Below are 57,671 nucleotides of genomic sequence, written 5' to 3'. Positions count from 1 at the left end.
GGCCCGGCCGCGACGGGTTCGTCCGGGTGCACGACCCGGGTGGACCCGAACGGTTCCTGGGCCTGCCTCGGCACCGTCCGCTCGGGCCCGCAACAGGTCTTCACGGTGCGCGACCTCGTCGCCGCACTGCCCGTCGCGAGTGCACCGGCCTCGGACGTCATCGTCCCGCCGACCCTGGCGGCCGCCGGGCCCACCGGCGGAACGGTCTCCGGTACGGGGTACCCCGGATCGACGGTGCTGCTGTCGGTGTCCGGCTCCTCGGCCCAGCAGACCGCCCGGGTCGGTGCGGACGGCCGGTGGGTGGCCGCCCTCGGGTCGCTCGCCGACGGCCGGTTCACCGTCACCGCGTCGCAGACCGCCAGCACGGCGCGCGGCTACCGGTCGGACCTGCGGAGCGCGGCCTCCGCTCCCGTGACGATCACGGTCGACCGCACGGCGCCCGCTGCCCCGCGCATCACGACACCGGACGACGGCCAACGGATCGGCACCCGCTCGACGACGGTCGCCGGGACCGGTGAGCCGGGCGCCCGCGTGACCGTGTACGTCGACCGTGCGCCGGTGTGCGGCGTGGTGGTCGCGCCGGACGCCTCGTGGTCGTGCTCCACCGCGGGGTCGACGCTGCGCGCCGGCGGGCACCAGCTCACCGCGACGCAGCACGACGTCGCTGGCAACTACTCCCGGTCGTCGGCCGCCGTCCGGGTCACGGTGTGGTCCACCACGACAGCGCCGACCGCAGCACCGACGCCGGGCGCCACGGACACCCCGGGGACACCGGGCACGTCGACGCCGGGGTCCAGCGCGACGGCGGGCACCCCCGGCGCGACCGGCCACGGCGGAACCGGGATCGGCACGAACGCCGCCGGTCACGGGGGCGACGGCGGCAACGGCAACGACGACGGCGGCGCAGCAGGCACCGCCAACGGCAACGGGTCCAACAACGGCGACGGCACCGGCACCGGCACCGGCAGCATCCCGGCCGGCGTCGGCAGCGCCGGAGGTCACCCCGACTGGTCCGGCCCCGCCGGCGACTGGACCGCGGCGACGATGTACGACCGCACCGTCCCGACCATCCAGGCCGCGTTCTCGTGGCGGACCGTCCTGGTCGCCACCGCCGTCGCCGCCGGGTTCCTCCTGCTGATCGCGGCGCCGCTCGCCCTCGTGGCCGCGGTCACCCGGGGTCGCCTCCGCTCGCCGTTCGCCGGGCTGCTCGGCCGCAACCGCTCGCGGTCGGACCGCACCGGCGGCGACGACGTCCTGCCGACCTGGGCGTCGATCACCATCGCGGTGTCCGTCGCGGCGCTGTGCACCCTGCTCGGGGTCGGCGTCGAGCTCGAGGCCCGCTACGCCCGTCTGGCGATCGCCGTCCTCGCCGGGACCGGGGTCCTGACCGCCGCCGTCGTGTTCGCCACGCGGTGGGCAGCCGGCAGCGACCACCGAACCATCGGGTTCCGGGTGTCGCCGTGGCTCGTGCTCGCAGCCCTCGTGGCGTGCGGCGTCACCCGCGCGGCGGACCTGTCCCCCGCACTCATCGTCGGGGTCGTCCTCGTGCCGTCCGTCCGCCCCGGACTGGGGACCGGACCGCTCCGCCTCGGTACGGGGATCGCCGCGAGCGCCCGGGGTGCGACCTGGGGGGTGCTGGCCCTCCTCGGACTCGCCGCGGCCGGCTGGGTGCTGCACAGCCTGCTCGCGGGCGGTGGTTTCTGGGTGTCGCTCGGGTCCGAGTTCGCCATCACGCTGTGCGTCGGCGGCCTCGGTGCCGTCGTCGCGACCCTGCTGCCCGTCGCGGGGTCCGCAGGCAGCGCGCTGCTCGCCGCCTCCCGCGGTCGGTACGTCGCGCTCGCGGTGGTCGCCGTCGCGCTGACCACCGCGGTCTACTCGGGGACGACCGGCACGCACGCCGCACCGGCCCTGCTCGTCGGCATCGCCGCGGCCTGCGTGGCGGCCGCGATCGCGGCCCTGGTCTGGCTGCGCACCGACCGGCGCGCGGCCCGCGTCTGACCCGCGCCGGGCCTCCAGAGCGGCGCACCGCACCGCCCCCGGGACAGAAGACGCACTTCCGGGCCGGTTCGCGGACAGCGGGCTAGTGTGACGATCGGTGCTGGTCGCACCACACGGAGGACGCTCGCCGTCCCGCACGGACGACCGACGCCGCACCGGACCAGCGGTGCAGCAGTGCCGCGCGACCGGTGCCCGCGCAGCACCGACGGTGTGCACCGCACGACCGCGGCAGGAGCGATGATGACCGACACCCGACCCGATTCGGAACCCCACGCCGACACCCGGTCCGACCCGGGACCCCGCACCGACACCGGGTCCGACTACGACGCGACACGCTTCCGCGAGGTGTTCGAGGGCAGCTTCACCTACGCGAACGGCTTCGCCCGCAACACCCACCGCTTCGCCGGCCGACCCGCGCTGCGCGAGCCGGGGACGGACCGCTCGTGGACCTACGCCGAGCTCGGCGACACCGTCGACCGGATCGCCGGGTGGCTCGTCCGGCACGGTGGCGGACGGGGTTCCGTCGTGATGGTCGAGCTGTTCAACACACCCGAGTTCGCGATGCTCTACCTGGCCTGTCACCGCATCGGCGCGGTGTTCTCGCCGACGAACTTCCGGCTCGCACCGGACGAGGTCGCGTTCATCATCGAGGACTCCGCACCCGCCGTCCTCGTGCACGACACCGAGCGGACGAGTGCGATCGCCGCCGCGATCGAGTCCTCGCCGCACCGGCCGGACCACGTCGTCCCGGTCGGCGGCGACCACGACCGGTTCGCCGAGCTGCTCGCGTCCGATCCCGTCTCCCCCGAGGAACTCGCGGCGATCGGCCCGCGCAGCACCTACGACGAGTCCACCCGGCTCTACACCTCGGGCACCACCGGTCGGCCGAAGCCCGTCCCGCTGCCGAGCCTGGTCGAGGTGCTCAGCGCGCACGACGTGGTCATGCACTTCCCGCTCAGTCCGTTCGACAAGACGCTCAACATGTCACCGCTGTTCCACCGTGGCGGCCTCTACTCCGGCGGCCCGAACCCGGTGTTCTACGTCGGCGCGGAACTCACGACGCTGCGGCACTTCGACGCCGACCGGGTGCTCGACCTGGTCGAGTCCGAGCGCCTGACGTTCCTGATCGGGGCCCCGCCGAACCTGGTGCAGCTCGCCGACGCGCAGGAACGCCGGGCGCGGGACCTGTCGAGCCTCAACGGCATCGTCACGATGGGCGCACCGCTCGACCGCGCCGCGGCACTGCGGTACCAGGAGCTGCTGTCGCCCCGGATCTTCAACGGCTACGGCACCACCGAGACCTTCTGGAACACGTTCCTGCGCCCCGAGGACTTCCCGGACGGCGCCGGTTCCACCGGTCGCGCATCGACCGACGACGACGTCGCCGTCGTCCGCGTGCACGAGGACCGTCTGGCCGACCCCACCGACACGGTGGCGAAGGACGGCACCGAGATCGGCGAGTTCGCCGTCCGCACCGTGAAGTCCGGCTACTCGTACCGGAACCCCGGGCTCGAGGCCGAGAAGTTCGCGAACGGCTGGTTCTACCCGGGCGACCTCGCCACGTGGGACGAGCACGAGCGGGTGACGATCGTGGGCCGCAAGGACGACATGGTCATCTCCGGCGGCGAGAACGTGCACCCCGTCCAGGTCGAGGCGGTGCTGCAGGAGCACCCCGGGGTCGCCGACTCCATCGTGGTGGGCGTGCCGGACCCGCGGTGGGGCGAGGTCGTCACGGCGTACGTCGTCCGTGCCGGCGACCGGCTGCCGGCCGACGACGCCGAGGCAGCGGCCGCGCTCGAGGAGTGGACCGGCTCCCACCCGGGCCTCGCCCGGTACAAGCGCCCGCGGCGGTACCGCTTCGTCACGGACGTCCCCTACAACGCCACCGGCAAGAAGGTGCACTACCTGGCGAAGGACACGGCCGCGGCGGACCAGGCAGCGGGCCGGCTGATCGAGCCGTAGCGGGCCCGGTACCCGGCCGGTGACGGCCTGGAGGCCCGTGGCGGCGCCGCCACGGGCCTCCCGTCCGTCAGCTGGTCGCGTCCACCGCGCGCCGGGGCGCGTTGCGGGCGAAGAGGCCGGGCAGGAGCCCGCCGATCTTCGTCCCGATGCACAGGCTGACGAAGGTCGCGAGCGGGGTCGCGAGCGCCTCGGGATCGAAGGTGGCCACCGCCACCAGCCCGACCGTCCCCGGCACGAGCAGCAGGAACGCCGGGAAGAACGACACCGTAGCCGGGATCGCCGGCACGAGCCGCTCGAGCAACCGGGTCGCGACGAACAGCAGCGCCGCTGCGGCCCCGGTCGCGACGACGCTGCCCCAGAGCGGCGTCGTCGTGCTCACCACGGCGTAGGCGGTGACCATGACCGCCACCGACACGAGCGTCAGGCGCCACCCGGACCGGAACACCAGACCGAGCCCGACCGCGAGCACCACGACGGCCACCCACGACACCCAGTACGCGGGCACGGACTCCCAGCCGGCCAGGTCGGTGCCGACCCCCGCGACCTCGCCGACGAGCGCGGCCGACGACGGGTCGACGTGCAACCCGGTCAGGGCGCTGCCGGACGCGATGCCGGCGGCCATGAAGCCGAGCATGATGAGCCCCTGCACCAGTCGCGACGACCCGGTGACGATGTCCGCGGCGGTGAGTTCGAGCAACGCGTTGGTGATGAGTGCGCCGGGGACGAACACCGCCACCGGGGCGCAGACCGCGAAGAGCGGGACCTGCTCGAACCCGGTGCCCGCGGCGACCAGGCCGACGATCGCCGTCGACACGAACGCGGCCAGGAACGGGATGATCGCCACGGCCTCGCGGAAGCGCCGGAGGACCAGTCCGATCACGCCGACCAGGCCGCCGACGACGAGCGCCAGGACGATCGCCCACCAGGGGCAGCGGAAGACGACGGCCAGGCCGGCCGAGGTCAGGGCGTTGCCGAGGATCCACGGCAGCGCGGGCGGTGGGACGGTGCCGGCCCGGATGGCCCGGACGCGGGCGGGGATCTCGGCGAGGGCGATGGAGCCGCTCTCGAGCCCGAGCACGACGCGGTTGGCGCGGGCGGCCTGGCGGGACGACAGTTCGACGCCCTCGGCGTTGACGATGGTGGCGGCGCCCGTCGAGACCTCGCTCACCATCACCAGGGCGGGCAGGACGCCGATCGCGAGCGTCGGTCCGACCCCGGCGGCGTCCCGGGCCTTCTCGAGCGCCGACCGGACGTCGGTGACGGAGCTGCCGGCGTCCAGGAGCAGGGCTCCGAGGGTGCCGAGGAGCATGCCGACCGGGACGCTCTCGCCGTCGACGACCTCGACGTGGGCCTCCGGTCGGCGGAGGGCGTTCTGCAGGTTGGCGAGTGCGCTTCCGAGTCCGACCACGATCGTCGATGCTACTGGGCGGCGAGCCGGTCGTGCAGTCGCGCCGTCTTCGCGGGAAGGCGACGGTCCGCGGGCCGGGAGGCACGTGGCGGGCCGGTCCCGCGCCTCCAGTCCGATGCCCAGGGCGACCCGATCCCACCGTCGAAGCGACAGATGGCAGGACCATCGCTCGGACTGTGCGGCCGGAGCGACAGAACGACGCGAACTGTTCGCAGAGTTCTGTCGCTTTCGCAGCGGCACGCGGCGGGCGCCGCGGCAGAGCCTCGGCGGTACCCCCGGTGGGACTCGAACCCACAACTCAGCGATTTTAAGTCGCGTGCCTCTACCGATTGGGCCACGGGGGCGGGCCGCAACAGCCTACCGATGCACGAAGGCGGCCACCCTTCGCAGGTGACCGCCTTCGTGACGAGTGGTGCTACTTGGCGTCGGCCGGGGCCGTCACCGGCTCGGGGGCGTTGGAGACGTCCTTCGCGGGCTCGCCGTAGACGGGACCGGCGGCACCGGCGACCTTGCCCTCTTCCGGAGCCGGGGCTGCGGCGGGCGCGGCCGGGGCCTCGGCGGCGGGCTTCGGACGGGACGCGAACGCCTCGAACGCGGCGCGCGGGGTCTCGCGGTCGTCGAGCGACACGATGTCGCGGCCCAGGAAGAAGCCACCGACCCAGTCGCCGATGACGCGCCACTTGCGCTCCCACGACGGCATGGCCAGGCCGTGGTAGCCGCGGTGCGCGCCCCAGGCCAGGAAGCCCTTCATGGCGAACTTGCCGGACTGGAACACACCGGTGCCGAGGCCGAGACCCGCGACGGCACCGAGGTTCTCGTGCTTGTAGTCGGTCGTCGCCTCGCCACGGATGGTCGCGACGACGTTCTTCGCGAGCTGCTTGGCCTGGCGCACGGCGTGCTGGGCGTTCGGCACGCAGAACCCGCCGACACCCCCACCGGTCAGGTCCGGCACGGCTGCGACGTCGCCGCAGGCCCATGCGTCGGCGATCACGCCGTTGTCGTCGACCACGCGCAGGTCGGGCTGGACGCGGATGCGGCCACGCTGCTCGAGCGGGAAGTCGGTGCCCTTGACCATCGGGTTCGCCATGACGCCGGCGGTCCAGATGATGAGGTCGGACGGGATCGTCTCGATCGCGCCGTCGCTCGTCTTGAGCTCGCAGACGCCACCCACGGCCGAGGCCAGCTGGGTCTCGAGGTGCACGGTCGCGCCACGCTCGGCGAGGTTCTTGAGCACCCAGTGCGAGGTCTCGAGCGAGACCTCGGGCATGATGCGGCCCATCGCCTCGACCAGGTGGAAGTGCGTGTCGTCGAAGGACAGCTGCGGGTGGCTCTTCAGCAGGTCGGTGACGAAGGAGCGGAGCTCGGCGAACACCTCGATGCCGGCGAAGCCACCACCGACGACGACGACGGTGAGCAGGCGGTCGCGCTCGGGACCGGCCGGCAGGTTCGCCGCCTTGTGGAAGTTGCTGAGGATGCGGTCACGGATCGACGCGGCTTCCTCGATCGTCTTCAGGCCGATGGCCTCGTCCGCGACGCCCGGGATCGGGAACGTGCGGGACACCGCGCCGGCCGTCATGACGATCTGGTCGTAGGACTCCTCCCACGCCTCGCCCTCGGTCGGGGTGATCGTCGCCGTCTTGGTGGCGTGGTCGACCTTGGTGACCTTCGCCGTGACGACGCGGGTCTTCTTGAGGTGACGACGGTGCGCGACGACCGCGTGACGCGGCTCGATGGAACCGGCGGCGACCTCGGGCAGGAACGGCTGGTACGTCATGTACGGCAGCGGGTCCACCATGACGACCTCGGCTTCGCCCTGGCGAAGGTGCTTCTCGAGCTTCCATGCGGTGTAGAAACCGGCGTAACCGCCGCCGACGACGAGGATCTTGGGCACGGGGGATGATCTCCTTGGATGGGGGTGTGCGGGAGTCGGGTCAGACTTCGCCGCCACCCGCCCCGACTCCAGCGTCTGCACCGTCATCATACGCCCGGCACTCACACCGGGAGGGCGACCAGTCCGCGCGCTCGAGCGCGAGGTCGCCGATGGGGTTGACGCCGGGTCCGGCGGCGAGGGCGTGGCCGACGAGGGCGTGCAGGCACTTCACGCGGGTGGGCATGCCACCGGCGCTGATGCCGTCGATCTCGTCGACGTGTTCGATCGACTCGCGATCGGCCAGGTAGGACTCGTGGGCCGCGCGGTACTGCGCGGCGACTTCGGGGTCCTCGAGCAGGGCTGCCAGCTCGGGCATCACCTGGTTGGCCTCGAGGGTGCTGACCGCAGCGGTGGCCGCGGGGTGGCACAGGTAGTAGAACGTCGGGAACGGGGTGCCGTTCGACAGCCGGGGCTTCGTGGAGACGACGGTGGGGTTGCCACAGACGCAGCGTGCCGCGATCCCGATGACGTCACGCGCCGGTCGGCCGAGCTGCGCCGACACGACCTGGACGTCGCGGTCGGAGGGCGGGTCGAAGGGAGGGGTCGTCACGGGAACGTGAGCCTACCGGAGAAGCGGAACCCCTCGCACCGTCGGGCCGGACGGCTCCGCGCCGCGCGGTTCGGACTACTTGCTGTCGCCCGTGCCGGAGACGTCGGGGGCGACGAGGTCGGCTGCCCGCTCGTCGGTGAGCCCGGACTGCAGCACCGACGAGAGCATGGCCTGCACCCAGTCGACCTTGGGCGTCTGCACCTTCGCGCTCACGGGGGTGCCGGAGTCGGTGGTGGGGGTCTTCTCGGCCCGCTTGTCCTCGGTACCCATCACGAGGTAGCTCTCCTCGCCCGGGTACACGTAGAGCAGCCGGTCACGAGCCTGCGCCTCGATGTACGCCGGGTCGTCCCAGCGTGCGACGTCCTTCTTCTTCTGCGTGACGTCGGCCTTCTGGCTCGCGACCTCCTGCTGCTGCTGGGCGATCTGCTCCTGCTGCTGGATGAGCGTCCGGAGCGACGGCGCGAGCACCACCACGAAGAGCACGATGATCGCGAGCATGAGCAGGCTGAACCCGGAGAAGTGGATCGAGCGGTACCAGGGCTGCGCGGGTGTGCTGCCGTCGGGCATCGCCACGGGGACGCGGCGGACGCGGGGCTTCTGGCTGGGCACGGTCCGACGATAACCCGGCACGGTCGGTCGGGCCGCCCGGCACGCGGCCGTTCGGCGCCCTCTCAGCGTCTCGCGTCCCACGGTGCTGCCCAGCAGAAGACGCCGTCGTCTCCTCGAGACGCCTCCGGATTCGGCGGCGTCTCACGGACTTCGCGGCGTCAGGCTGACACGACGGCGTCACGCCGACGGCGGGCGGGTCCGGGTCCGATCGAGGCAGCCGGGAGGCACGGCTCCGGCCCGTCCGTCCGCCCCGCACCCGGAGTGGTCACCACACACCGCCCGGCGCACGTCCGGTGGTCACGTCCTGTCGGCCGGGCCCGGGCCAGCCGACGACTCGCGACCACTCGACGCAGCGCGCGCGGCACGTCCCGACCGCTCGGCGCTCCGGGGCGGCACAGACGACGAGACGCCGCCCTCCTGGAGGAGGACGGCGTCTCGGTGGTGCGGGTACTGCTGAGCGACTGGTTACAGCGACGCGGCGCGCGGGAAGGCCGAGCGACCGGCGTACACCGCGGCGTCGCCGAGCTCTTCCTCGATGCGGAGCAGCTGGTTGTACTTCGCGACGCGGTCCGAGCGGGCCGGGGCGCCGGTCTTGATCTGACCACCGTCGACCGCGACCGCGATGTCCGCGATCGTGGTGTCCTCGGTCTCGCCGGAGCGGTGCGACAGGATCGAGGTCAGGCCGTGACGGTGCGCGAGCGAGACCGCGTCGAGGGTCTCGGTGAGCGTGCCGATCTGGTTGACCTTGACGAGGATCGAGTTCGCGGCCTTCTCGTCGATGCCCCGCTGCAGGCGCTTCGGGTTGGTGACGAACAGGTCGTCGCCGACGATCTGGACCTTGTCGCCGAGCTCGGCGGTCAGGTGCGACCAGCCCTCCCAGTCGTCCTCGGCCAGCGGGTCCTCGATGGTGACGAGGGGGTAGTTCGCGACGAGCTCGGCGAAGTAGGAGGTGAACTCCTGGCTCGAGAGCTGCTTGCCCTCGAACTGGTACTTGCCGTCCGAGAAGAACTCAGTGGACGCGACGTCGAGGCCGACGGCGATGTCCTTGCCGGGCGTGTAGCCGGCCTTCTCGATCGCGGTGAGCAGGAAGTCGAGCGCCGCGCGGTTCGACGCGAGCTCCGGCGCGAAGCCGCCCTCGTCGCCGAGGCCGGTGGCCAGGCCCTGCTTCTTCAGCTCGCCCTTGAGGGCGTGGTAGGTCTCGACGCCCCAGCGGAGTGCCTCAGAGAAGGACTCGGCGCCGTAGGGCACCAGGAAGAACTCCTGGATGTCGACGTTGGTGTCCGCGTGGGCACCACCGTTGACGACGTTCATCAGCGGGACGGGCAGCGTGTGCGCGTTCGGGCCGCCGAGGTAACGGAAGAGCGGCAGGTCGACCGAGTCGGCTGCAGCACGGGCCACGGCGAGCGAGGCACCGAGGATCGCGTTCGCGCCGAGGCGGGACTTGTTCTCGGTGCCGTCGAGCTCGATGAGCGCGGCGTCGACGAGGCGCTGGTCGGTGGCGTCGAAGCCCTCGAGCGCCGGGCCGATCTCGTCGAGGACGGCGTCGACGGCCTTGAGCACGCCCTTGCCGCCGTAGCGCGAGGCGTCGCCGTCGCGCAGCTCGTACGCCTCGAACGCGCCGGTGGATGCACCGGACGGGACGAGCGCGCGGGACACGACGCCGTCGTCGAGGAGGACCTCGACCTCGACCGTCGGGTTGCCTCGGGAATCGAGGACTTCGCGTGCGCCTACGGCATCGATCAGGGCCACGGGGTACTCCCTACACATTGGTTGTGGTGATTGCGGTGTCGATCCTAGCGAGCGGAGGTGAACACGACGTCGGCCGTGACGCCCCGCTGTGGACGAGTCCGTGCTGGAACGAGGACTGGGTGCTCAGTCGAGCGGGCGGAACTCGACGCCCTCGAGCGACGCGGTGTCCGCCGAGACGGTCGCGAACGCCGTGAAGCCCTGGGCGGCGAGGCCGGCGAGCAGGTTCTTCGTGTTCTTCGTGCGGCGCTCGAGCCGGACGCGTCGGTGGGACGCCAGCGCCTCGGTCTTCAGCGCGGCGAGCCGGACCGGGTCGACGTCCTTGTCGTACACGAGCACGACGGCGTCGGCCTCGGCGGACTCCGGGAGGGTCACGAGGTCGACGAGCCGCTCGAACCCGAGCGAGAACCCGACCGCGGGGACGTCCTGCCCGAGGAACCGGCCGATCATCCCGTCGTACCGGCCGCCGCCACCGAGGCTGTAGCCGAAGTCCGGGTGCGCGACCTCGAAGATCGTGCCCGTGTAGTAGCCCATGCCGCGCACGAGCGTCGGGTCGAAGCGCAGGTCCACCCCGGGCAGCGCCTCGCGCAGGCGGAGCAGGTCGGCGAAGGCCTCGGCGTCGAGCCACGGCGCCCCCTCGACCGACGTCCAGTCGGCGGCCTCGAGCGCGCGGATGGTGTCCTCGAGCCCGGGCAGGTCGGCACCCACGGTGCTGCGGAGCTCCGCCGCGACGCCGTCCGCACCGATCTTGTCGAGCTTGTCGATCGTGATGAGCGCGCGGTCCGCGGCGGCCGGCTCGGTGATCCCCCACGACGCGAGGAGCGCCAGCAGGATCCGGCGGTCGTTGATCCGGATCGTCGTGCCGCGGACCCCGAGGGCGTCGAGGGCCGCGGTCGTCGCGCGGATGAGCTCGATCTCGGCGAGCTGCCCGGGCTCCCCCAGGATGTCGATGTCGCACTGCACGAACTGGCGGTAGCGACCCTTCTGCGGGCGCTCGGCACGCCAGACCGGCGCGATCTGCACGGACCGGAACACCGACGGCAGCTCCGCACGGTGCGAGGCGTAGAACCGGGCCAGCGGGACCGTCAGGTCGAACCGGAGACCGAGGTCGGCGAGGTCCAGCGGCGCTTCGGCCGCCTGCAGGTCCTCGGTGGTGAGGCCGCGCTTCATCACCGCGAACGCCAGCTTCTCGTTGTCGCCGCCGAGCCCGGAGTGCAGCCGCGCAGCATCCTCCACCACCGGGGTCTCGATCTCGTCGAAACCGTGCCGCGAGTAGACGTCCCGCACGACACCGAGCACGTGCTCGCGCCGGGCCTTGTCCGCCGGGAGGAAGTCACGCATGCCACGGGGTGCCGTCACGGTCGTTGCCATGCGGTCAATTCTGGCAGACGGGCGTCTCCGGCTTGCGCGCCTGCCGACCCACTGGCATACTGCATGCAGAACCTCGGTCCGGATCGTGCCTGATCCACGCTCCGGACCGATTCGCGGGGCGACGTGCTGCAGTGCGTCCCGCGGTTCGAGCGGGCTTCCCTGTCGGCCCCTCTCCCTGGTGGAGCCGACGCCCGCTCACGGGCGCCCTCTCTTTTTCGGGTTGGGAGGGCGCCCGTTCTCCCCTGCCCGGAGCGATCTCCCGACCGGGGATCACTCCGCGGCGCGACCGGCCTCCTCGAGCGCCGACACCGCGGCACGCAGACTCGCGACCGCGTCCACCCCGCGTCCCGCCGCAGCCGCGACCTCCCCGAGCACCGCCCGCCCCCACTCGGCGTCGACCGTGCCCACCCCGTCGTCCGCAGCGGGCAGGGCGGACGCACCACGGGCCTCCAGGCCGGCGCCGGAGCCGAACCCGGCCCCAGCCCCGAACCCGACGCCGGAACCGGCCCCGACGACGGACGCGACGACTGCGTCGGCGTCCCCACGTTCCTCCAGGCGTTCCAGCAGCTTCACCGCGCGCTCCAGCGGCGGCATCGCCCGCGGCACCCCGTCGAACGCACTCCGCCGGCTCGCCTTCTCGGCCGCCTTGGCCGCACGCCAGACCCGCACGACGTCCTCGACGGTGTCCGCGGTCTCGTCGCCGAAGACGTGCGGGTGCCGCCTGGTCATCTTGTCCCGGACCCCGGCGGCGACGTCCTCGAGGGTGAAGTCCCCCGCGCGGGCAGCGATCCCCGCGTGCAGGACCACCTGGTAGAGCAGGTCGCCGAGTTCCTCGCGGACGTCGTCCGGGTCGCCGTCGTCGATGGCGTCGACGAGTTCGTACGACTCCTCGACGGCGTAGCGGGCGAGCGAGGCGTGGGTCTGCGCCCGGTTCCAGACGCACCCGCCGTCCTCGGCGAGCAGGCGGTCGACGACGGTCACGAGGTCCGGTACGGCGGTCATCAGGTCATCGTGCCACCCGCGTAGACTGGTCGTGGTGTGTCGGGAAGTCTGGTCGACGGACACTCACCCGACCCCTCGAGACGGAGATCCATGTCGTCCCTCGTCCGCTCCCCCCGCTTCAGCGCCATCGCGCTCCTCACCGCCGCCGTGCTCGGCCTGGTCGTGGCGAACTCCCCGATCGGCCCCGGCCTCGAACGGCTGCTCGACGCGCACCTGCCGCTCGGTGCCCTCGGCCTCGACCTGTCGATCGCGCACTGGATCAGCGACGGGCTGCTCGCGGTCTTCTTCCTGCTCGTCGCGATCGAGCTCAAGCAGGAACTCGTCGACGGCGAGCTGTCGAACCCCAAGACCGCGATCATCCCCGCCATCGCGGCGGTCGGCGGCGTGCTCGTCCCGGCCGGCATCTTCCTGCTCGTCACCGCGGGCACGCAGTACACGCACGGTTGGCCGATCCCGACGGCGACGGACATCGCGTTCGCGCTCGGGGTGCTCGCCATGTTCGGTCGCGGGCTGCCGAGCGGCATCCGGGTGTTCCTGCTCGCGCTGGCCGTGCTCGACGACCTCATCGCGATCATCATCATCGCCGTGGTGTTCGCGCACGACACCGACTTCCTGGCCCTCGCGGGCGCTGTCGTCACCCTCGCGGTGTTCTGGCTGCTCGGCCGGATGCTCCGTCCGGGGCGCAGCGGGCAGACGTTGATCATCGTGGCGATGGTCGTGGTCGGGCTCCTGACCTGGTGGCTCGTCTACCACTCCGGTGTGCACGCCACCATCGCCGGCGTCGCCCTCGGGCTCGTGCTGCCCCGCCGCCCGGGCCACACCCTGCACGAGAACGTCGAGCCGTGGTCGAACGCCATCGTGCTGCCGGTGTTCGCGTTCGCGTCGGCTGCCGTCATCATCCCCTCGGTCGGCATCAGCGAGCTCTCCCCCACGTTCTGGGCGGTCGTCCTCGCGCTGCCGGTCGGCAAGGTGATCGGCATCACGCTGTTCGGCACGATCGCCACGCGGATCTTCCGCTCGCCCGGCCGCTCGTCGCTGTCGTTCTTCTCGATCATCACCGTCGGCGTGCTCGGCGGCATCGGGTTCACGGTGTCCCTGCTCATGAACGAGCTGGCGTTCGCCCGCAACGAGGAGATCCTCGACGAGGGCGTCCTCGCCGTGCTCGTCGGCTCGGGCATCGCCATCGTCGCGTCGGCGGTCGTCGTCACCCTGCGAGCGCGGGCGTACCGCGCGCGCCGCGAGCTGTCCGAGGCCGAGGACACCGAGTAGCGGGTCGCGGGCCGGGGTTCACACCCGTTCCGCGACAGGGCACGCGTCGTTCGACGCGTGGATCGTCGCGAACGGCGCGCGCGCTGTGGACGTGGGCCGCGGACGGCCTGGAGGCACGGTGCGGGCCCGCACCGTGCCTCCTGTCCGTCTCCGCTCGCGGCTACGCGGCCGGCGCCTCTGCGGGGGTCGTCGCCCCGTAGACGGCGGTGAGGATGCTCTCCACCCACTGGATGAGGGCATCGTCCGGCAGCGCCTGGTCGTGCGGACGCGGCATCGGGATGCTCGTCGCGTTCTGCTGCGGGAACCAGCGCGCACCCGGGAACATGCGCTTCAGGCGCACCTGCGACGAGTCGGCGAGTTCCTTGCCGGCGACCCGCAGGTTCGAGCCCATCACCACGACGTCGGACAGGCCGACCTGCTGCGCCATGCGACGGAGGCGGGAGACCTCGACCAGGGTCTGAACAGCCTGCGGCGGCTGCCCGTAGCGGTCGGTGAGCTCGTCGAGCACCATGTCGATCGCGTTCGGCTGCGCCGTCGGGGCCGAGGCCGCCGACAGCTTCTGGTACGCCTCGAGCCGGAGTCGCTCGGACTCGACGTAGTCCTCGGGGATGTGCGCGTCGACGGGGATCTCGAGCCGGAGCTCGGTCTGCCCCTCGGCGACGTCGCCACGGAACTGCGACACCGCCTCGCCGATCATCCGCAGGTACAGGTCGAACCCGACGCCCGCGATGTGGCCGGACTGCTCCCCGCCGAGCAGGTTGCCGGCCCCGCGGATCTCGAGGTCCTTCATGGCGACCTGCATGCCCGCGCCGAGCTCGTTGTTCGCGGCGATGGTCTCGAGGCGGTCCTGGGCGGTCTCGGAGAGCGGCTTGTCGGAGTCGTAGAGGAAGTACGCGTACCCGCGCTCCCGCCCACGGCCGACACGACCGCGCAGCTGGTGCAGCTGCGACAGGCCGTACTTGTCCGCCTTGTCGATGATGAGCGTGTTCGCGTTCGCGATGTCCAGGCCGGTCTCGATGATCGTCGTCGAGACGAGGACGTCGAAGCGGCGCTCCCAGAAGTCGACCATGACCTGCTCGAGGGCGGTCTCCGACATCTGCCCGTGCGCCACGGCGATGCGGGCGTCCGGCACGATCTCGGCCAGGTGCGCTGCGACCGACTGGATGTCCTTCACGCGGTTGTGCACGTAGAACACCTGGCCCTCGCGCAGCAGCTCGCGGCGGATCGCCGCCGCCACCTGCAGGTCGGACTGCGGGCCGACGAAGGTCAGGATCGGGTGGCGGTCCTCGGGCGGGGTGGCCAGGGTCGACATCTCGCGGATGCCCGTGACCGCCATCTCGAGCGAGCGCGGGATCGGGGTCGCCGACATCGCCAGGACGTCGACGTTCGTCTTGAACTTCTTGAGCTGGTCCTTGTGCTCGACCCCGAACCGCTGTTCCTCGTCGATGATGACGAGCCCGACGTCCTTGAAGGTGATGCCCTGCGACAGGATCCGGTGGGTCGCGATGACGATGTCGACCGTGCCGTCGGCGAGCCCGGCGATCGTCTCCTTCGACTCCTTCTCGGTCTGGAACCGGCTCAGGGCGCGCAGGTGCACGGGAAACCCGGCGAAGCGCTCCTGGAACGTCTCCATGTGCTGGCGGACGAGCAGGGTCGTCGGGACGAGCATGACGACCTGCTTGCCGTCCTGCACGGCCTTGAACGCGGCACGGATCGCGACCTCGGTCTTGCCGTAGCCGACGTCACCGGACAGCAGGCGGTCCATCGGGATCGGGCGTTCCATGTCGCGCTTGATCTCGTCGATCGTGGTGAGCTGGTCGGCGGTCTCGGCGAACGGGAACGCCTCTTCCAGCTCGCGCTGCCACGGGGTGTCCGGGCCGAACGCGTGCCCCTTCGACGCCATCCGCGCCGAGTACAGCTTGACCAGGTCGACGGCGATGTCGCGGACGGCCTTGCGGGCCTTCGACTTGGCGGCGGACCAGTCCGATCCGCCCATCTTCGACAGGGTCGGGGACTCGCCACCGACGTAGCGCGACAGCTGGTCGAGCTGGTCGGTCGGCACGAAGAGCTTGTCGCCCGGGTAGTTGCGCTTCGACGGCGCGTACTCGAGCACGAGGTACTCGCGCTGCGTCTTCACGGCGTTGCGGCCGCCGCTGGAGACCTCGCGGCTGACGAGCTCGACGAACTTGCCGATGCCGTGGGTCGCGTGCACGACGACGTCGCCCGGCTTGAGCTGCAGCGGGTCGACGACGTTCTTGCGGCGGCTCGCGAGCTTCTTGACGGTGCGGGCGCCCTGCTGGACGCTGCGGCCGTAGAACTCCGCCTCGCTCAGGACCGCGATGCGGGGGTCGGGGATCGCGAAGCCGTGCTCGACGGTCGCGGTCGTCACGACGGCGAACCCCGGCTCGGGCGGCGCGTCGACCGCTGCGGCACGGGCGGCGACCCCGGCGTCGGCGAGCACCTGCACCGCACGCTCGACGAGGCCCTGGCCCTGCGCGGTCACCACGACGGCCCACCCGTCGTCGGTCAGCGACTTGACGTGCGCGATCGCCCCGTCGGCGCTGCCGGCGAAGCTCGGGACGGCCTCGGCCCGGACGCGGATGTACTCGCCGGCCTCGGCAGCGGCCTCGGCGTCGGTGAGGACGCGCTCGGTGTCCCCTTCGTCGAGGCCGGAGTCGAACGGCGACACCGTCCACCAGGTGCGCTGCCCGCGGGTGTTCTTGAGCTGCTGCACGGTCAGGAAGTTGCCCGCGTCGAGGTCGATCGGGGCCTGGGCACCGGCGACCGCTGCACTCCAGGCCGCCTGCAGGAACTCGGTGTTCGTCTCGGCGAGGCTGTTCGCGCGGCCGTTCACCCGCTCGGGCGAGAACACCGCGATGGTGGCGTCGTCCGGCAGGTAGGAGGTCATCGGCACGAGGTCCTGCACGAGCGCCGGGGCGAGGGACTCCATGCCCTCGATTGGGATGCCCTCGGCGATCTTCGCGAGCATCTGCGACAGGTTCGGGAACTCGTGCAGCATCTCGCGCGCCCGCTGCCGGACGTCGTCGCTGAGCAGGAGTTCGCGCGAGGCGGTCAGCTCGACCGAGCCGAGGTCGTCCTCGGTCGTGCGCTGGTCGGCGACGGAGAACGCCTTGATCGCCTCGATCTCGTCGCCGAAGAAGTCGACGCGTGCCGGGTGGTCGGCCGTCGGCGGGAAGACGTCGAGGATGCCACCGCGCACCGCGAACTCACCACGGCGTGTGACGAGGTCGACACGCGAGTAGGCGAGGTCCACCAGCTGGGACGCGATCGCAGCCAGGTCGTTGCCCCGCGAGTCGGTCCGCAGCACCACCGGCGCCAGAGAGGTCAGGTTGCTCGCGATCGGCTGCAGCGCGGCGCGGACGCTCGCGACGACGATGGTCTGGCGGCGCTCGGCCGGGTCCGCCGCCTGCCACGCCGCGAGCTTCCGGAGCGTCGCGATCCGCGTGCCGACGGTCTGGGCACTCGGGCTGAGGCGTTCGTGCGGCAGGGTCTCCCACGCCGGGAACTCGAGCACGTCGGCGCCGGGGACGTAGCTGCCGAACGCTTCGCGGACCGCCTCGGCTTCACGCCCGGTCGCCGTGATGACGAGGACGCACTGCGGGCCGTTGCGCTCGGCGAGCAGCGCGCCGAGCAGCGGCACGCGCAGGCCGTCCACGACGGAGAAGTCGGCGTCGCGCGGTGCGGCGCGCAGCACGCGATCGAAGGCGGAGGCGCGCGAGAGCGCAGGGATGATGCCCGAGATCGTCACTCAGGAGATGGTACCGGCCGCCACCGACACCGGCCGCGACGTGCGCGACGGGCGAACAGCGCCGACGCCCGGCACGGAGCGCTCAGGACGGAGCGTGCACGCGCTGCTGTGCGGCGAGCAGCCCGACCTCGGCGATCGCCTGTACCGCGTCCGCGGCGTCGGCCAGCAGGATCGGCAGCGTCTTCTTCTCGGCTGCGGAGAAGTCACGCAGCACGTAGTCGGCCGGGTCCTGCCGACCGGGGGGACGCCCGATGCCGACCCGGACGCGCATGAACTCGTTCGTGCCGGTGGCCTTGATGATGTCGCGCAGCCCGTTGTGCCCGCCGTGCCCGCCACTGCCCTTCAGGCGGACGGTGTCGAACGGCAGGTCGAGCTCGTCGTGCACGACGACGAGGTCGGCCGGGGTGGCGCTGTAGAACCCGAGCACCGAGGAGACCGGCCCGCCCGAGGTGTTCATGAACGACCCGGGCTTCGCCAGCACGAGTCGTGTGCCGCCGGGCACCAGGCGCCCCTCGGCGACCTGGTTCGGCGTCTTGTGCTTCTTGAACGTCGCTCCCATGCGGGAGGCGAGTTCGTCGAGGACCATCTGGCCGACGTTGTGGCGGTTGCCGGCGTAGTCGGGCCCGGGGTTCCCGAGCCCGACCACCACGAGGATGTGATCCGTCACAGCGTCGACCAGATGTCTTCGAAGGGGTGTTACTCGGAGTCCGCGGCGCCCTCGGCACCCGACTCGGCGCCGGCCTCGGCCGAGGCCTCGTCCGCAGCGTCGTCGTCAGCGGTGCCACGCGGGGTGACGATCGCGACGACCAGCGCCTCGGGGTCGGTCTCGAGCTCGGCGCCCTCGGGGAGCTCGAGCTGCGCGGCGTGGATCTGCACGCCGTCCTCGAGGCCCTCGACGTTCACGGAGACGTGCTCCGGGATGTCGGTGGCGAGCACGAGCAGCGAGATCGTGTTGAGGTCCTGCACGTGGATGGTGCCGGAGAAGGACTCGCCCTCGATGACGACGGGCACGTCGACCGTGACCTTCTCGCCGCGGCGGAGGACCACGAGGTCGATGTGCTCGATGATCTGGCGCACCGGGTCACGCTGGACGTCCTTGACGAGGGCGAGCTGCGCAGCGCCCTCGATGTCGAGGTCGACGACCGCGTTGGCGGTACGGACGAGCAGCATGGTCTCGTGACCGGGCAGCGAGATGTGCTTCGGCTCGGTGCCGTGGCCGTAGACGACCGCGGGGATCTTGTCGGCCGCGCGGAGCTTGCGAGCAGCGCCCTTGCCGAACTTGGTGCGGACTTCCGCTGCGAGCTTGGTGTAGTCGGCCATGGTGCCTCCTGGTGTCGGGGACGACGCCGGGGTGCCGGCATCGTGGGGGTCTGTGGTGTTGCAACTCGAACGCGTGCACGCGTGAGGAACGATCCCAGGGTCTTGCCGGGTATCCCACCGCGTCGATCACGGCCGCGCGTACGCAGCCCTCGCCGAAGTCAGGGATTGAGTCTAGCAGGGCCGTCCGGGCGTGTCGCGCGTCACGATCCGGACGCACACCGGGACGGACGGGAGGCCCGTGGCGGTCCTGCCACGGGCCTCCCGTCCGTCGTCCCCACGCGGTGGGCGCGGGGCGCTCCCCCCACGACCGCTCCCCGCGACCGCCGCGTCAGTCGACGTCCGTCGGTGCTGCCGGCGCGAGCCGCGCGATCACCCGGTCGAGGCGGGCGTCCACCTGCGGCTGCCGCGTCGAACCCTTCCGGAGCACGGCCGCGTCGGTCGCGGTGACGTGCAGCAGCCGTTCCCACTCCGCCGCGTACAACGCGCTGCGGTAGCCGGATGACTCCTGGCACGCAACGTCCCGTTCGGCGACGGCGACCTCGGCCTTCCCCGGATCGTCCGAGAACAGGACGACCTGGTCGCCGTCACGGGCGCTGACGTGCATCGAGGGGGTCGGCATGCCCTCCGGACCCTCCGGCAGGTCCGGCACACCGGACGGCGCCATGCAGGTGCGCCACCCGGCCGCGGCCGTGCGGACCGGGTCGTCCTGGCGTGCGTCCAGCGCCGCCAGGTACGTCAGGCGCTGGGCCAGTTCGGACGCGGTCTGCTCGGTGCCGCGCAGCGTGGTGCCGAGCGTCTTCCGGGCTGCCTTCCAGCAGCGGGCGGCCACGTCGTCCGGGAGCGCGGCGAACGCGGCCTCGCGGTCCGGGTCGTAGCCCCACTTCCGCATGCCCTCCTGGTTCGCACCGGCGACGGACGGCCCGTGGTAACCGCGGGCCTCGGCGAGCGCCGTGGTGAGGGGCCGGGTGGTCGCGAGTGCGGGTGCGGGGTTCGCCCGGGCGGCGGTGTCGGCCGCGTCGTCGTCGGCCTGCAGCCCGGCCGCGGTCGCCCAGGGAGCCGGGTCGTCGATGCCGGCCTTCCGCAGGCAGGGCTCGGCCACGAGGTCCTCCGCGTACGTGGTCTTCGACGAGGCCGGTGCGACGAAGGCGTCGAGCGGCATCGCCCACGCCGTGCTGTCCTGTTCGACGGTGGGTGCGACCGCGACGTCGGCGCGTTCGGGCAGCCCGTGGACGACGGCGGTGGCCAGTCCGGCGAGGACGACGACGAGGGTGCCGGTCTTCGCGACGCGGTTCGTGATCTGCATGGTTCCCCCTAGGCGCGGACGAGGCCGCGTTCGTGTGCGGTGATGACGACCTGGATCCGGTTCCGGAGTCCGAGCTTCGTCAGGACGGCGCGGACGTGGGTCTTCACGGTGGCGTCGCTCAGGAAGACCGACTCGGCGATCTCGGCGTTGCTGAGCCCCTTCGCGACGAGCAGGAAGACCTCGCGCTCGCGAGCCGTCAGCGCGTCGAGCACCTCGTCGCGCCGATCGGTCACGGCCGGGGTGCCCTGCGCGCGCAGGAGGTCCAGCGCCTCCGCTTCCGTCGGTGCAGGTCGGCCCGCGTGCACGTCGCGGATGGTCGCGGTGACGACCTCGGGCAGAGCGTCCTTCGTCAGGAACGCTGCGGCGCCGGCGCGGAGAGCAGCGAGCACGGCGTCGTCGCGGCGGATGGTCGTGAGCGCGACGACCCGCGGGCGGTCCTGGGTCGACGCGGCGAGCCGCGTCAGGGCCTCGATGCCGTTCATGACCGGCATCCGCAGGTCGAGCAGCAGCACGTCGGGGTGTTCGGCGGCGCAGAGCTCGAGGGCGGCGGCACCGTCGCCGGCGGTCCCGACGCAGGTCATGTCGTCCTGGGCATCGACGAGCATCTGCATCCCGGTGGCGAACAGCCGCTGGTCGTCGGCGACGGCGACGCGGACGGCGCTCATCGGACGTGCTCCGGCTGGACGGCCTCGGTGTCGGTGCCGGCCTCGGTGTCCGTGTCGGTGTCCGCCGTCGCCGTGGTCGGCACCGCGGCGGTCGTCGGCAGCCACGCGGTGACGACCCACTCGTCCGGGGTGTCGCCGACACCGGCACGCAGCCAGCCGCCGGCCAGTCGGGCACGCTCCTGCATCCCGGCGACACCGGACCCGACACCGTCGAGCTCGACGAGGGGTTCGGTCCCCCGTGACGTCACGACGACGCCGAGCCCCGGGCCGCGCCAGTCCAGCGCCACCCGGGCCGTCGCTGTCCGGCCCTGGTGCTTCAGCACGTTCGTCAGGCTCTCCTGCACGATCCGGTGGACCGCGCTGGCGCTGCCCGCGGACAGCAACCCAGCGCCGTGCTCCTCGAACGTCGCGGTCATCCCGAGCTCCCGCATGTCCTCGACCAGGTCGGGGACGTCGAGCAGCCCGTGACGGTCGGCGTCGTCGCTCGCCTGGATGCGTTCCACCAGGGCCCGGACGTCCCCCAGCGCCGAGCGGCTCACGTCGGCGATGTCCTGCAGCGCCCGGGCGGCGTGTTCGTCCCGCACGGCGATGGCCGCGGCACCCTGGGCCTGGGACACGACGACGGCCAGTGAGTGGGCGAGCGAGTCGTGCACGTCGCGGGCGATCCGCGCGCGGTCCTGCTCGGCCCGGAGTTCGGTGGTGGTCACCTCGGTGCGGCGTTGCGCCTCGACCACCCGGACCCGGGCGAGGCCGATCCGCCACGCGGCACCGATGGCCACGCCGACCGCCCAGGCGACACCGCTGACCCCGACGAACGCGAAGGTGATCGTGACGAGGTCGGACCGGGTCCCGCCGGAGTTCCCCACCCAGCTGCCCCAGACGTCCTGGTCGGCAGCGGTCGGGACCGCCATCGCCCAGGCGGCTGCCGCACTCGCGAGCAGGAGCACGGGGACCGCCACGTAGCGGAGCAGGTCGGACCGACCGGCGCCGACGATGCCGACGACGATCGCGATCGCCAGGTACTCCGGCCAGGTCGTGTCGGTCGGCCGGGTGAGCAGCCGGGCCGTCTGCAGGAGCGAGATGCCGACGACCAGTCCGAGCGCGGTCGCGGGCATCCACGCGGCGAGGCCGATGGCGACGGCGAAGGCCGACACGACGACGACGTGGTCGGCGAGCCCCGCGCGTCCGGCTTCGGCGACGATCCAGAGCACGAGGTACACGGCGCCGGCGGCGGGAGCCAGCAGGTGCCGGTACCGGCGGAGGAAGGAGGTCATGACGCGAGCGTATGGGCCTCGCCGGACGGGGACCGAGCCGTGCGGCCGCTTTTCATCCGAGGTGATGAGGTCGCGCCGGACGGCTCAGCGGCCGACCTCCCGCCGGTGCTCCTGCGCGGCGTGGAGGACGTCGCGCGCCCGGTCGCTCGCCGCCTCAGCGTCGTCGCGGGCTGCCTCGAGCCGGGTGATCTCGGCCTCGGCCTGCTCGAGGGCACGCCGGAGCTCCGCGCGGCGCTCCTCCGCCTGTTCGAGATCGGCCTCGGCGGTGTCGAGTGCGGCGTCGGCATCGCGGGACTCCGTGCGCGCTGCGGTCTCGGCCTGGCGCGCGGCCTTCCGGTCGGCAGCCGGGTCGCGCTTCGGTTCGGGTTCGGGTTCGGGTTCGGGTTCGGGTTCGGCGTCCGGTTCCGGAGCGTCACGCTGCGCGGGCCTGGAGGCACGGCTCGCCTTCCGCGCACCCCTCGCCTGGGAGATGGGGATGGGTGGGGCATCGCTGCCGGACCAGGCATCGGGCACCGCGTCCGGATCCGCGAGCGCCCCGTCGAGGTCGACTGCGTCGAACCCCACGCTCTCGAGCGCCGTCACGAGCAGCCCCGACCGGACGGCCGCGCCGGCGTGCGGGTCTGCCATCGCCGCCTCGATCGTCGATCGGACCTGCTCGAGCACCGCCGGGGTGACGGGGTGTCCGGCGTCGGACGCCAGGTCCGCACCGGCCTGCGCGAGGGCGTCGACGACCTCGGTGCGCTGCCGACGGAGGGTCCGGATCGCGTCGGGGTCGGCGTCGGCCTGCGCCTTGCGGAGCGCCGGTCCGAGGTCGACGGCGTCGTCGAGGGCACCGTCGTGGGCGAGCAGGTCGATCACCCATGCGGCCGGGGCGGGCTTCCGGAGCTTCCCGATCTCGGTCGCGAGGGCACGGTCGTCCTTCCGCACCGCGCGCTGCCGTGCGGTGCGCTCGGCGACGAAGTCCTGCGGCGCGACGAGCAACAGCTCCCTGGCGACGTCCGCGAACTCCATGCGACCACTGTGCCAGCCAGGATGCCGGGTACTACCAGTCGTGGACGGTGCCGTCGGCCAGGCGGTTGAACGGCAGGTACGCCTGCTCGTAGGGGTACTTGCCGGCCTCGTCGACGTCGAGGCTGACCCCGAGGCCCGGCTCGTCCCCCGGGTGCAGGTAGCCGTCGGTGAACGTGAACGTCTGGTGGAACACCTGGTTGGTCTGCGGTCCGTGCTGCATGTACTCCTGGATGCCGAAGTTGTGGATCGCGAGCCCGAGGTGCATCTGCGCGGCAAGGCCCACCGGGGAGATGTCGGTCGGCCCGTGGAAGCCGGACTTGACCTGGTACAGCGCCGCGTACTCCATCGTCTTCTTGAGCGGGGTGACGCCGCCCATGTGCGTGACGGCACCGCGGACGTAGTCGATGAGCTGGTCGCGGATGATGTCCTTGAAGTCCCAGATGGTGTTGAAGACCTCCCCGATCGCCAGCGGCGTCGTGGTGTGCTGCCGGACGAGCTTCAGGGCCTCCTGGTTCTCGGCGGGGGTGCAGTCCTCGAGCCAGAACAGGTCGTACGGCTCGAGCGACTTGCCGAGCTTGGCGGCCTGCAGCGGGGTCATCCGGTGGTGGCCGTCGTGCAGCAGCGGCAGTTCGGGGCCGAACTCGTTGCGGACGGCCTCGAACACGGTGGGCACGTGGCGCAGGTAGGCGCGGGTGTCCCAGTCCTCCATCGCCGGGTACGCACCACGCTGGGCGGGCTCGAAGTCGTAGCGGACTCCGGCGTTGCCCTCGGTGGTCCTGTTCGACGCGATGCCGTAGATGGACTCGAGGCCGGGGACACCGGTCTGCACGCGGATCGAGCGGTAGCCCTCTTCCTGGTGCTCGCGGATGGAGTCGAACAGCTCGGGCAGCTCCTTGCCCGAGGCGTGGCCGTACGCCATGAGCCCGGTGCGCGATGCCCCGCCGAGCAGCTGGTACAGCGGCATCCCGGCGACCTTCGCCTTGATGTCCCAGAGGGCCATGTCGACGGCCGCGATCGCGGCCATGGTGACCGGACCACGGCGCCAGTACGACGACCGGTACAGGAACTGCCAGGCGTCCTCGATGCGGCTGGCGTCACGGCCGACGAGCAGCGGGACGACGTGCTCGGACAGGTAGGCGGAGACCGCGAGCTCGCGGCCGTTCAGGGTGGCGTCGCCGAGCCCGGTGACGCCGTCGGCCGTGGTGAGCTTGAGCGTCACGAAGTTCCGGTTCGGGCTGGTCACGATGACCTCGGCCCGCTCGATCAGCTGGCCGCGGTCCGCCGAGGCCCAGGTGTCCGGACGGCCGGCGGTGGTCTCGGCCGGCCCGCTGTCGGTGGCACCGGGGACCGGGGCCGCGGGGTTCGTGGTGTTCGTGTCGGTCATGCGTGGACTCCTCCGTTGGAGCGTTCGCGGGCGCGTGCCGCGGCGGTGCGGATGCGGTCGGCCGCCGCCGTCACGGCGGCGACCACGGGGGTGGTGTCGAGTTCGGGCGCGATGGCGGCCAGGACGTCGTGCACGTCCGAGTCTGGCCCCGGGGCACCGGGGTCGTCCACCAGGTCGGACTGCTCGGTGACGTGCAACCACCATGCGGCGAGGGCGGTGGCCGCTCCGGTGCCGATGCCGGCCGAGGGGTCGCGGGCGAGCCGGTGCCGCACGACGTCGACGACACGGACGGGCAGCTTCTGCGAGCCGCCGGACGCGATCTGCCGCAGGGTGTGCCGGATGCGCGGGTTGGCGAACCGTTCGACCAGGGCCGTGCGGGCTTCTCTGACCTCGGCCTCGGGCAGCGGGAGCTCGAGCGCGGCTTCGTCCCAGAGCTGCTCGACGGCGCTGCGGCAGACCGGGTCGTCCATCGCCTCGGCCACGGTGTCGTGGCCGAGCTGCAATCCCAGGTAGGCGAGGAGCGAGTGCGAGCCGTTCAGCAGCCAGAGCTTCCGCTGCTCGTACGGGGTGACGTCGTCGACGATGCGCACCCCGGCGGTCTCCCACGCGGGGCGGTCGATCCCGTCGAAGGCGTCCTCGAGCACCCACTCCGCGAACGGCTCGGTGACGACGGGGACCCGGTCTCCGGCGAGCGCACCCGGCAGTTCCGAGAGGCGCACGACGTCGTCGTCGGTGGTGGCCGGGGTGATCCGGTCGACCATCGAGCTCGGGAACGTGACGTTCGCCTCGATCCAGTCGCGCAGGGCGTCGTCAGTGACGGCGTCGAGCACGGCGTCCCGCAGGACCGCCCCGTTGTGCGTCAGGTTGTCGAGACTGACCAGCGCGATGCGCCCGGAGCCGGCGGCACGGCGGGCGTCGAGCCCCGCGACCAGCCGCGACGGCACGTCGGAACCGGGCCGGTAGCCCTGCTCGGTGACCGTCAGCGTGACGATGGTCGTCTCGGGGGACGCGACCACGTGCCTCCAGGCCGTGTCGTCGCTGCCCGGGTGGGCGGCCACGATCGTGTCGACCACCTCGGCTCCGTCGCCGGACGCGGCTCGGGTGACGAGCGTGTACCGGCAGTCCTGCGCGGCCAACGCATCCGCGGCCGCGGGCGAGCGGCCGGTGAAGGCGGTGATGCCCCACGGCTCCCCCGTGGTGTGGGCGGTGTACCAGGCGAGGTGGGCACGAGCGAACGCGCCCACCCCCAGGTGGACGATGCCCGGACGCCGATCGGTCATGCCGACACCGGTACGAGGGAGCGGAGGTACGCCAGGTTGTCGGCGGTGCGGGTCTCGAGCGGGAGGTCGGTGGAGAAGTCCTCGATGGTGACCCACCCGTCGTACCCGACCTGGCGGAGCGCGTCGAGGTACTCGGACACCGACGCCTGGCCGGTGCGCAGGGGTGCCCACTCGTGCTGCCAGATCGAACTGCCGTCGGCACGGGTGTCGCCGGTGTCCACCCAGCGGGCGTTCTTCACGTGGGCGTGTGCCAGGTACGGCCCGAGCAGTTCGAACGCGGCGAGGTGGTCCTCGTACCCCTCGATCACGAGGTTGCCGAGGTCGTGGATGACGCCGACGTGTGCGGGGTCGAGACCGTCGATCAGTCGCAGTGCCGCGGAGGCCGACGGCGTGATCGTCATGTGGTGCAGCTCGACGAGTGCTTTCACGCCGAGCTCCGACGCACGCGACGCGACCCACTCGAGGTCGGCGCGGGTGCGGTCGAAGAGCTGCGGGTAGGTCTCGCCGGTGCGTTCCTGCTCGGCACGGTAGTGCGGCATCGTGACGCGGACCTGCCGGGCGCCGAGTTCGCTGGTCACGCGCAGCATGGTCTCGACGCCGTCGTGGTCGGCAGCCGGCTGGTAGCCGCCGATGCCCGAGTACTCGAGCCCGGCTGCGTCGGTGACCCGGGCGATTTCGCCGACCCGGTCGCGGATGCCGGTGTACTGCCACGTCGAGTTGTTGCCCGCCCAGAACGACCGCTCGGCGGGGACCTCGGCGCCGTCGGCCGGGCGGTCGTCGACGATGCGCCACTCGATGCCGTCCCAGCCCTGTGCGGCCAGGGTCTCGGCGGCTTCGGACGGGGTCCAGTCGGGGGTGGAGGCGGTGAACACGGAGAACTTCATCGGGTGGCTCCTTCGGTCGCGCTGGCGGTGGCGGGTGTGCCGACGACCGGCACCACATCGTCGTACTTCCCCTCGATCACGTCGTCGATGCGCACGGGGTGTCCGAGCGTCGCGCTGACGTAGAGCCCGCGGACGGTGGCGAGCGACACGAGGGCCGCATCGACGGTGACACCCGGTTCGCGGCCCTGCCGGATCGCGTCGACGATGTCCGTGTACTGCCGAGCGTGCCCCGCGGCGAAGTGGTCGGGTTCGGCCGGGCCGCCGACGACGTGCTCGGGCGGGACGATCTGGTCCTTCTGGTCGACCGCACCGGCGACCGCGGTGGCGTTCGACGTGGTGGACGCGGACTCGAGCGTGGCGGTGTCCGGGGCGATGTGGAAGTACGCGAGCCGGTCGTCGTCGACGATGGCGGAGCCGTGCGTGCCGTACACGGCGTACCGGGCGGAGAGCCCCGGGTACGCGGCGGTCGTGCAGTGGACGACCCCGAGCGCCCCGCCGGCGAACCGGACGGTGGCGACGGCGGTGTCCTCGACCTCGATCCGGTCGTGCGCGAGCAGGCCGGTCTGCGCGGAGATCTCGACCGGACGACCGAGCGCCCAGACGAGCAGGTCGACGGTGTGCACGCCCTGGTTCATCACCGCGCCGCCGCCGTCGAGCGCCCAGGTGCCGCGCCAGTCACCGGAGTCGTAGTACCCCTGCGACCGGTACCACGCGACGCTCGCGAGCCCCGAGGTCACGGTGCCGAACCCGCCGTCGTGCGCGGCCCGGGCGACGGCTGCCGACGCCGGGTCGAAGCGGTGCTGGCTGATGACGCTCGTGACGAGCCCGCGGTCACGAGCGTCTGCGGCGAGCGCCGCGATCTGCCGGGCCCGGGGCATCGTGGTGTCGAGCGGCTTCTCGATGACGACGTGCTTGCCGGCGGCCAGGGCGGCCTCGGCGAGCTGCACGTGCATGCCGGACGGCGAGCAGATCGCGACGACGTCGATGTCGGTCTGTTCGATCGCCTCCTCGATGGTGGACGTCGTGATCGGGCGGGCGACGCCCATCGCCTCGATTGCGTCGGCTGCGCTCGTGGCGGCTTCGGGCACGGCGTCGACGAGGGCGACGACCTGCAGGTCGGGGTGGTGGACGGCGACGGTGGCGTGGTGGCGTCCGATGACACCGGCGCCGACGACGGCCAGGCGGAGCGGGTTGGTGGGTTCGGTCATCGCAGGGTGACTCCGATCTGGTCGGTGAGGGTGCGGAAGGCCCGGCCGGCACGACCGAAGGCCGCGGGGCCGGAGAACCCGCCGAGGGAGGTGAAGTCGCTGAGGTGCGGCTCGAGCGAGGCGTACCCGGAGTAGCCGGCGTCGCGGAGCGCGGTGAGGGTCTGGAGCAGTTCGCCGTCACCCTCGCCCGCGGGGACCACCGACGAGTCGGCGGCGAGGGCGTCCTTGACCTGCAGGTAGTCGACGTACGGGGCGAGCTGCTCCCAGCCGTCGGTGAAGGGCCGGACGCCGCACTGCACGTAGTTCGCGTTGTCCCAGGCCAGGCGGAGCGCCGGGGACCCGACGCTCTCGACGATGTCGAGCACCCGCGCGGGGACGTCGCCGTAGATGTCCTTCTCGTTCTCGTGCAGCAGGGTCACGCCTTCGCGCTCGGCGAGGTCGGCCAGCGCCCGCATCCGGACGAGGACGTCGTCGCGGACGTCGTCGGGGCTGCGGCCCTCGAAGTAGAACGAGAAGATCCGGATGTTCGTCGTGCCGAGGGCGTGCGCGGCACGGATCGCACGGGCGAGCCGTGACACCTCGTGCTCGACGGGTTCGTCGACGGGCACCTTGCCGATCGGCGAGGCGATCGCGGACACGGTCTGCCCGCGCTCGTCGAGCAGCCGGTGGAGTCCGGCGAGCTGGTCCTCGTCGAGGTCGACGACGTTGACGCCCCAGGCGCTGCGGACCTCGATGGCGCTCGCGCCGAGCGCCTGGAGGACCGCGACCTGGACGACCGGATCGGCGTCGATCTCGTCGCCGAAACCGGAGAGTTCCCAACTGGGCTGGGTCATTGCATTCCCTTCATGCGACCAGACTGGAGGCGCGGGGCGGGCTGGCATCGCGCCTCCAGGCAGTCTGTGGACAAGTCGGCAGACTGCACAGCGCTACTTGACGGAGCCGGCGGTGAGCCCGCCGACCAGGTAGCGCTGGAAGATCAGGTACAGGGCGACGACGGGGACGGCGCAGACGATCGAGGCGGCCATCATCTGGCCGTAGATCGGGACGGCGCCGCCCTCCTGGGTGGTGCCGAGCACCTGCAGGACCACGGCGACCGTCCGGGTGTTCGGGGTCGTCATGATCGTGGAGAACAGGACGTCGTTCCAGCCGAGCAGGAAGGCGAAGATCGCGGACACGACGATGCCGGGCCACGACAGCGGGAGGACGATCTTCGTCAGGATCTTCGTCGAGCTGGCGCCGTCGATGCGCGCCGCTTCCTCGAGTTCCTTCGGCAGGCCGCGCAGGTAGGTGACCATCACCCACGTCGAGAACGGCAGGGCGAAGGTCAGGTAGGTGACGAACAGGCCCCAGCGGGTGCCGATGATCTGCACGCCGGTGGCGCTGGCGATGTTCGAGAACACCACGAAGACCGGCAGGAGCAGGAGCGTGCCGGGGATCGACTGCAGCGCGAGGAGCCCACGCAGGATGGTCAGCCGCCCGAGGAACCGGAACCGGACGAGCACGTAGGCCGTGGACACGGCGAGCGCGGCGCTCGCGACGGCGACGGCACCGGCGGTGAGCATCGAGTTCACCAGTCCCTCGCCGAGGGCGACGGTGGACCAGATCTCGACGTAGTTCGACAGCGTGAACTCGGACGGGAAGTACTCGCCGCGGGCGACGGCGACGTCGGAGTTGACGGAGCCGAACAGGATGTAGAGCACCGGCACGGCGATGAACGCGATGATCACCGCGATGACGGTGACGAGCAGCCAGCGCGGCAGCAGCCGGGTGACGTCGGTGTCGTAGGGACGCTTGCTCCGTCGCCCGCCGTTGCCGGTCGTGATGCTCTCGGTGAGCGTCGCGGTGGGGCGGGTGCGGGTGCTGAAGGACGTGCTCGGGGTGGTCATGCGCGTGCTCCGTCGATGTCGGCGGCGGTCGGGGCGGCGGCGAGCGTGGCGCGGTCGGCGCGACGCTGCTTCCGGTTGGGGCCGGCGTCGTCGCCGGTGTCGAGCTTGACCGCCCGCAGGTAGACGAACAGCGGGATCGCCACGATCACGAGCGAGCAGATCGCCATCGCTGCGGACAGGCCGAAGCGGAACGACTGGAAGCTCGCGATGTACGTCAGGACGGGCATCACCTCGACGCTGGACGGCAGCGGGATGCCGAACAGCACGAACGGCAGCGTGAAGTTGTTGATGTTGTGCAGGATCGAGATGATCACCGCGAGGCTGAGGGGTCCGCGCAGGTACGGGAAGATGATGTACCGCAGCTTCGCCCACCAGGTCACCCCGTCGAGCGCGGCGGCCTCGTGCACCTCGTTGTCCACGGCCTGCAGTCCGGCCAGGGACAGCAGGTAGACGAAGGGCCAGCTCGTCCAGATCATCACGCCGGCGAGCGCCCAGTACGACGCCGAGCCGTTCAGCCACAGCACGTCGGTGTGCAGGATCGAGTTCACGACCCCCTGCGGCTGGAGCATCGTGCGGAAGAACGTGCCGACGACGAATGCCGGGAGCACGTACGGGATCAGGTAGATCGATCGGACGAGCCCGCGACCGGGGAACCGGTTCTGCGTCGAGATCGCGGCGGCGACCCCGATCGGCACGGTCACCGCGGTGACGAGCACCGACAGCGACACCGAGATCCAGATGGAGTGCAGCAGCGGCGAGTTCGTGAACGCCTCGGTGAAGTTGGCGAACCCGACGAACGGAGCGCTGAACCACTGGCGGAGCGTGTACTGGTCGAGGTCGAGCATCGCGATCCAGAAGCCCACCAGGAGCGGCACCACGATGACGGCGAGCATGAGGACCCCGCCGGGCAGGAGCATCCACAGCGGGCGCTCGCGTTTGTAGAGGGGCGTCTTGCCGGCCGGGCGGACCGGCCGGGGCGGCGCCGCGTCGGTGCGGGGCCTGGTCTGCGTGCTGGTCATCACAGACCTCCGTTCTTCTGACGGTCGAGGGTGGCCTGGGCGTCCTTCTGGGCGTCCTGCAGTCGCTTGCGGAGCTGGTCGTCGGTGACCTCGCCGGACTTCAGCGACGGGATCGACTGCACGACCACGTCGACCAGGGCGAGCTGGATGTCGGACCAGGCGCCGGTGAACGCGGTCGGCTTGGACAGGCGGCCGGCGTCGATGATCGGCTTGAGCTGCGGGTTGTCGGCTGCCAGGTCGGCGGCGGCCGACGCGTTGGTCGGCAGGTTGCCGAACAGGTCGTAGTACTCGAGCTGGGCCTTCGGGGCGCTGAGCTGCTTGACGAACGCGTACGACAGCTCCTGCTTGGTGCCGTAGTCGGCGACGACCCAGTTGTCGCCGGACAGGATGCTGGCGGCCTCGATCCCGTCGGACGGCCGCTCGGACGCCCCCGGCGGGACGGTGGGCAGCAGGGCGAACTCGTACTTGCCGTCGACCTTGGTGTCCGTGAAGGAGTTGATGGCGGTGGTGGTCGTCATCGGGAAGAACGCGGCCTTGCCCTCGGTGAACTGCGCGAGGGCCTGGGCGTTGTTCCAACCGATCGCGGCCGGGTCGACGACGCCGTCCTTCGTGACCCAGTCGAAGTAGGTGCGGTAGGCGTTCTCGACGGCCTCGCTGTCGATCTCGGCCTTCGAACCGTCGACGATCGTGTTGCCGGCGTTCTGGGCCATCCCCCACACGAACTTCCAGGGGTCGAAGCCGTCGGCGTAGGCGATCGCCATTCCGTGGCGACCGTCACCCGTGGTGGCCTTCGCGTCGGCGGTGAGCTCGTCCCACGTCGTGGGCATGTCGGTGATCCCCGCCTTGGCGAGCAGGTCCTTGTTCACCGCCATCACGAACGGACGGCTGGCGAACGGGATCCCGATCTGCTTCGACGCACTCGGACCGGAGATGCCGAACGACGCGGGGTCGAACTGGTCCTTGCCGCCGATCGCGTCCCACTCCTTCGTGCCCATCTCGACGAAGGCACCGGTGGCGTACGCGGTCGGGGTGAAGGTGCTGCCGATCGCGTAGACGTCGGGGCCCTGCCCGGAGATGACGCTCGTCTGGATCGCGGTCAGTTCCTCCTGCGCGGACGAGTAGGTCTCCCACTGGATGTCCGCACCGGTCGTGCGCTTGAACTCGGCGGCGGTCTCCCGCTGCCACTGCTTGCGTTCCTTGGGGTAGGTGGTGTCCGCGCCCATCATCACGCGGAGGGTGTTCGGGTCGTCGCCGCTGCCGTTCACCACGGCACATCCCTGCAGGGACAGTGCGGTGAGGGCGACCACGGCGACGGCACCGACGAGGGTGCGGACTTGCAGTCTTCGCGTCTTCACGGGGGTTTCCTCCTCGAGACCTCCTCCGAGCGGCGCTGCTCGGTGGCACCACTGTTCCGCCGTTGGCAACATGCGGCAACCGGTTGCCACTTGTTGCCAGACGCGAATACGTTCGGCCTCGTGAAGGACCTCTCGACGGACGGCGGCGGGCGCACGGGCGGTGCCGCGGGCGCTGCTGGTAGCGCCGCTGGCGCGGGCGCCGCTGGTGCTCGCGCTGCCGGCACCGCCGCTGGTGCCGCGCGTCGCGTCACCATCCGCGACATCGCCGACGCCACCGGGGTCGCCGCGTCCACCGTCTCCCGCGCCCTGTCCCTGCCCGACCGGGTCAACCCCGTCACCCAGGAGCGCATCCAGCGGGCGGCCCGCGAGCTCGGCTACGTCGCCAACTCGCAGGCCCGGGCACTGACCTCCGGCCGCACCCGCGCCGTCGCCGTGCTCGTGTCCGACATCACGAACCCCTTCTACTTCGACGTCATCCGCGGCACCCAGCACCAGCTCGCCGGGGCCGGCTGGACGCAGCTGCTCGTCGACACCGAGGAGTCCGCCGACGCCGAGATGGCCGCACTCACCGCCGTGGGGGCGAAGGCCGACGGGGTCGTGCTCACGGCGTCACGACTGTCCGACGCGCAGATCGCACGGTTCGCCGAGCGGATCCCCCTGGTCGTGGTGAACCGCCGACCCACCGGCGTGCCATCGGTGCTCATCGACACCCCCGGCGGGGTGGAGCAGGCGGTGCAGCACCTGGTGTCGCTCGGACACCGGGAGATCCTGTACGTCGCCGGGCCGGACAGCTCGTGGTCGAACGAGCGTCGGTGGCGCGCCCTCGTGCAGGTCGCCAAGCGCCTGGGGATCCGCGTCGCCCGGGTCGGGCCGCACGCACCCTTCGTCGACTCCGGCGCGGCGGCCGCCGACGCCGCCGTGCACGCCGGTGCGACCGCGTGCATCGCCTTCAACGACCTGATCGCCATCGGGATGCTCGCCCGGCTGCGGGAGCGCGGAGTCCGCGTCCCCGAGGACATGAGCATCGTCGGTTGCGACGACATCTTCGGCGCTGACTTCTGCAACCCGCCGCTCACCACGATGACCTCGCCGATCGAGCGGGCCGGCCGGGTCGCGATCCGGATGCTGCTCGGACGGCTCGGCGCGCTGCCCGCCGACGAACTGCCCGGGGAGCACATGTCCGGCGCCGTCGCCCTGCCCACCCACCTGACCGTGCGCGAGTCGACCGGACCGGCACCCCGTGCCGGAACCGCCTGATCCGGAAATCCCGCCGCCCCACACTCGCACCACTCGAACTCGCCGTCCCCGAAGGAGTCGATGATGACCCGCACCAGCACCCCCACCCGGCTCGCACCGCACCCCGACCGGCTGTTCCCCGCCGATCCCGGAGCGCGAGCCGTGGCACGCACCGTGTACGAGGCGGTCAAGGACGCCCCGATCATCTCGCCGCACGGGCACGTCGACGCGGCGCTGATCGCCTCGGACCAGCCGTTCAGCGACCCTGCGTCGCTGCTCATCACGCCCGACCACTACGTGCTCCGCCTGCTGCACGCGAACGGGGTGGACCTGGCCGCGCTGGGACGCGCGGACCGGTCGGGAACCAGCCCCGTTCCTCCAGGCCGTGCCATCTGGCGGCAGCTGGCGGAGCACTGGGACGACTTCCTCGGGACCCCCGTGCGCTACTGGTTCGAGACGGAGCTGCACGACGTGTTCGGGCTCGACCAGGCGCCGTCCGCGGCGAACGCGGACGACCAGTACGACCACATCGCCGGCCTGCTGGCGTCGCCCGCCTTCCGGCCACGCGCGCTCTTCGACGCCTTCGGCATCGAGGTCCTCGCCACCACGGACGGCCCGGCGGACGACCTCGCTGCGCACGCGCAGCTCGCCGCGGACCCCGGCTTCACCGGCCGGGTGCTCCCCACGTTCCGCGCGGACGCCGTGTTCGACCCGACGCGGTCGGACTGGAGGCCCGTGGTCGCGTCGATCGGCGAGGCCGCCGGCATCGACACGGGCACCCACGCAGGGCTGCTGGCGGCTCTCCGCGCACGTCGCCACTCCTTCATCGAGCACGGTGCGACCGCCACGGACACCGGGGTGCTCGACGCGGGCTCCGCTCCCCTGCCGTCGAACGAGCGGGAGCGCATCCACGCGGCGGCGATGCGCGATGCGTCCTCGGTCACCGAGGCCGAGGCGACGGCGTACCGGCACGACATGCTCTACCGCTGGGCGGAGATGAGCGTCGAGGACGGCCTCGTCATGCAGCTGCACCCCGGGGTGATCCGGAACCACCACACCCCGACGCTCGAGCGCTTCGGGCCGGACACCGGGCACGACCTGCCGGCCGTCGGGTCCTTCACCGAGCCGCTCCGGCCGCTCCTCGAGTCCTTCGGCACCGCTCCCGGGTTCCACCTCGTGCTCTTCACCGTCGACGAGACCGTCTTCTCGCGCGAGATCGGGCCGCTGGCGGGCTTCTACCCCGCCGTGTACGCGGGCGCGCCGTGGTGGTTCATCGACACCCCGGCGGCCATCGGGCGCTACCGGTCGGCCGTCACCGACTCCGCGTCGTTCACCAAGACCTCCGGGTTCATCGACGACACCCGCGCGTACTGCTCCATCCCCGCGCGGCACGACATGGCGCGGCGGGCGGACGCGGCGTACCTGGCGTCGCTCGTGGTCACGCACCAGGTCTCGGAGGAGGACGCCGTCCGCACCGCCCGCCGCATCGTGTCCGACATCCCGAAGGCGACGTTCAAGCTCTGACGCTGGCGGGCGGGCGGGTGGTGCGGCGCGGTGCGGCGCCGCGCTGCCGCGTGGTGTGAGGTTCCGTGCCTGGTGCGAGGGGTGCCGGGTCGCACGGAACACGGAACCTCGCACGGTTCGGCGCTGCGGCGGTACGGTCGGGCGCATGACGGAGCGGGTGACGGCGGCGTACGGCGCTCGGGCCGACGAGTACGCGGCGCTGCTCGGGTCGATGGACACCGTCCACCCCGACGACCGAGCCCTCGTCGACGCCTGGGCCGCCGGTCGCAGCGGTCCCCTGGTCGACGCCGGGTGCGGCCCCGGTCACTGGACGGCGCACCTCGCACGGCAGGGGCACCGTGTCAGCGGCATCGACGCGGCGCCTGAGTTCGTCGAGCACGCACGACGGACGCACGGCGCCTCGGTCGACTTCCGGGTCGGGTCGCTCGACGCGCTCCCGCTCGCGGACGGCAGCGTCGACGGGGTCCTGGCCTGGTACTCGGTGATCCACCACGAACCGTCGCGGATCGGTGGGGCACTCGCCGAGTTCCGTCGGGTGCTCACCCCCGGCGGTGGGCTGCTGCTCGGGTTCTTCGAGGGCGCCGCGGTCGAGGCCTTCGACCACGCCGTCGTCACCGCCTACCGCTGGCCGGTCGCGTCCCTGGCGGCGCTGCTGGACGGAGCGGGCTTCGACGTCGTGGACGTCCACACCCGCACGGCTCCGGAGCACCGGCCGCACGGGGCGATCAGTGCGGTGCGCCGCTGATCGCCGACGGCTGACGGCCGCCGCGCTGTCGATCAGGCGTCCGAGACCATCGAGGTCAGAGCAGCAGCGATCTCCGGCACGGAATCGAGTTCCCCCTCGGCGATCGCGACGATGAAGTCGTACGCCTGGTCGTTCGAGGCGTGGAGCCGGACGCCGTTCACGCCGAGGAAGACCACGAGCAGCATGAGCCCGAGGCGCTTGTTGCCGTCGACCAGGGCGTGGTTCCGGACGGCGGAGTGGACGAGCGCCGCCGCCTTCTCGACCAGCGTCGGGTAGGCGTCGTTCCCGCCCACCGACGCGGCGGGTCGCGCGACCGCCGCCTCGAGCAGTCCGACGTCGCGGATCGCGTAGTCAGCTCCCAGGGTCCGACGAGCGACGTGCAACGCCTCGTCGGTCGTGAGGTGGATCACTTGCCGAGTCGTTCGAGCGCCTCGGCGTAGCGCGGGAGTTCTCGGTCGAGGATGCCGTCGATCAGATCGCTGCGGCTGTGCTGCTCGATGTACTCGCGGATGGCGGCGCGCGCGACGTCCTGCATCGAGCGCTCCTCGAGGTCAGCACGCTTGCGCAACGCCGCTGCCTCGTCGTCGTCGAGTCGGAGGGTCATGGCCATGGGGTCGATGGTATCAAGGATGGTATCTGAACGCGCGGCAGTGATCGTGGTCATGGAGCGACGGTACGAGCGTCCCCCTCGACGCGGACGGGACCGGGGATCGGTTGGGGACGGCGACGGCCGCGCTGCGCCCTGTGGAGGAACTGCCCGGATCCGTCGCAGGTCGTCGACGTTCGTCAGGCGGTGGTGACCGCGAGCGCGGCGAGGATCTCCCGCACGGTGTCGTCGACCGATCCGTCGATCGACACCGCGACGGCGGCCTCGTCGGGCTGCGGCCGCTCGAGGGTCGCGAACTGCGAGTCGAGCAGCGTTGTCGGCATGTACTCGTGCTGGCGGTGGGACTGCCGTTCGGCGATCAGGTCGCGCGACCCGTCGAGGAAGGCGATGACGAGACCCGGCGCCGACTCGCGCAGACGGTCCCGGTAGGCACGCTTGAGCGCCGAGTTCGCCATCACGCACCGGGAGCCGTCCGATTCGACCGCGGCGATCCGCTCGGCGCAGGCGTCGAGCCACGGCCAGCGGTCCTCGTCGGTGAGCGGGATCCCCTGCCGCATCTTCTCCTTGTTGGCGACCGGGTGCAGGTCGTCGGCGTCGACGAAGACGCACGGTTCGCCCTGCGCGACCAGGGCGTCGGTGAGCGCCTGGCCGACGGTGGACTTGCCGGAGCCGGAGACCCCCATCACGAGGACGGGCGGGTGGACAGCGAGCTCGCTCATCCCTCCACAGTATTGATGCGGTGAACTCTGGTCCCCAGTTCCCGCAACACCTGTGCGATCCCAGACCGCCGGTCGTAGGTTGGGCGCCAACGTCAGGACAAAGGAGGCCCCCGTGGCAGACAACAACGGTCAGGCGAACATCGGAGTCGTCGGACTCGCAGTGATGGGCTCGAACCTCGCCCGCAACCTCGCATCGCGCGAAGGCAACACGGTGGCGGTCTACAACCGCACGTACGCCCGCACCGAGGAGCTGCTCCAGGAGCACGGTGACGCCGGGTTCATCGCGTCCGAGGACATCGACGGGTTCGTCGCCTCGCTGTCGAAGCCCCGGACCGCCATCATCATGGTGCAGGCCGGCAAGGGTACCGACGCCGTGATCGGACAGCTCGCCGAACGCTTCGAACCGGGCGACATCATCGTCGACGGCGGCAACGCGAACTTCCACGACACCATCCGACGTGAGCACGACCTGCGCGAGAAGGGCCTGAACTTCGTCGGTACCGGCATCTCCGGCGGCGAAGAGGGCGCCCTCAAGGGTCCGTCGATCATGCCCGGTGGCTCGAAGGAGGCCTGGGAGACGCTCGGGCCGATCCTGAAGTCGATCGCCGCGGTGGCCGAAGGTGAACCGTGCGTGACCCACATCGGCACCGACGGCGCCGGGCACTTCGTCAAGATGGTGCACAACGGCATCGAGTACGCCGACATGCAGCTCATCGCCGAGTCGTACGACCTGCTCCGTCGCGTCGGCGGGCTCTCGGTGGAGGACCTGGTGCAGGTCTTCGACGAGTGGAACAAGGGCGACCTCGAGTCCTACCTGATCGAGATCACCGGCGAGGTCCTCAAGCAGCGCGACGCCGACACCGGCAAGCCGCTCGTCGACGTCATCCGTGACGCGGCCGGCTCGAAGGGCACCGGCGTCTGGACCGTGCAGAACGCCGTGGGCCTGGGCATCCCCGTCTCGGGCATCGGCGAAGCCGTGTTCGCCCGCGCCGTGTCGTCGAAGCCGACGCAGCGTGCCGCCGTGCAGCAGTCGGTCAAGAACCGTCCGCAGATCGCCGAGGTTCCGGACACCTTCGCCGACGACGTCCGTGCGGCGCTCTACGCCTCGAAGGTCGTCGCGTACGCACAGGGATTCGACCTCATCATCGCCGGGGCGAAGGAGTACGGCTGGGACATCGATCTCGGCAACGTCGCGAAGATCTGGCGGGGTGGCTGCATCATCCGGGCCCAGTTCCTGAACCGCATCGTCGAGGCGTACGCCGAGAACCCGAAGCTCGAGTCGCTGCTGGTCGACCCGTACTTCGCGAACGCGGTCGCCGAGGGCGAAGCCGCCTGGCGCCACATCGTCGGCATCGCGGCCGCGTCGGGCGTCCCCGCTCCGGGCTTCTCGTCCGCGCTGTCGTACTTCGACTCGCTCGCGTCCGACCGTCTGCCGGCGTCGCTGATCCAGGGCCAGCGCGACTTCTTCGGCGCACACACCTACCAGCGCATCGACAAGGACGGCACCTTCCACACGCTGTGGTCCGACGACGACCGCCGCGAGGTCGAGCAGGAGCCGTCCACGCACTGACGACCGCACCCGCTGCCGACCACGGAGGTCGGTGCGGGTTCGGCAAGGAGGGCCTCGCTGAACCCGGGGCCCTCCGCTGCGTCAGGCGACGATGCGTTCCCGTGCCAGGTCGGCGACGAGCCGGTCCAGCCGTGGACCGCGCCCGAGCAGCCGACGCGAACCGGGGGCGGTCCGGACGAAGAACGTCGCCACCGCGGGGGTGTCGTCCGGTCGTACGTGGTGGATCGCCACCGCACACGCGCGGCGAGCACCAGCGGAACCGCCAGGGCGCTCGGAGCCACCGTCTCGCCCCGAGCCGTCCGAGCCGTCGACGCCGTCCGCCACGTCTTCCAGTCCGACGTGCACGACACGACTCCACCGGATCACGAGCAGCCGGGTCGCCCGCCGTTCGTCGAGTTCCCACAGGGAGGCCTCGGTGGCACCGAAGGCCCAGGTCACGCGCGAACCGAGGTGGGTGTCCGGACGGACTTCGTCGACGATGCCACGGAGTTCCGGTGTCGGCGCCGCCGGGACGAGCCACACCGTCGGGTCGATCCGCCGGATGGCGAGCGCGAGGGCCTCGTCCGCCTGCCGCCGCCGTGCCGTCGCGGCCCGCACGACGGCGACCACGATGACCACGACGCCGAGCGCGATCGCGCCGAACTCGACGATGCCGTACCAGGAGAGGTCGACGCCCGGCGCCGTCGAGACGACGACGATCCGGGTGATCAGGAGGACCAGCCAGACGGCGACGATGACCCAGCGCAGGGTGGCGAGTCGACGTGCTGGAGACATCGGTGTCCGCCGTGCACCGCGGGCACGACCGGACCGCGGGACACCATCCGGACGCTGCAGCACGGTCCGATCCTCCCACGAGCCGCGCGCCACCTGCTGGCCGAACCCGATGAACGCGCGGGGAAGCGCGCACACACAGCCCACGAGCGGCCGGGCGACCTACGCTCGGGCGGTGACCACCGAGACGACGGACGAACCGATCGGTCGACCGACGGCGGGTCCGTCGGACGGCCCGGGCGGGCCCGATGCCCCTTCGACCCGACGTTGGACGCTGATCGCCGCGATAGTCGGCGTCGTGGCCGCCGCCGCGTTCCTCGGTGTCGCCGAGTTCGGCGCGCTGCTGCTCGGCGGAGCGGGCAGCCCCCTGGTCGCCGTCGGGTCCGCCGTCATCGACCTCGCGCCCCCGGGTGCGAAGGACTTCATGGTCGCCGTGTTCGGCACCGGGGACAAGGTCGCCCTGTTCGTGCTCATGACGGTGATCGTCATCGCGATCAGTGCCGGTGCCGGTGTCCTCGAACGTGTACGACCGCCCTTCGGTGCACTCGTGTTCGCCGCCGGTGGTGTGCTGGCGCTGCTTGCCGTCAGCACCCGCTCGGGCAGCGGGACGCTCGACGGCGCCCCGACGGTCCTCGGCATCGCGGCAGCGGTGGTCGTCCTGCGTCTGCTGCTCCAGCGGTTGCGCCGGTGGGAGGCCGCGGCGACCGTGCCGACGGCGGCACCGCGACCCGCCTCGGCGGAGCGCCGCACGTTCCTGGTCTGGGGCGTCGCGACGGCGACCGTCGCGATCGTGGTGGGCACCGCCTCCCGGCTGGGGTCCTCCGCGATGCAGGCGGCCGCTGCTGCCCGGCGGGCCATCCGGCTGCCCGCCGCGGCGACCGCTGCACCGGCGGTCCCCGCGGGTGCGTCGCTCGACGTCGACGGCATCACCCCCTACATCACGCCGAACGCCGACTTCTACCGGATCGACACGGCCCTGCGGGTACCGCAGGTCGACCCCGCCGACTGGTCGCTCCGCATCCACGGCGCGGTCGAGAACGAGATCACGCTGACGTGGGACGAGCTGCTCGCACTGCCACTCGAGGAGCACGTAGCCACCCTGAGCTGCGTGTCGAACGAGGTCGGCGGTGACCTCATCGGCACGGCCGGCTGGCTGGGCTACCCCATCCGGAAGCTCCTCGCCCGGGCGCGTCCGACGGGCGACGCCGACATGGTGCTCTCACGGAGCATCGACGGGTTCTCCGCCGGCACCCCGCTCGAGGTGCTGCAGGACGACGGCACCGCGGCGCTGCTCGCGGTCGGGATGAACGGCGAGCCCCTGCCGACCGAGCACGGGTTCCCGGTGCGGATGGTCGTGCCGGGCCTGTTCGGGTACGTCTCGGCGACGAAGTGGGTCACCGAGCTCGAGGTCACCCGGTTCGCCGACGCGCAGGGCTACTGGACCCCGCGTGGCTGGTCGGAGCGTGGCCCGGTCAAGCTCGAGTCCCGCATCGACACCCCGCGGAACGGGTCGACCGTGACCGCGGGCAAGCCAGTGGCGATCGCGGGGGTCGCGTGGCAGCCGCACAAGGGCGTGAAGGCCGTCGAGGTCCGCGTCGGAGGCGGCGACTGGCAGCGCGCCGAACTCGCCGACTCGGTCTCCGCGGACACCTGGCGGCAGTGGGTGGTGCGGTGGACGCCGACCGCCGGCTCGCACCGCATCGAAGTGCGCGCGACCAGTGCGGACGGCGAGGTGCAGACGAGCGTGGACCGGCCGCCGGCGCCCAACGGTGCGACGGGCTGGCACACGGTGACGGTCGACGCGCGCTGACGCTCCGGCGCAGGATCGCGCGACACGCCCGCTGACTGCCGTCGAGGTGGCAGAAAGCGTCGGTTCGCGGACGCGCAGGCGACACTTCGTGCCGCCTCGGCGAACCTGAGCGGCATGTCGTGACCGCTCGGCGCCGGCGCGCTCCGGTCACCCGACTGCCTGGAGGCCCGGTGCCGGCCCGCCCCGCCCCTCGCCCCGGTCGCGCGACACGCCACGTGCGTCACGCCGGGGTCGCAGAAAGCGTCGGTTCGCGGGCGCGCGGGCGACGCTTCGTGCCGCCTCGGCGAACCTGAGCGGCATGTCGTGACCGCTCGGCACCAGGACCAGGCAGGCAGACAGACCGGGCCAGGCGTACAGACCTGGTCAGGCGTGCCGGGTCGCGACGACGCAGGTGCCGTCGACCTCGGCGTCCCGCTCGACCACGGCGGAGAAGCCGGCGGCCGTGAACGCAGCGGCGGACGCCTCGGCCTGGGCCTCGGACACCTCGATGACGACGGCACCACCGGGACGGAGCCACTCCCCCGCACCCGCTGCGATCCGGCGGTGCAGGTCGAGGCCGTCCACACCTCCGTCGAGGGCGACGCGGTGTTCGTGCTCGCGGGCCTCGGCCGGCATGAGCTCGATCGAGGCCGTCGGCACGTAGGGGGCGTTCACCGCCATGACCGTCACGGCCCCGCGGAACCGATCGGGCAGCGGCGCGAACAGGTCTCCGGCGACGACGATGCCGCGGTCGCCGATGTTCTCGGCTGCGACGTCGACGGCGTCCGGGTCGATGTCGCTGGCGACGAGGTCGAGCGCGCCGACGCGGCCGAACAGGGCGACCGAGATCGCGCCGGCACCGCAGCACAGGTCGACCACGCGGTCGTAGCGCTGCAGCCGACGCGCAGCCTGCTCGACGACGATGGTGGTGCGGGCTCGCGGCACGAAGACCCCGGGGGTCACCCGGATGCGATGCCCGTCGAAGGCAGCCCAGCCGAGCACGTACTCGAGCGGCTCACCGGCCAGCCGACGCTGCACGAGGCTCCGGAGTCGCACCGGCTCACCGTCACCTGCCTCGAGCAACAGGTCGGCTTCGTCCTCGGCGAAGACGCTCCCCGCGGCCCGGAGCCGGGCCGCGAGGGCGTCACGCGCGGGATGTGTCAAGCGGCGCCGTCGAACATCGACGTCACGGAACCGTCGTCGAAGACCTCGTGGATGGCACGGGCGATGAGCGGGGCGATCGGCAGGACCTCGAGGCGGTCCCAGCGCTTGTCCATCGGCAGGGGCAGGGTGTCCGTCACGACCACGCGGTCGATGAACTCGCTCTGCAGCAGCTCGGTGGCCGGGTCGGAGAACACGGCGTGGGTCGCGGCGACGACGACTCCCGTGGCGCCGGCGTTCTTCAGCGCCTCGGCAGCCTTGGCGATCGTGCGGCCGGTGTCGATGAGGTCGTCGACGAGCAGGCACACGCGGCCGCTGACGTCACCGACGATCTCGTGCACCGAGACCTGGTTCGGCACGAGCGGGTCGCGGCGCTTGTGGATGATGGCGAGCGGGGCGCCGAGCTTCTCGGACCAGATGTCGGCGACACGAACGCGGCCCATGTCGGGCGACACGACGGTGAGCGTCTTCGGGTCGAGGATCTGGCGGAAGCGCTCGAGCAGCACCGGCATGGCGAACAGGTGGTCGACGGGGCCGTCGAAGAAGCCCTGGATCTGCGCGGCGTGCAGGTCGACGCTCATGATGCGGTGTGCGCCGGCGGCCTTGAACAGGTCGGCGACGAGGCGGGCCGAGATCGGCTCGCGGCCGCGGCCCTTCTTGTCCTGACGGGCGTACGGGTAGAACGGCGCCACGACCGTGATGCGCTTCGCCGAGGCACGCTTCAGCGCGTCGACCATGATGAGCTGCTCCATGAGCCACTCGTTGATCGGCGCGGTGTGTGACTGGATGACGAAGGCGTCGCAGCCACGGACCGACTCGTCGAAGCGGGCGTAGAGCTCACCGTTCGCGAAGGTCCGGGCATCGGTCGGCACGAGGTCGACCCCGAGCTCCTCCGCGATCTCGGCAGAGAGCGCCGGGTGTGCTCGCCCCGAGACGAGGACGAGTCGTTTCTGGCCGGTTGTCTTGATTCCGGACAAGTGCGGTGCTCACTCCCTGACCCACGAGGGGTCGATGTCGGCGACGGGTGGTCGCCGGGATCTATTCGCCGTTCGCGAGCCGAGCAGCCTCGGCCGCCGGTGTGCCGGGTCGGTGTTCCTCGACCCATCCGTCGGTGTTGCGCTGTGGGGCGTAGCTGATCGCGAGCGATCCTGCCGGAACGTCCTTGCGGACGGTGGTTCCGGCGCCGGTGTACGCACCGTCACCAATCCTAACGGGGGCGACGAACACGTTGTGCGAGCCTGTACGGACGTTCGAGCCGACCTCGGTGCGGTGCTTGTGCACGCCGTCGTAGTTCGCGGTGATGGTGTTCGCGCCGATGTTCGAGTCCTCGCCCACCTCGGCATCGCCGATGTAGGACAGGTGCGGGACCTTGCTGCCCCGGCCGATCCGGGCGTTCTTCGTCTCGACGAAGGTGCCGATCTTGCCGTCGTCACCGAGGATCGTGCCCGGCCGCAGGTAGGCGAACGGGCCGACCGAGGCACCGTCCCCGATCACGGCGAGGGTGGCGTCGACGCGGTTCACGGTGGCGCGGGCGCCGACCTCGGTGTCGCGCAGCGTGGTGTCCGGTCCGACGACGGCACCGGCGGCGATCGCGGTGGCGCCGATGAGTTGGGTGCCGGGCAGGACCTCGGCGTCGGGCTCGATCGTGACGTCGAGGTCGATCCAGGTGGACGCCGGGTCCTGCACGGTGACGCCGGCGAGCTGGTGGCGGCGGACGATGCGGGCGTTGAGTTCCCGCGCGGCGTCGGAGAGCTGGCCACGGTCGTTGATGCCGGCGACGAGCCACGGGTCGGTCAGGGTGACCACGTCGATGCGCCCGCCGCGCTCGCTGATCAGCGCGGGAGCGTCGGTGATGTACTTCTCGCCCTGGGCGTTCGCCGTGGTGAGCGACGGCAGGGCCGCCCGGAGGCGTGCCACGTCGAACGCGTAGATGCCCGCGTTCGCCTCGGTGATGGTCAGCTGCTCGGCTGTCGCGTCCTTGTGCTCGACGACGCTGACGAAGGCGCCGGAGGCATCGCGCACGATCCGTCCGAGGCCGGTCGGGTCCGGGGCGATGGCACTCACGAAGGTCGCGCCGTTGCCGCCGCCGACGTGGGCGTCGACGAGGAGCCGGAGCGATGCGGCGTCGAGCAGCGGGACGTCGCCGGACAGCACCACGACGGCGCCGTCGAAGTCGGCGGGCAGTGCTTCGACCGCGACCTCGACCGCACGGCCGGTGCCGGGGACGTCGTCCTGGTCGACGACGATCGCGTCGGGGGCGCGCTCGACGACCTCGGCCGCGACGAGGTCACGCTCGTGCCGCACGACGACGGCGACGTGCTCGGGGCTGAGCGACGACGCCGTGCGCAGGACGTGCCCGATGAGCGGCAGTCCGGCGAGCCGGTGCAGCACCTTGGGCGTGGACGACTTCATGCGCGTGCCCTGCCCGGCGGCGAGGACGACGACGGCGATGCGCTGGTCGGTCATGCACCCATCCTGGCGCACCGCAGCCCGGGCCGCCCGACGCGACCACGGCCCTGTGCGGAACCGTGCGCACAACCGCAGCCTGTGGACGGACGGGCACCGAGCCTCCAGGCCGCGTGACGGGGAGCTCTGGCAGCCCCCGCACGCCGAGGATCAGGCCCGCGCGCCCTGCGGTTCCTGCTTGACGAACGCCATCAGCACCAGCCCGGCGACGAGCACGACCACTACGCCGAGGATCCCGAACCGGGTCGACCCACCGACGGTCACCGCGACGCCGAACAGCGCCGGCGCGAGGAACGACGCGGCCCGGCCGGTGGTGGCGTAGAGGCCGAAGAGCTCGCCCTCGCGGCCGGGGGTCGTCAGCCGCGCCAGGTACGCGCGGGACGACGACTGCACCGGGCCGACGAACACGGCGAGGGTCAGCCCGAGCACCCAGAACCACTGCGTCTCGTTGCCGGCGGCGAAGACCCCGACCCCGCACACGGCGAGGCCGACGAGCGAGACCATGATGAGCGCACGCGACCCGAACCGGTCGTCGAGGCGTCCGGAGACGAACGTCGCGATGCCGGCCACGACGTTCGCGGCGATGGCGAACAGGATGACCTGCGACGGCGTGAACCCGAACACCTGCGCGGCGACGATCCCGCCGAACGTGAAGACGGCCCCGACGCCGTCGCGGAACACCGCGCTGGCGAGCAGGAACGCGAGGACGTTGCGGCGCTCGCGCCACAGCCGCGCGATGTCGCGGCCGAGGTCCGCGTAGGCGCTGAACACGCCGCCGCCGCGGGTGCGGTCGGGCACCGCCTCGGGCACGGTGAGGAACAGCGGGATCGAACTGACGGCCAGCCAGACGGCGGCGATGCCGATCGCGACGCGGACGTCCCACTGCCCGGTGGCGACCGTCGCCGGCAACTGCAGGAGCCCGCCGACGACCCCGTCGCCCCGGAAGTCCTGGATGCAGAGCACGAGCAGCAGGACGAGCAGCACGATCCCGCCGAAGTACCCGGCCGCCCACCCGATGGCGGAGACGCGGCCGGTGCGTTCCCCGGAGGCGACCTGCCCGATCATGGCGTTGTAGCCGACGCTCGCGATCTCGTAGGCGACGGTGCCGATGCCGAGCAGGGCCGCTCCGAGCAGCAGGTACGGCTGGCTCGGCGCGACGAAGACCATGCCCCCGATCGACAGCGCGACGCCGATGGTGGCGATGAGGACCGACCGGCGGCGGTGTCCGGACGAGTCCGCGAGCCGCCCCATGGCCGGTGCCACCAGGGCCACGACGATGCCCGCGATGGTCAGTGCGGTGGACACGACGGCCGCGTTGTGTGCGAGCTCGCGTTCCACGATCGCCTTGCCGGCCGCGGACGTGTCGCCGACGAGCGCCGGGTCCACGAACGCCCGGCTGGCCAGGTACGTGCTGAACACGAAGGTGGTGACGACCGCGTTGAACGCGGCGGAACCCCAGTCCCAGAGCGCCCAGGAGACGAGCGCGCGCCGGTCGGTGCGCTGCGGCACGACGGCGGCCGGTGAAGCGGTCATGCGCGAACCGTAGCGCGTGCCGGTGACGCGGCGGTGGCCCCGTTCCGGGTCACGTGCCGGACGGGAGGCGCGGGGCGGCCCGGCCCCGCGCCTCCCGCCCGCACCGTGCGTGCGTCGCCACCCGGTGCGAGCTTCCACGAGCCGTGCCCGGCTGCAACGCCGCACCAGGCGGCCGACACCGCACCATCCGACAGGCCGCGCACCGTGCCGGACGGGAGGCGCGGGGCGGCCTGGCCCCGCGCCTCCAGTCCGCACCGTGCGTGCGTCGCCACCCCGTGCGAGCTTCCACGCACCGTGCCCGGCGGCAACGCCGCACCAGGCGGCCGACACCGCACCATCCGACAGGCCGCGCACCGTGCGGGACGGGAGGCGCGGGGCGGCCCGGCCCCGCGCCTCCCGTCCGCACCGTGCGTGCGTCGCCACCCGGTGCGAGCTTCCACGCACCGTGCCCGGCGGCAACGCCGCACCAGGCGCGCAACGCGGCCCGGGCCGGCGAAGCCCGCACCGTGCCCGCTCAGGCGGGGACGCCGCCGGGGTAGACGACGGACTTGAGCGACTCCGGGTCGGTGTCGCTCTCGAGGGCCTCGCGGACGTCGTCGAGCCCGAAGCGACCGGTGACGAGCGAGTCGAGGTCGACCTGCCCGGACGCGACCAGCTCGATGGCGACCGGCCACGTGTTCGTGTACCGGAAGATCCCGGTGACCGTGACCTCGAGGTTCTGGATGTGCTCGACCGGCAGCGTCATCTCGGAGTTGCCGAGCCCGACCAGCACCGCGGCACCCGCCGGACCGACCGCCTTGATGCCGTCCGACACCGCACGGGGTGCACCGCTGGCGTCGATGAACGCGTTGACCGGGACGATGTCGGACGCGACGGACACGGCGGTGGGGTCGACGACCTCGGTGGCGCCGTACTCCAGGGCCCGCGCACGGCGCTCCGGCACCAGGTCGCTGACGACGATGCGCGAGGCACCGAAGGCCTTCGCGACCTGGGCGCAGATGATGCCGATGGGACCCGCGCCGGCGATGAGCACCGACGAACCGGGGACGATGCCGGCCTTGCGGACGGCGGCGATGCCGACGGACAGGGGCTCCAGGAGCGCGCCGGCCTCGAACGAGACGGCATCGGGCAGGACGTGCGCGAACTCGGCCTCGATGGTGACGAACTCGGTGAAGGCCCCGTCGACCGGCGGCGTCGCGTAGAAGCGCATGTGCGGGCAGAGGTTGTAGCGGCCAGCCAGGCACTGCGCGCAGCGGTGGCAGGGGCGCTGCGGCTCGATGGCCACGCGCTCCCCCACGCGGGACGGGTCGACGCCCTCGCCGACGGCCTCGATCGTTCCGGACAGCTCGTGCCCGAGGACGAGGGGCTCCTCGACGACGAAGTCGCCGATGCGGCCGTGGCGGTAGTAGTGCACGTCGGAGCCGCAGACACCCACGGCGGCGACCCGGACGAGCACGTCGCCGGGGTCGACAGCGGGGACGGGGCGGTCCTCGACGGTGAGGTCCTGGGTGCCGAGCAGGACGCTGGTGCGCTGGGTGGAGGTCATGCGGTTCTCGCTTCCTCGGTCGCGTCGTCGCGGCCGGACGTGTGGGTGGTGGAGGTGGAGGGGGCGGCGGAAGCCGCGGTCGTGGTCGCTGTCGCTGGTGCCGGTGCCGGTGTGGCCGGCATCGTGGCGTCGCGCAGCAGTTCCGCGAAGCCGATCTCAGCGGCGCCACGGACCAGGACGTCACGGCCGAGTGCCGCCGGGACGATCCGGAGCCGATCGGTCATGGCGGCCATCGTCTGCGCCCGGACGTCGGTCTCGACCCGGTCGCCGACGTGTCCGAGCAGCGCACCGAGGAACCCGCCGAGCACGACGACCTCGGGGTCGACGGTGTGGATGGCGTTCCGGAGCGCGGTCGCGAGTGCGGTGACCTGTCGGTCGACGACCCGCTCGACCTCGGGGCGGCCCTCGGCGAGCGCCGCGGCGAGCGCATCGAGGTCGTCCGGCGGGGTCCCGGTGACGGCGGTGAGGGCGGAGCGTGAGGCCTCGGTCTCCAGGCAGCCGACCGCACCGCAGTGGCAGCGGATCCCGTTCGCCGCGACGAAGGTGTGCCCGAGCTCGCCCGCGTACCCGTCGGCGCCGCTGAAGGGCCGGCCGGCACTGACGATCCCACCGCCGATGCCGCTCGCGCCACCGTTCAGGTAGACGAGGTCGTCGACGCCGCGGGCGCTGCCGTACAGCCGTTCCGCCCAGGCACCGAGGTTGGCGTCGTTCGCGGCCCGGACCGGCAGCCCCAGGCGTTCCGCGAGCGGTGCGGCGAGGGGTTCGTCACGCCAGCCGAGGTGCGGGGCGTCGCGCACGGTGCCGTCCTCGACCCGCACGATGCCGGGCACGGCGACGCCGACCCCGACGATCCGGGCCGCCGGTCCGGTGCGGGCGAGGAGTGCTGCGAGGACCCGGGCGACGGCGTCGATCGCCTGCGCCGCGGTCGGCACGGTGGTCTGCGGCTCGACCAGCCGGTCGCGGACGGTGCCGTCGAGGCCGACGAGGGCGACCCCGACGGCGTCGATCTCGACCGTGACCGCGGCGGCGAGGACGTCGGCGGACGCCCGGACGACCCCGCTCGGCCGTCCGACACCGGCACCCGGGGCCCCCGCGGCGGGGGTCTCCTCGTGCACGAGCCCGGCGTCGACGAGCTCCCCGACGAGCGCGAGGATCGTCGAGCGGTTCAGGCCGGTGCGCCGGGTGAGTTCGGCGCGGGTGACGGGGCCGTCCTCGTGGACGAGCCGGAGGACGCGCGCGGCGTTGCCCGGCGTCGCCGTGGGCTGCCGTGCCATGGGTCCTCCTCGGTGGTGGGTGGGGTCGTGGGGTCGTGGTCGGCCGGTCAGCGCGACTGCGAGAACGCGGCGTCGAACGAAGCGTCCGGCGGCGCGATGGTACCGAGCTGCCGGACGAACGCCAGCGCCTCGGGCCCGCCGACGAGCCGATCCATGCCGGCGTCCTCCCACTCGACGCTGGTCGGTCCGGCGTACCCGATGTGGTTCAGCACGCGGAACACCCGCTCCCACGGCACGTCCCCGTGGCCGGCGGTGACGAAGTCCCACCCGCGCCGGGGGTCGCCCCACGGCAGGTGCGAGGACAGCCGCCCGTTGCGCCCGTCGAGCTGCTTCACCGACTCCTTGCAGTGCACGTGGTACACCCGGTCGGCGAAGTCGAGCAGGAACGCCGCGGGGTCGAGGTCCTGCCAGACGAAGTGCGACGGGTCGAAGTTGAACCCGAACGCCGGCCGGTCGCGGAACACCTCGAGGGTCCGCGCAGCGGTCCAGTAGTCGTAGGCGATCTCGGACGGGTGCACCTCGAGCGCGAACCGGACCCCGACCTCCTCGAAGACGTCGAGGATCGGTGACCAGCGGTCGTGGAAGTCCTGGTACCCGGCGTCGATCATCCCCGGGGGCACGGGCGGGAACCCGGCGACGGTCTTCCAGATCGACGAGCCGGAGAATCCGGTGACGGTGTCGACGCCGAGCGCCGCGGCGGCACGGGCGGTCCACTGCAGTTCCTCGGCCGCACGCTGCCGCACGCCCTCGGGGTCGCCGTCGCCCCACACATGCGGCGGGACGATGTCCTCGTGCCGCTGGTCGATGGGGTCGTCGCACACGGCCTGGCCGACCAGGTGGTTGGCGATCGTCCAGACCTGCAGCCCGTTGCGTTCCAGGATCGCCTTGCGCTCGGCGACGTACGAGGGGTCCGTCGCGGCGCGCCGGACGTCCAGGTGGTCACCCCAGCAGGCGATCTCCAGCCCGTCGTAGCCCCACTCGCCGGCGAGCCGGGCGACCTCCTCGAAGGGCAGGTCGGCCCACTGTCCGGTGAACAGGGTGACCGGCCGGGAGGCCCGGGTCGTCTCCGTCGTGTCGCTCGCGTCCGTCGTCGTCATCGTCGTCGTCCTTCTTCGCGGTGGTCGGGTTCCGTCACCAGGATCCGGGTGCGGACCCGGCGGGGACGGTGGCGGGTCGCTCGACGCGCGAGTGCACGTCGACGACCGAGTGGGCTCGGGCGGCGGCGGAGACCGCCTCCATGACCTCGAGCACGTGGAACGCGAGGTCGCCGGAGGCTCGGTGCGGCCGGTCCGTCGCGATCGCGTGGGCCATGTCGGCGAGACCGTAGCCGCGGCCGGCGTCGGCGTACCCGGCGGTGACCGGCAGGTCGCGCCACGAGCGGTCGTCGGCGGTGGCGATCGACACGGTGTCCGAGAACCGGTTCGGGTCGGGGACGCCGAGGGTGCCGGCGGTGCCGTACACCTCGAACAGCGGGGCGCGGGTGGCCCACACCTCGAACGAGACGGTGACGGTGGAGACCACGCCGTTCTCGTGCTCGAGGATCGCGACGACGTGGGTGTCGATGTCGACCGGGATCGACGTGCCGGCGTTCGGTCCGGTGGCGATCGTCCGTTCGCGGGTGGAGCGGGTGGCGCTGCCGCTGACCCGGACGACCGGCCCGAAGAACGTGACGAGGCTGGTCAGGTAGTACGGCCCCATGTCGAGGAGCGGTCCGCCGCCCGGCTGGTAGTAGAACGCGGGCGCGGGGTGCCAGAGCTCGTGCCCGGGGGCGCTCCAGGCGACGGCGGCACCGACCGGGGTGCCGATCGCGCCGTCGTCGAGGGCGGCCCGTGCGGTCTGGATGCCGGTGCCGAGGACGGTGTCCGGGGCGCTGCCGACTCGCAGGCCGGCGGCGCGGGCTGCTTCGAGCACCGGTGCGGCCTCGGCGGTGGACATCGCGAGCGGCTTCTCGCCGTAGACGTGCTTGCCGGCGGCGAGGGCCCGGGTGGCGATGTCGGCGTGCGCGGCCGGGATCGTCAGGTTGAGCACCACGTCGACGTCGTCGGCGGCGAGCAGGTCGTCCACGGTGGTGCCGCGAACGCCCTGTGCAGTACCGACCTGCTGGGCACGGGCGACGTCGAGGTCGGCGACCGCCACGAGCGACAGCCCGGGCAGCGCCGGGAAGTGCTCGAAGTACTGCTGGCTGATCACGCCCACGCCGACGACGCCGACCCGCAGTGCTCGTTCGTTCACCGTGCTGCCCACAGGAGTCCCCGTTCGATGATGGTGCGGAGTGGCTGCGACTCGACGACCTCGAGGCGGTGCCCTGGTGCGGAGACGAACACGCGGCCCTCGCCCCACTGCCGTGTCCAGATCGCCGGTGCGGTGACCGGTCGGTTCCAGGCGTCGAAGTCGCGCGCGTCCTGGGTGGTGGTCGCGAGGACGTCGTTGTACTCGTCCGACAGCACCCAGTACTGCTCGGTGACGAGGTCGAAGTCCTCGATGCCCTGCGTGATCGGGTGTTCGTGCCCGAGGTCGGTGAGGTGCACCGTGTAGGGGATGTAGTTGTCGGACTGTTCCCCGACGCGCTCGTCGGGGTGCTTGCCGGCGTGGTGGGCGAACTGGCCACCGACCATGTGCAGGTAGTCGGCGGTGTTCCGGAACGCGTCCGCGATGCCACCGTGCCAGCCGGCCAGTCCGGCGCCGCCCAGGACCGCGCGCTGCAGCCCGGCGAACTCGTCGTCGGCGATGGTCGACATCGTGACGACCTGCACGATCAGGTCGACCTCGTCCATGACGGCGGCGTCGGCGTAGACGGCCGTCGAGTCCGACACCCGGACCTCGAACCCGTTCTCGCGCAGGAACGGGACGAACAGGTCAGTGGTCTCGACGGGCTGGTGGCCGTCCCACCCGCCGCGGACGACGAGCGCCTGGCGGGTCTGCTCGGCGGCGCTCACGAGGTCGCCGTCCAGGTGCTGCCGGTTGCGGCGCTGCGTTCGACCGCGTCGAGGACCCGCTGCACGTGCAGGCCGTCGGCGAACGACGGCGACGGGTCGGTGCCGGCGACGATCGCGACGACGAAGTCCTTCACCTGGTGGCTGAAGGTGTGCTCGTACCCGATGAGGTGCCCGGTCGGCCACCACGCGGCCATGTAGGGGTGCTCGGGCTCGGTGACGAGGATGCGGCGGAACCCCTGCTCCCCCGCCGGGGCGTTCGACTCGTACAGCCGGAGCTCGTTCATCGCCTCGAGGTCGAACTGGATCGCGCCCTCGGACCCGCTGATCTCGAGCGTCAGACCGTTCTTCCGCCCGGTCGCGTAGCGCGTGGCCTCGAACGTGCCGATCGCACCGTCGGCCGCGCCGCCACCCAGGCGGGCGGTGAAGAACGCGGCGTCGTCGACGGTGACCTGCCCGCGCTCGCTCGACGCGGTGCCGGAGAGCCCGACCCCCTCGGCCATCAGCGGACGCTCCGTCACGAAGGTCTCGAGCGTGCCGGAGACGGTGGCGAGCGACGCGCCCGTGACGTGCTCGACCAGGTCGATGGCGTGCGCGCCGATGTCACCGAGCGCACCGGAGCCGGCGAGCGACTTGTCGAGGCGCCAGGTCATCGGGCCGTCCTCGTCCGCCAACCAGTCCTGCAGGTAGAGCGCGCGGACCTGGCGCACGGTGCCGATCCGGCCGTCCTGCACCAGCTGCCGCGCGAACGCGATGGCCGGCACCCGGCGGTAGCTGAACCCGACCATCGCCCGGACACCCTGTGCACGGGCGGCGTCGGCGGCGGCGGTCATCGCCTCGGCCTCGGCGACGGTGTTCGCGAGCGGCTTCTCGCACAGGACGTGCTTGCCGGCCTGGAGCGCGGCGATCGCGATCTCGACGTGCGAGGACCCCGGGGACACGACGTCGACCACGTCGATGTCCGGATCGGCGACGACGGCACGCCAGTCGGTGGACGCCGCCTGCCAGCCGTACTGCTGCCGGGCGGCCTCGGTGCGTTCGGGATCACGCCCGACGATCACCGCCATCTCCGGCTCGGCTCCGAGGTCGAAGAACCTGGGGGCGGTCCGCCACGCCTGTGAGTGCGCGGCTCCCATGAAGCCGTGCCCCACCATCGCGACCCGCAGTCGTTGCTGCACCGTCGACTCACTTGCCATCCGCTCGCTCCTTTGCGATCACGTGCTTGCCACAGCCAACACTACCGCTTATGTTGGGCGCGGCAACATTTTGTTTCGACGACGAACGGTGACCACCATGGCAACGACGCCCACCCGTGCAGACAAGTTCTCCTTCGGTCTCTGGACCATCGGCTACAACGGCTCCGACCCCTTCGGCGGGCCGACCCGACCCGCCCTCGACGTGGTCGAGGCGGTCGAGAAGCTCGACGAGCTCGGGGCCTACGGCCTGACCTTCCACGACGACGACCTGTTCGCGTTCGGTTCCACCGACGCCGAACGCCAGACCCAGATCGACCGCCTCAAGGGCGCGCTCGAGTCGACCGGGCTCGTCGTGCCGATGGTCACGACGAACCTGTTCTCCGCCCCGGTCTTCAAGGACGGCGGCTTCACCTCGAACGACCGGCAGGTCCGCCGCTTCGCGCTCCGCAAGGTGCTCCGCAACATCGACCTCGCCGCCGAGCTCGGCGCGTCGACGTTCGTGATGTGGGGTGGCCGCGAAGGCTCCGAGTACGACAGCGCCAAGGACGTGCAGGCAGCGCTCGAGCGGTACCGCGAGGCCGTCAACCTGCTCGCCCAGTACGTCACCGACAAGGGCTACGGCATCCGGTTCGCCATCGAGCCGAAGCCGAACGAGCCCCGCGGCGACATCCTCCTGCCGACCCTCGGCCACGCGATCGCCTTCACCGAGACGCTCGAGCGCCCGGAGATGTTCGGCATCAACCCCGAGGTCGGCCACGAGCAGATGGCGGGCCTGAACTTCACGGCCGGCATCGCCCAGGCGCTCTACCAGGGCAAGCTCTTCCACATCGACCTCAACGGTCAGCGCGGCATCAAGTACGACCAGGACCTGGTGTTCGGCCACGGCGACCTGCAGAACGCGTTCTCGCTCGTCGACCTGCTCGAGCACGGCGCCCCGCAGGGCGGCCCGGCGTACGACGGCCCGCGCCACTTCGACTACAAGCCCAGCCGCACCGAGGACATCACCGGCGTCTGGGACTCCGCGTCGGCCAACATGCGCATGTACCTGCTCCTCAAGGAGCGTGCGCAGGCGTTCCGCGCCGACCCCGAGGTGCAGGCGGCGCTCGAGGCCTCCAAGGTCGGCGAGCTGTCGACGCCGACGCTCAACGACGGCGAGTCGTACGACACGTTCCTCGCCGACCGTTCCGCCTACGAGGACTTCGACGCCGACGCCTACTTCGGCGGCAAGGGCTTCGGCTTCGTCCGCCTGCAGCAGCTCGCCATCGAGCACCTGATGGGCGCGCGGAATTGACGGCAGACGCGCCAGCGGCTGCATTCCGCGCGCTGAGGCGGCCTGCCGCCGAAGGGGCTGACGACACGGACGAGCGCCAGCTCGTCGCCGGCGTCGACTCGTCGACCCAGTCCTGCAAGGTCACCATCCGTGACGCCGCGACCGGTGCGGTCGTCCGCGAGGGACGCGCGTCCCACCCGGACGGCACCGCCGTCGACCCCCGTCACTGGTGGGACGCCCTCGGTGCCGCCGTCGCGGACGCCGGTGGCCTCGACGACGTCGGTGCCGTCGCCATCGCCGGGCAGCAGCACGGCATGGTCGCGCTCGACGCCGACGGCCGCGTGGTCCGCGACGCCCTGCTCTGGAACGACGTCCGCAGTGCGGACGCGGCCGCGCAGATGGTCGACGAGCTCGGCCAGGAGGCGTGGGTCGCCCGGACGGGGCTGGTGCCGGTCGCGTCGTTCACCGGTACCAAGCTGCGGTGGCTCCGCGACGCGGAGCCCGAGAACGCGGCCCGCGTCGCGGCCGTGGCGCTCCCCCACGACTGGCTGTCGTGGCGGCTCCGCGGGTACGGACCGGCGGACGAGAGCCCGCTCGGCCCCGACCTCGACGCCCTGGCGACGGATGCGTCCGACGCCAGCGGCACGGGGTACTGGGACCCGGTGCGCCGCGAGTACGACCCGGAGCTGTTCGAGCTCGCGCTCGGGCGGCCGATGCGTCCGGCGTCGATGGGTGACGACGACGCCGTGGTCGTGCCGCGCGTGGTCGCTCCCGACGAGGCGATGGGCACCCTGTCCACCGACGTCGAGCTGCCCGGCGGCGCGGTCGCCCGGTCCGGCCTCGTCGTCGGTGCCGGACTCGGCGACAACGCCGGGGCGGCGCTCGGCCTGGGTCTCGGCCCGGGTGACGTCGCGGTGTCCCTCGGCACGAGCGGCACGGTCTTCGGGGTCAGCGACGCCGAGGTGCGTGACCCGAGCGGGACCGTGGCGGGCTTCGCCGACGGGACCGGGTCGCGCCTCCCGATCGTCACGACGCTCAACGCGGCCCGCGTGCTCGAGGTGATCGGCGGCCTGCTCGGCGTCGACCACGACGCACTCGGCGAACTGGCGCTGCAGGCGCCGGCCGGGGCCGACGGCCTCGTCCTGGTGCCGTACTTCGTCGGCGAGCGCACGCCCAACCGGCCGGACGCGACCGCATCGCTGCTCGGCATGACGCCGGCGACCACCGACCGGGCGCACCTGGCCCGGGCGGCCGTCGAGGGGATGCTCTGCGCCCTCGCCGACGGACTGGCCGCGGTGCAGGACACCGGGGTGACCGTCGAGCGGTTGCTGCTCATCGGCGGCGCTGCGCGGAACCCGGCGGTCCGCGCCGTCGCCGCGCAGGTGTTCGGCCGTGACGTCCTGGTGCCGGAGCCCGGCGAGTACGTCGCCGCGGGTGCTGCGAAGCAGGCCGCGTGGGCGCTCACCGGCGCCCTGCCGACGTGGGACACCGCGACGACCACCGTGCCGTCCGACCCGCACCCCGAGGTGCTCGAGCAGTACCACGCCGCGGCGCGCTGACCGACGCACCGGATCCGACACTCCCCGCCCCCGGCGCCCTCCACCAGGGCGCCGGGGGCATCATCGTCCCCGGAGGACACCCATGCCACTGACCGACCTGCCCCTCGACGCGCTCCGCGCCCACCGCTCGGACGTCCGTCGTCCCGCTGACTTCGACGCCTTCTGGGCGGACACGATCACCGCCGCCCGGACCGCGGGCGAGGGCGTCGAGGTGACCCTCGTGCCGGCCGAGACCCCGGTGACCGGGCTCGTCGTCGAGGACCTGACGTTCCCCGGGTTCGCCGGTGACCCGGTGCGCGCGTGGGTCAACCGGCCCGTGACCGACGACCCGGGCGCACTGCCGGTCGTCGTCGAGTTCCTCGGCTACGGCGGTGGCCGTGGTCGGCCGGGCGAGCGCGTGCACTGGGCCCTCGCCGGGTACGTGCACGTGGTGATGGACACCCGCGGCCAGGGCTCCGGGTGGGCCGGCGGCGACACCCCGGACCCGCACGGCTCCGCACCGCACGCCAGCGGCTGGATGACGAGCGGCATCGGCTCGCCCGCCGACCACTACTACCGCCGCGTCTACACCGACGCCGTGCGACTCGTCGAGGCGGTGCGCACGCTGCCCGGGATCGACCCCGAGCGCATCGCCCTGACCGGCGGCAGCCAGGGCGGCGGCATCACGATCGCCGCAGCGGCCCTGGTCGAGGCACACGTCGGACCGGTCGCCGCGGTGCTGCCCGACGTGGCGTTCCTGGCCGACTGGCGGAACGGCACCGACGTCGCGGTCGGCGGGCCGTACCTGGAGCTCGCGCAGTACCTCGCCGTCCACCGCGACGCGGCCGACACCGTGTGGGCGACCGCCGCGTACCTGGATGGGGTGAACCACGCCGCCGGCATCACCGCCCCGGCGCTGTTCTCGGTCGCGCTGATGGACGACGTCGTGCCGCCGCGCACGACCTTCGCCGCGTTCAACGCCCTCGGCTCCACCGACCGCGAGATCGTCGTGTACCCGTACAACGGGCACGAGGGTGGCGGCTTCCGGCACTGGGAGCGTCAGGCGGCGTTCCTGGCGGACCGGCTGCAGCGCTCCGTCAGATGAAGTAGTGGTGCCGGTGGTGGGGGCCGGCGCTCCCGCCACCGACTTCGTAGTGCACGGTGAGGGTCTGCTCCCAGTCGCCGCGGTGATCGCCCCACTCGAACAGGATGCTGTCCGGCACGACGTCCGGCTGGTGGAGCAGGACCCGCTCCGCCAGCCCGATCAGCCGCTGTTGTCGGGTACGCACGGATCGGCGCTCAGGTGCTCGTCTGGAGCGTCTTCTTCGGGTACTCGTCGAAGCGCTGGAAGTACGTGCTCGAGAACCGCCCCATGTGGCGGAAGCCCCACCGGTGCGCGACCTCGGCCACCGTCGTCTGCGCGCAGTCGGCGAGCTGGAGCGCGATCCGGACCCGGTCGAGGCGGACCTGCAGCAGGTACGTCATGGGGCTCACGCCGACGTGCTGCACGAAGTTCTCCTGCAGCGTGCGGGAGCTGACGCCGACGGCCCCGCAGACGTCCGCGAGCTGGAGCGGCCGGTCGCAGTGCTC

Annotated in this window: 49 protein-coding genes and 1 tRNA gene (2 of these 50 running past the window's edge); 11 read left to right on the top strand and 39 right to left on the bottom strand. The window is 72.1% G+C overall.

Annotation, left to right across the window (positions count from 1 at the left end; genetic code table 11):
• Both DEJ03_RS18035 and DEJ03_RS14035 read left to right on the top strand, forming a co-directional pair.
• Nucleotides 1-1,998 carry part of the coding region annotated (locus DEJ03_RS18035) for an Ig-like domain-containing protein (RefSeq protein WP_181422728.1) on the top strand (this coding region is incomplete at its 5' end). 151 nt of the annotated region lie to the left of the window's left edge, so 1,998 of the 2,149 annotated nt are shown.
• 240 nt (nt 1,999-2,238) lie between these two features.
• Entirely contained in the window at nt 2,239-3,960 is a 1,722-nt protein-coding gene (locus DEJ03_RS14035; protein ID WP_110865075.1) for a class I adenylate-forming enzyme family protein, read from the top strand.
• Nucleotides 3,961-4,027: 67 nt separating this feature from the next.
• Here the strand turns inward: DEJ03_RS14035 and DEJ03_RS14030 are convergent, their stop codons facing one another.
• The 8 genes from DEJ03_RS14030 to DEJ03_RS13995 all read right to left on the bottom strand — a co-directional run bounded on the left by DEJ03_RS14030 (nt 4,028) and on the right by DEJ03_RS13995 (nt 12,576).
• Nucleotides 4,028-5,368 carry a threonine/serine exporter family protein gene (locus DEJ03_RS14030; protein WP_027464496.1) on the bottom strand — a complete coding sequence of 447 codons (1,341 nt, stop codon included), beginning with the start codon at nt 5,366-5,368 and terminating at the stop codon, nt 4,028-4,030.
• Between the two features lie 270 nt (nt 5,369-5,638).
• Nucleotides 5,639-5,712 (bottom strand) — tRNA-Leu (locus tag DEJ03_RS14025).
• Between the two features lie 71 nt (nt 5,713-5,783).
• Nucleotides 5,784-7,259, bottom strand: a complete 1,476-nt coding sequence (locus DEJ03_RS14020; RefSeq protein WP_017886746.1) for an NAD(P)/FAD-dependent oxidoreductase — start codon at nt 7,257-7,259, stop codon at nt 5,784-5,786.
• A gap of 40 nt (nt 7,260-7,299) precedes the next feature.
• Nucleotides 7,300-7,848, bottom strand: coding sequence for a DUF501 domain-containing protein (locus tag DEJ03_RS14015; protein ID WP_071406119.1), 549 nt, complete (start codon nt 7,846-7,848; stop codon nt 7,300-7,302).
• A 75-nt stretch (nt 7,849-7,923) separates the two neighbouring features.
• Complete coding sequence (locus tag DEJ03_RS14010) at nt 7,924-8,457, bottom strand: septum formation initiator family protein (protein ID WP_110865051.1); 534 nt, start codon at nt 8,455-8,457, stop codon at nt 7,924-7,926.
• Nucleotides 8,458-8,922: 465 nt separating this feature from the next.
• Nucleotides 8,923-10,206 (bottom strand): phosphopyruvate hydratase, encoded by a 1,284-nt coding sequence (eno, locus tag DEJ03_RS14005; protein ID WP_027464494.1) that lies wholly within the window; start codon nt 10,204-10,206, stop codon nt 8,923-8,925.
• A 123-nt stretch (nt 10,207-10,329) separates the two neighbouring features.
• Entirely contained in the window at nt 10,330-11,574 is a 1,245-nt protein-coding gene (gene hisS / locus DEJ03_RS14000; RefSeq protein WP_110865050.1) for a histidine--tRNA ligase, read from the bottom strand.
• Nucleotides 11,575-11,844: 270 nt separating this feature from the next.
• Nucleotides 11,845-12,576: a MazG family protein gene (locus tag DEJ03_RS13995; protein ID WP_110865049.1), complete on the bottom strand. Its 732-nt coding sequence runs from the start codon at nt 12,574-12,576 to the stop codon at nt 11,845-11,847.
• 90 nt (nt 12,577-12,666) lie between these two features.
• On the opposite strand from DEJ03_RS13995, the gene nhaA reads away from it, so the two are divergent.
• Nucleotides 12,667-13,845, top strand: coding sequence for a Na+/H+ antiporter NhaA (gene nhaA, locus DEJ03_RS13990; protein WP_110865048.1), 1,179 nt, complete (start codon nt 12,667-12,669; stop codon nt 13,843-13,845).
• Nucleotides 13,846-14,005: 160 nt separating this feature from the next.
• On the opposite strand, the gene mfd is transcribed toward nhaA, so the two are convergent.
• The 15 genes from mfd to DEJ03_RS13915 all read right to left on the bottom strand — a co-directional run bounded on the left by mfd (nt 14,006) and on the right by DEJ03_RS13915 (nt 32,203).
• Nucleotides 14,006-17,614 carry a transcription-repair coupling factor gene (gene mfd, locus DEJ03_RS13985; protein WP_110865047.1) on the bottom strand — a complete coding sequence of 1,203 codons (3,609 nt, stop codon included), beginning with the start codon at nt 17,612-17,614 and terminating at the stop codon, nt 14,006-14,008.
• 82 nt (nt 17,615-17,696) lie between these two features.
• The gene (gene pth, locus DEJ03_RS13980) at nt 17,697-18,281 is read right to left on the bottom strand and encodes an aminoacyl-tRNA hydrolase (protein WP_110865046.1); all 585 of its coding nucleotides are present in this window, start codon (nt 18,279-18,281) and stop codon (nt 17,697-17,699) included.
• 29 nt (nt 18,282-18,310) lie between these two features.
• A complete protein-coding gene (locus DEJ03_RS13975) occupies nt 18,311-18,934 on the bottom strand; it encodes a 50S ribosomal protein L25/general stress protein Ctc (RefSeq protein ID WP_071405234.1) in 624 nt (207 codons plus the stop codon).
• Nucleotides 18,935-19,262: 328 nt separating this feature from the next.
• Nucleotides 19,263-20,237, bottom strand: coding sequence for a hypothetical protein (locus DEJ03_RS13970; RefSeq protein ID WP_146237735.1), 975 nt, complete (start codon nt 20,235-20,237; stop codon nt 19,263-19,265).
• A gap of 8 nt (nt 20,238-20,245) precedes the next feature.
• Nucleotides 20,246-20,902 carry a response regulator transcription factor gene (locus tag DEJ03_RS13965; RefSeq protein ID WP_110865044.1) on the bottom strand — a complete coding sequence of 219 codons (657 nt, stop codon included), beginning with the start codon at nt 20,900-20,902 and terminating at the stop codon, nt 20,246-20,248.
• The gene (locus DEJ03_RS13960) at nt 20,899-22,176 is read right to left on the bottom strand and encodes a sensor histidine kinase (protein WP_110865043.1); all 1,278 of its coding nucleotides are present in this window, start codon (nt 22,174-22,176) and stop codon (nt 20,899-20,901) included. Before DEJ03_RS13960 ends, DEJ03_RS13965 begins: the two co-directional genes overlap by 4 nt.
• An 84-nt stretch (nt 22,177-22,260) precedes the next feature.
• Nucleotides 22,261-23,187 (bottom strand): hypothetical protein, encoded by a 927-nt coding sequence (locus DEJ03_RS13955; protein ID WP_110865042.1) that lies wholly within the window; start codon nt 23,185-23,187, stop codon nt 22,261-22,263.
• A gap of 31 nt (nt 23,188-23,218) precedes the next feature.
• Entirely contained in the window at nt 23,219-24,571 is a 1,353-nt protein-coding gene (gene manD, locus DEJ03_RS13950) for a D-mannonate dehydratase ManD (RefSeq protein WP_246521547.1), read from the bottom strand.
• Entirely contained in the window at nt 24,568-25,851 is a 1,284-nt protein-coding gene (locus tag DEJ03_RS13945) for a mannitol dehydrogenase family protein (protein WP_110865041.1), read from the bottom strand. The genes manD and DEJ03_RS13945 overlap by 4 nt, the downstream gene beginning before the upstream one ends.
• Nucleotides 25,848-26,735: a sugar phosphate isomerase/epimerase gene (locus DEJ03_RS13940; RefSeq protein ID WP_110865040.1), complete on the bottom strand. Its 888-nt coding sequence runs from the start codon at nt 26,733-26,735 to the stop codon at nt 25,848-25,850. The genes DEJ03_RS13945 and DEJ03_RS13940 overlap by 4 nt, the downstream gene beginning before the upstream one ends.
• The gene (locus DEJ03_RS13935) at nt 26,732-27,943 is read right to left on the bottom strand and encodes a Gfo/Idh/MocA family protein (RefSeq protein ID WP_110865039.1); all 1,212 of its coding nucleotides are present in this window, start codon (nt 27,941-27,943) and stop codon (nt 26,732-26,734) included. The genes DEJ03_RS13940 and DEJ03_RS13935 overlap by 4 nt, the downstream gene beginning before the upstream one ends.
• Nucleotides 27,940-28,776 (bottom strand): sugar phosphate isomerase/epimerase, encoded by an 837-nt coding sequence (locus DEJ03_RS13930; RefSeq protein ID WP_110865038.1) that lies wholly within the window; start codon nt 28,774-28,776, stop codon nt 27,940-27,942. The genes DEJ03_RS13935 and DEJ03_RS13930 overlap by 4 nt, the downstream gene beginning before the upstream one ends.
• Before the next feature lie 93 nt (nt 28,777-28,869).
• On the bottom strand, nt 28,870-29,829 hold the full coding sequence (locus tag DEJ03_RS13925; protein WP_220032947.1) for a carbohydrate ABC transporter permease: 960 nt from the start codon (nt 29,827-29,829) through the stop codon (nt 28,870-28,872).
• Complete coding sequence (locus DEJ03_RS13920; protein WP_027464479.1) at nt 29,826-30,848, bottom strand: carbohydrate ABC transporter permease; 1,023 nt, start codon at nt 30,846-30,848, stop codon at nt 29,826-29,828. Before DEJ03_RS13920 ends, DEJ03_RS13925 begins: the two co-directional genes overlap by 4 nt.
• Nucleotides 30,848-32,203 carry an ABC transporter substrate-binding protein gene (locus tag DEJ03_RS13915; protein ID WP_181422727.1) on the bottom strand — a complete coding sequence of 452 codons (1,356 nt, stop codon included), beginning with the start codon at nt 32,201-32,203 and terminating at the stop codon, nt 30,848-30,850. Before DEJ03_RS13915 ends, DEJ03_RS13920 begins: the two co-directional genes overlap by 1 nt.
• Before the next feature lie 120 nt (nt 32,204-32,323).
• On the opposite strand from DEJ03_RS13915, the gene DEJ03_RS13905 reads away from it, so the two are divergent.
• The 3 genes from DEJ03_RS13905 (at nt 32,324) to DEJ03_RS13895 (ending at nt 35,708) form a co-directional block, all read left to right on the top strand.
• Entirely contained in the window at nt 32,324-33,460 is a 1,137-nt protein-coding gene (locus DEJ03_RS13905) for a LacI family DNA-binding transcriptional regulator (protein ID WP_181422726.1), read from the top strand.
• 63 nt (nt 33,461-33,523) lie between these two features.
• Complete coding sequence (uxaC, locus tag DEJ03_RS13900; protein WP_110865072.1) at nt 33,524-34,963, top strand: glucuronate isomerase; 1,440 nt, start codon at nt 33,524-33,526, stop codon at nt 34,961-34,963.
• Between the two features lie 145 nt (nt 34,964-35,108).
• A complete protein-coding gene (locus DEJ03_RS13895; protein ID WP_110865037.1) occupies nt 35,109-35,708 on the top strand; it encodes a class I SAM-dependent methyltransferase in 600 nt (199 codons plus the stop codon).
• 32 nt (nt 35,709-35,740) lie between these two features.
• Here the strand turns inward: DEJ03_RS13895 and DEJ03_RS13890 are convergent, their stop codons facing one another.
• The 3 genes from DEJ03_RS13890 to DEJ03_RS13880 all read right to left on the bottom strand — a co-directional run bounded on the left by DEJ03_RS13890 (nt 35,741) and on the right by DEJ03_RS13880 (nt 37,034).
• Nucleotides 35,741-36,118, bottom strand: coding sequence for a type II toxin-antitoxin system death-on-curing family toxin (locus DEJ03_RS13890; RefSeq protein WP_110865036.1), 378 nt, complete (start codon nt 36,116-36,118; stop codon nt 35,741-35,743).
• On the bottom strand, nt 36,115-36,372 hold the full coding sequence (locus DEJ03_RS13885) for a ribbon-helix-helix protein, CopG family (RefSeq protein ID WP_258370827.1): 258 nt from the start codon (nt 36,370-36,372) through the stop codon (nt 36,115-36,117). The genes DEJ03_RS13890 and DEJ03_RS13885 overlap by 4 nt, the downstream gene beginning before the upstream one ends.
• Before the next feature lie 122 nt (nt 36,373-36,494).
• Nucleotides 36,495-37,034 (bottom strand): gluconokinase, encoded by a 540-nt coding sequence (locus DEJ03_RS13880; protein WP_110865035.1) that lies wholly within the window; start codon nt 37,032-37,034, stop codon nt 36,495-36,497.
• A 112-nt stretch (nt 37,035-37,146) separates the two neighbouring features.
• Here DEJ03_RS13880 and gndA point away from each other — a divergent pair, with 112 nt between their 5' ends.
• Nucleotides 37,147-38,604: an NADP-dependent phosphogluconate dehydrogenase gene (gndA, locus tag DEJ03_RS13875; RefSeq protein ID WP_110865034.1), complete on the top strand. Its 1,458-nt coding sequence runs from the start codon at nt 37,147-37,149 to the stop codon at nt 38,602-38,604.
• An 81-nt stretch (nt 38,605-38,685) separates the two neighbouring features.
• On the opposite strand, the gene DEJ03_RS13870 is transcribed toward gndA, so the two are convergent.
• The gene (locus tag DEJ03_RS13870) at nt 38,686-39,378 is read right to left on the bottom strand and encodes a hypothetical protein (protein WP_146237734.1); all 693 of its coding nucleotides are present in this window, start codon (nt 39,376-39,378) and stop codon (nt 38,686-38,688) included.
• Nucleotides 39,379-39,550: 172 nt separating this feature from the next.
• On the opposite strand from DEJ03_RS13870, the gene DEJ03_RS13865 reads away from it, so the two are divergent.
• Nucleotides 39,551-41,185 carry a molybdopterin-dependent oxidoreductase gene (locus DEJ03_RS13865; RefSeq protein WP_110865032.1) on the top strand — a complete coding sequence of 545 codons (1,635 nt, stop codon included), beginning with the start codon at nt 39,551-39,553 and terminating at the stop codon, nt 41,183-41,185.
• Between the two features lie 363 nt (nt 41,186-41,548).
• Here the strand turns inward: DEJ03_RS13865 and DEJ03_RS13860 are convergent, their stop codons facing one another.
• The 10 genes from DEJ03_RS13860 to DEJ03_RS13815 all read right to left on the bottom strand — a co-directional run bounded on the left by DEJ03_RS13860 (nt 41,549) and on the right by DEJ03_RS13815 (nt 53,273).
• Nucleotides 41,549-42,328, bottom strand: coding sequence for a putative protein N(5)-glutamine methyltransferase (locus tag DEJ03_RS13860; protein ID WP_110865031.1), 780 nt, complete (start codon nt 42,326-42,328; stop codon nt 41,549-41,551).
• Nucleotides 42,325-43,302: a ribose-phosphate diphosphokinase gene (locus tag DEJ03_RS13855; RefSeq protein WP_027464468.1), complete on the bottom strand. Its 978-nt coding sequence runs from the start codon at nt 43,300-43,302 to the stop codon at nt 42,325-42,327. Before DEJ03_RS13855 ends, DEJ03_RS13860 begins: the two co-directional genes overlap by 4 nt.
• Nucleotides 43,303-43,363: 61 nt before the next feature.
• Entirely contained in the window at nt 43,364-44,791 is a 1,428-nt protein-coding gene (gene glmU / locus DEJ03_RS13850; RefSeq protein WP_110865030.1) for a bifunctional UDP-N-acetylglucosamine diphosphorylase/glucosamine-1-phosphate N-acetyltransferase GlmU, read from the bottom strand.
• Nucleotides 44,792-44,941: 150 nt separating this feature from the next.
• Nucleotides 44,942-46,324: an MFS transporter gene (locus DEJ03_RS13845; protein ID WP_110865029.1), complete on the bottom strand. Its 1,383-nt coding sequence runs from the start codon at nt 46,322-46,324 to the stop codon at nt 44,942-44,944.
• Nucleotides 46,325-46,838: 514 nt separating this feature from the next.
• Nucleotides 46,839-47,870 (bottom strand): NAD(P)-dependent alcohol dehydrogenase, encoded by a 1,032-nt coding sequence (locus DEJ03_RS13840; protein WP_110865028.1) that lies wholly within the window; start codon nt 47,868-47,870, stop codon nt 46,839-46,841.
• The gene (locus DEJ03_RS13835) at nt 47,867-49,144 is read right to left on the bottom strand and encodes an ROK family transcriptional regulator (protein WP_110865027.1); all 1,278 of its coding nucleotides are present in this window, start codon (nt 49,142-49,144) and stop codon (nt 47,867-47,869) included. Before DEJ03_RS13835 ends, DEJ03_RS13840 begins: the two co-directional genes overlap by 4 nt.
• Nucleotides 49,145-49,191: 47 nt before the next feature.
• Nucleotides 49,192-50,241 carry a sugar phosphate isomerase/epimerase gene (locus DEJ03_RS13830; RefSeq protein ID WP_110865026.1) on the bottom strand — a complete coding sequence of 350 codons (1,050 nt, stop codon included), beginning with the start codon at nt 50,239-50,241 and terminating at the stop codon, nt 49,192-49,194.
• Between the two features lie 34 nt (nt 50,242-50,275).
• Nucleotides 50,276-51,376, bottom strand: coding sequence for a Gfo/Idh/MocA family protein (locus DEJ03_RS13825; protein ID WP_258370826.1), 1,101 nt, complete (start codon nt 51,374-51,376; stop codon nt 50,276-50,278).
• The gene (locus DEJ03_RS13820) at nt 51,373-52,080 is read right to left on the bottom strand and encodes a ThuA domain-containing protein (RefSeq protein ID WP_110865025.1); all 708 of its coding nucleotides are present in this window, start codon (nt 52,078-52,080) and stop codon (nt 51,373-51,375) included. The genes DEJ03_RS13825 and DEJ03_RS13820 overlap by 4 nt, the downstream gene beginning before the upstream one ends.
• On the bottom strand, nt 52,077-53,273 hold the full coding sequence (locus tag DEJ03_RS13815; protein WP_258370825.1) for a Gfo/Idh/MocA family protein: 1,197 nt from the start codon (nt 53,271-53,273) through the stop codon (nt 52,077-52,079). Before DEJ03_RS13815 ends, DEJ03_RS13820 begins: the two co-directional genes overlap by 4 nt.
• A gap of 97 nt (nt 53,274-53,370) precedes the next feature.
• Here DEJ03_RS13815 and xylA point away from each other — a divergent pair, with 97 nt between their 5' ends.
• The 3 genes from xylA to DEJ03_RS13800 all read left to right on the top strand — a co-directional run bounded on the left by xylA (nt 53,371) and on the right by DEJ03_RS13800 (nt 57,186).
• Entirely contained in the window at nt 53,371-54,564 is a 1,194-nt protein-coding gene (gene xylA, locus DEJ03_RS13810) for a xylose isomerase (RefSeq protein WP_110865068.1), read from the top strand.
• Between the two features lie 32 nt (nt 54,565-54,596).
• Entirely contained in the window at nt 54,597-56,102 is a 1,506-nt protein-coding gene (gene xylB / locus DEJ03_RS13805; RefSeq protein ID WP_110865067.1) for a xylulokinase, read from the top strand.
• Between the two features lie 82 nt (nt 56,103-56,184).
• The gene (locus DEJ03_RS13800; protein WP_110865024.1) at nt 56,185-57,186 is read left to right on the top strand and encodes an acetylxylan esterase; all 1,002 of its coding nucleotides are present in this window, start codon (nt 56,185-56,187) and stop codon (nt 57,184-57,186) included.
• On the opposite strand, the gene DEJ03_RS13795 is transcribed toward DEJ03_RS13800, so the two are convergent.
• Together DEJ03_RS13795 and DEJ03_RS18130 are read right to left on the bottom strand one after the other, a co-directional pair.
• Entirely contained in the window at nt 57,179-57,370 is a 192-nt protein-coding gene (locus DEJ03_RS13795; RefSeq protein WP_110865023.1) for a hypothetical protein, read from the bottom strand. The genes DEJ03_RS13800 and DEJ03_RS13795 overlap by 8 nt on opposite strands.
• 10 nt (nt 57,371-57,380) lie before the next feature.
• Nucleotides 57,381-57,671 carry the 3' end of a helix-turn-helix transcriptional regulator gene (locus DEJ03_RS18130; RefSeq protein ID WP_111054919.1) on the bottom strand. It continues 672 nt past the right edge of the window, so only the last 291 of its 963 coding nucleotides appear in the window; its start codon lies beyond the right edge, outside the window — the gene reads right to left on this strand; it ends in the stop codon at nt 57,381-57,383.

The sequence above is a fragment of the Curtobacterium sp. MCLR17_043 genome, from assembly GCF_003224215.1.
Taxonomy (GTDB): Bacteria; Actinomycetota; Actinomycetes; order Actinomycetales; family Microbacteriaceae; genus Curtobacterium; species Curtobacterium flaccumfaciens.
The sequence above is the reverse complement of the archived record's forward strand: the minus strand, read 5'-3'. Positions and strand labels throughout refer to the sequence as shown.

Excerpts from the sequence above, each read along its gene's own strand:
- DEJ03_RS13800 (WP_110865024.1), top strand. The coding sequence starts at position 56,185 with ATGCCACTGACCGACCTGCCCCTCGACGCGCTCCGCGCCCACCGCTCG.
- DEJ03_RS13955 (WP_110865042.1), bottom strand. The coding sequence starts at position 23,187 with ATGGAGTTCGCGGACGTCGCCAGGGAGCTGTTGCTCGTCGCGCCGCAG.
- manD (WP_246521547.1), bottom strand. The coding sequence starts at position 24,571 with ATGACCGACACGAACACCACGAACCCCGCGGCCCCGGTCCCCGGTGCC.
- DEJ03_RS13835 (WP_110865027.1), bottom strand. The coding sequence starts at position 49,144 with ATGGCACGGCAGCCCACGGCGACGCCGGGCAACGCCGCGCGCGTCCTC.
- DEJ03_RS13815 (WP_258370825.1), bottom strand. The coding sequence starts at position 53,273 with ATGGCAAGTGAGTCGACGGTGCAGCAACGACTGCGGGTCGCGATGGTG.
- DEJ03_RS13925 (WP_220032947.1), bottom strand. The coding sequence starts at position 29,829 with ATGACCACCCCGAGCACGTCCTTCAGCACCCGCACCCGCCCCACCGCG.
- DEJ03_RS13870 (WP_146237734.1), bottom strand. The coding sequence starts at position 39,378 with ATGTCTCCAGCACGTCGACTCGCCACCCTGCGCTGGGTCATCGTCGCC.
- DEJ03_RS14035 (WP_110865075.1), top strand. The coding sequence starts at position 2,239 with ATGACCGACACCCGACCCGATTCGGAACCCCACGCCGACACCCGGTCC.
- DEJ03_RS13995 (WP_110865049.1), bottom strand. The coding sequence starts at position 12,576 with ATGACCGCCGTACCGGACCTCGTGACCGTCGTCGACCGCCTGCTCGCC.
- DEJ03_RS13830 (WP_110865026.1), bottom strand. The coding sequence starts at position 50,241 with ATGACGACGACGGACGCGAGCGACACGACGGAGACGACCCGGGCCTCC.
- DEJ03_RS13880 (WP_110865035.1), bottom strand. The coding sequence starts at position 37,034 with ATGAGCGAGCTCGCTGTCCACCCGCCCGTCCTCGTGATGGGGGTCTCC.
- DEJ03_RS13940 (WP_110865040.1), bottom strand. The coding sequence starts at position 26,735 with ATGAAGTTCTCCGTGTTCACCGCCTCCACCCCCGACTGGACCCCGTCC.
- xylA (WP_110865068.1), top strand. The coding sequence starts at position 53,371 with ATGGCAACGACGCCCACCCGTGCAGACAAGTTCTCCTTCGGTCTCTGG.
- DEJ03_RS13960 (WP_110865043.1), bottom strand. The coding sequence starts at position 22,176 with ATGACCTCCTTCCTCCGCCGGTACCGGCACCTGCTGGCTCCCGCCGCC.
- DEJ03_RS13840 (WP_110865028.1), bottom strand. The coding sequence starts at position 47,870 with ATGACCTCCACCCAGCGCACCAGCGTCCTGCTCGGCACCCAGGACCTC.
- glmU (WP_110865030.1), bottom strand. The coding sequence starts at position 44,791 with ATGACCGACCAGCGCATCGCCGTCGTCGTCCTCGCCGCCGGGCAGGGC.
- uxaC (WP_110865072.1), top strand. The coding sequence starts at position 33,524 with ATGACCCGCACCAGCACCCCCACCCGGCTCGCACCGCACCCCGACCGG.
- DEJ03_RS13965 (WP_110865044.1), bottom strand. The coding sequence starts at position 20,902 with ATGAGCGCCGTCCGCGTCGCCGTCGCCGACGACCAGCGGCTGTTCGCC.
- nhaA (WP_110865048.1), top strand. The coding sequence starts at position 12,667 with ATGTCGTCCCTCGTCCGCTCCCCCCGCTTCAGCGCCATCGCGCTCCTC.
- DEJ03_RS13920 (WP_027464479.1), bottom strand. The coding sequence starts at position 30,848 with ATGACCAGCACGCAGACCAGGCCCCGCACCGACGCGGCGCCGCCCCGG.
- DEJ03_RS13945 (WP_110865041.1), bottom strand. The coding sequence starts at position 25,851 with ATGACCGATCGGCGTCCGGGCATCGTCCACCTGGGGGTGGGCGCGTTC.
- DEJ03_RS13975 (WP_071405234.1), bottom strand. The coding sequence starts at position 18,934 with ATGGCCGACTACACCAAGCTCGCAGCGGAAGTCCGCACCAAGTTCGGC.
- DEJ03_RS13895 (WP_110865037.1), top strand. The coding sequence starts at position 35,109 with ATGACGGAGCGGGTGACGGCGGCGTACGGCGCTCGGGCCGACGAGTAC.
- DEJ03_RS13930 (WP_110865038.1), bottom strand. The coding sequence starts at position 28,776 with ATGACCCAGCCCAGTTGGGAACTCTCCGGTTTCGGCGACGAGATCGAC.
- DEJ03_RS13970 (WP_146237735.1), bottom strand. The coding sequence starts at position 20,237 with ATGCAGATCACGAACCGCGTCGCGAAGACCGGCACCCTCGTCGTCGTC.
- DEJ03_RS13885 (WP_258370827.1), bottom strand. The coding sequence starts at position 36,372 with ATGACCACGATCACTGCCGCGCGTTCAGATACCATCCTTGATACCATC.
- DEJ03_RS13845 (WP_110865029.1), bottom strand. The coding sequence starts at position 46,324 with ATGACCGCTTCACCGGCCGCCGTCGTGCCGCAGCGCACCGACCGGCGC.
- hisS (WP_110865050.1), bottom strand. The coding sequence starts at position 11,574 with ATGGCAACGACCGTGACGGCACCCCGTGGCATGCGTGACTTCCTCCCG.
- DEJ03_RS13935 (WP_110865039.1), bottom strand. The coding sequence starts at position 27,943 with ATGACCGAACCCACCAACCCGCTCCGCCTGGCCGTCGTCGGCGCCGGT.